Raw genomic sequence first — 41,579 nt, forward strand, 5'->3', positions numbered from 1 at the left:
GTCAAAAAATGGTTCTACTTCTAGCACTTCCACTGCTATAGAACCCTCCATTTGATTGCAGATATCATTAAATCGGGGACTGGGACTGTTAGCTGTGATAACTAAATTTGCATCATGTTCTTGAGCAAAAGCTAAAATTTCTTGTGCCACATCGCCACGACGGATAACAACGGGTAAATCCAGCAAGCATTCGTAGATAAAAGCGATGCGTTTGAGACTTAGTTGCCATTCCTTTATCAATGCCTCATCCCAAACCCAGATAGCTGGCGCATCGGGATATTTTTGTAGTACAGGGTTGTATGGACTGAGGCAATCTCCATGTATCCAAACAATTGGTTTATTCATCTTTTTTGGTCTTTTACCTTACTCTTTCCACGCTGCCAACTTTGGCTATTGGCTTGTTTGCTAAATTCCCCTTTAGGAAAAAGTCGCTGTTCTAATTCTTCATAGCTGCCTTCAAAATCACAATGACCGTAAAGCGGACATTTCTGGCAATAAATGCCTTTGGTGTAACGTTCTAAATTTTCACGGTTGAAAAAATACGGTTTCTGACTAAAGGTGCTAGCAACCCATTGCCATGACATATTATTACTAGCAGGATCTCCATCTAAAAGGTGTTCGAGAAACCATTTGGCTCCTGCTTGCCAACGAATACGCAGCCAATGGACAATGTAAGCTGCTAGCCACATTCGGGCGTGGTTATGTAGATAGCCAGTTTCTTTCAAGTCACGGCTAAAACTGTCGATGCAAACTCTACCTGTGGTTCCTTGTCTGATATCTTGCGGCAATTCGGGTGCATATTCAGCCACAGTGTAACCAGTTTTGTACTCTTCCTGGTCTTTCCAGATTCCATCTCCTAACTTGACATATAACCTTTGCCAGTAGTCGCGCCAGCCTAATTCGTTAATTAATTTCGTAGCATCATTTTGGTGCTGTACCCGTTCAAGGACATAATCTCGAATTTCTCGCAAACTCAAAACGCCATAGCGAATGTAAGGTGAAAGTCGCGTGACTGCACCTGCAAAAAAATTTCGTGTTTGCGCGTAGCTTACTGCATCGATTTTTTGCAGTACTTTTTGTGCCGCTTTGCGTCCCCCCACGGTTTCACTGATGTGGCGATCGCGTTGCGCCGCATCTGGGAATTGTTCGCGGAGGTATGCTACCAACTGATCGCGGTTGGTAAATTCGCGTTGCATATCTTTAGACATTGTAAGCAAATATAAATGGGTGGGTAGGCATAGCCTGCCGCAGGCATCGCTCAATATATGTACAATTCTAAAGCGATTCCAATCTCTCACACACCCATCATGAGCAACATTCCCCAAGTCGGACAACCAGCACCAGATTTCTCCACTCCTGACCAAAATGGCAATTCAGTCACTCTCGACGACCTCAGCAGTCAATGGGTTATTCTCTACTTCTACCCCAAAGATGACACACCCGGTTGTACCACCGAAGCGAAAGATTTCACCGAGTTGTATCAAGACTTCAGCGCACTAGGAGCGAAAATCTTAGGCGTGAGTCCCGATTTGGGTAAGTCCCATTGTAAATTTATCAGCAAACATAACTTGTCAATCACCCTCTTGAGTGACCCAGAACATATTTTGACAGAAGCCTATGGTGCTTGGCGCTTAAAAAAATTTATGGGCAAAGAATATATGGGTGTTGCTCGTTCAACTTTTTTAATTTCACCTGATAAAATTATTGTCTATGCTTGGCCGAATGTGAAAACCAAAGGTCATGCTCTGGCAGTTTTAACTAAATTACGGGAATTAGCAGCTATATGAAAGACTAGTTGCTGCTGCGTGTTTTTTTTGCTATAACCTTGCGATTAAGTATTTGAATTCATAGAATTGAGTTCACATGTCTAGGAGGTTCGTATGGATTCTAATTCAAGGTTAGAGTATCTCTATAAAGAGTATGTTCGATTAAGTGAGAAAGCTGAAGAATATATCAAAAGTGCCTTTGAAGATTTGAAGTTAATGGGAGTAATTGTTGCAACTATAGCTCTTTGGAAACCAATTGTAGATGCAATCGTCTTAGCAAACCCAAAGATTGATCAAAGTGGAATTCTATTTTTAGGTTTTTTGAGTTTATTACTAGTTGTTGCAATCATTGGATTCTGGAACCTAATTAAGCAATCTTTCATTATTTTATTTGCAGATAATCTCTAGGGCTATGAGGAAGAAATTAGGAAGCAGCTAAACGAAGCAGATTATTCCAAGGTTTTTAATTTTAATCTTGAAAAAGAAACTAAACTAATCGAAAGTTATCGAACTACCTTCGCTGCTTTCATAATAGTTTTTGCAATTGCAACTACTTTCATTCCGTTTGTAATCTTGTTTTACACTAATACTTTTTATGCATTTGTTTATATATTATTGTCATTAACAATATTTTGATCTTACTTTCAAGTACTCAAGAAATCAACTAGGAAGTATTTTTCCATAAAAAAGTAGATTGAGAGAGGGTTAATACAAAAATGCTACTCTGGTCATTAAATTTATCTGGAAACTGTTAATGCTATCATTGAAGTAAGAAATTAAACTTTTCGCCAGTTAAAACTAATATGGTTCAAGTCATTCAAGCTCATAATGTCAGCCATGCTGATTTAGAAGCAAGATTTGGTCTGCAACAAACTGAAAGTGAGGATTTTTTTACAGAGTGGTTCGATACTTTACCGGAAATTACAGATTTAGAAAAGCAAGATTTAGACAAAATAAAACTTCATTTCCTCCGCTTAGTCAAGCGTCCTCCTTTGTCAGAAGAAACGGTAAAATTAGTACTTTTATCTCCTTTACTCAATTTAGCTGGATTTTATGATGAGCCTTTTTATATGAGAGGTGAGGAATCAATAGAAATTTCTGCGGAAGATGAAGGAGAAATCATTAGAGGTAGAATTGATGTTTTAGTTATTCAAGAACAATTCTGGTTGTTAGTAATTGAATCTAAAAGGTCTAGCTTTTCTCTTTTAGAAGCCGTACCTCAAGCACTTGTTTATATGTTGGCTAATCCTAGTCAAGACAAACCTACTTTTGGATTAGTAACAAATGGTAGTGATTTTATTTTCCTGAAACTTGCTAAAGAGAATCAGCCAAAGTATGCTATGTCTGACCAATTTACACTTTTAAAACGAGAAAGTGAACTGTATCAGGTTCTGAGTGTATTAAAAAATTTGAGTCAAAGTTTGAGTTAATAATTATGTCTATTCGTCCTATATACCTTGATTGCCACGCTACTACAGCCCTAGATGAACGGGTATTAGCAGCAATGCTCCCCTACTTCACAGAAAAGTTTGGCAACCCATCTAGTATCGGTCATGTTTACGGTTGGGAAGCAGAAGCTGCTGTTAAGCAAACGCGAGAGATTTTAGCAGGAGCAATTAACGCCACTCCTGAAGAAATTGTTTTTACCAGTGGTGCGACAGAAGCGAATAATTTAGCTATTAAAGGTGTTGCTGAAGCTTATTTTAAAAAAGGTCAGCATATTATTACTGTTGCCACTGAACATAGTGCAGTAATTGACCCTTGTAATTATTTAAAAACTCTCGGTTTTGAAATTACTATTTTACCAGTTAAAAAAGATGGATTGATTGATTTAAGTGAGTTAAAAAAAGCTTTCCGTCCTGAGACGATTTTGGTGTCGGTAATGGCTGCAAATAATGAAATTGGTGTGTTGCAGCCATTAGCAGAAATTGGGGAAATGTGCCATGCTTACAACATCATTTTCCACACCGATGCAGCCCAAGCTATTGGTAAAATTCCCCTAGATGTGCAAGCGATGAAAATTGACTTGATGTCGCTAACCGCACACAAAGTATATGGCCCAAAGGGAATTGGGGCGCTGTACGTCCGCAGGTGTAACCCCAGAGTGCAACTAGCTCCCCAGCAGCACGGTGGCGGACATGAACGAGGGATGCGATCTGGGACATTGTATACACCGCAAATTGTCGGCTTTGGGAAGGCTGTAGAAATGGCCTTGGCTGAACAAGCAACAGAAAACCAACGCCTTACCCAGTTAAGGCAAAGCTTGTGGGAACAGCTTTCCCAAATTGAAGGAATTCATCTCAACGGACACGCTCAAGAGCGATTGGCGGGAAACTTGAATATCAGCGTTGAGGGTGTGGATGGAGCTGCACTTTTGCTAGGATTGCAGCCAGTAATGGCGATTTCTTCTGGTTCTGCTTGCTCATCAACAAGTACAGCACCCTCCCATGTTCTGACAGCACTGGGAAACCCCCAACAGCTAGCTTATGCCTCAGTGCGGTTTGGGATTGGACGGTTTAATACCCAAGAGGAAATTGATATTGTGGCGAAACATGCGATCGCTACTATTCAAAGCTTACGCAAAACCTCTTTTATGGATTCTCGCGCACGAAAGCGCCAATCTGATCTAGCTCCTGCTGATTAAGGCGAAATTCCCCAGCAGGGATGATTCCTTCCACCTGCTTGGGATTGCGTGCGCCAACGATCGCACCTGTCACCGCCGGATTATTTAAAGTCCAAGCGATCGCTACTTCACCGGGGGAGCGATGGTGTTGCTCACCAATATGCTGCAACACCTCCACCAACTTCAGGTTACGAGATAGACGTGGCTCCTGAAATTCACTGCTATTCCTGCGCCAATCATCATCTGGTAAATTGGCAACCCGCTCAGATGTCATCTTTCCTGTAAGCAAGCCAGATTGCATAGGTGAATAAACAATCACACCTATGTTGTTTTCCTGACAAAAAGGCAAAATTTCGTTTTCGACATCGCGCTTAACCAGTGAATAAGGCGGTTGCAATGAGGTAACTGGTGCAATCTTTTGGATACGTTTCAACTGTTCTACGTTGAAGTTTGAAACCCCGATATAACGAACCTTGCCCTCATCCTTGAGCTTGGCAAGAGTCGTCCAGCCTTCTTCAATTTCTGACTCTGGGTTAGGCCAATGGATTTGGTAGAGATCAATGGTTTCAATGTCAAGTCGGCGCAAACTGGCTTCAACTTCTCGCCGCACAGAATCCGCTTTCAGGCTGCGACCAATTTCGCGCTTTTCATCCCAGATCATTGAACATTTAGTGAAAATGTAGGGGCGATTAGATCGACCTTTGAGGGACTTGGCAACAACTTCCTCCGAATGTCCCAGACCATAGATAGCTGCTGTGTCAATCCAATTAACGCCCAGATCCAGAGCGCGAGCGATCGCTTCAATCGATTCCTGGTCATCCTGCGCTCCCCAACCAAAAGCCCATCCACTTCCACCGATCGCCCAGGCTCCAAAGCCAATTGGGGTAATGTGAAGCTCCGAATTACCGAGCTGTTTGGTTTGCATATTTATATATCTCCAAGAATTTTTGAGTCAATTGTTAGTTTAGGTTGCAAATATTTTCTCAACCGCTATCTGAAGTGTGAATGACTACTGGAAAAAACACAACAGCAAATCACTACTTATGTAGGATTACTAAATCCTGAAGCTTGTGTTGATACATACTACTTATATATTAATACAGCACGGCGTAAATCCAGCTACTATCTCCATTAACAAGTGACTCAAATCCCTTGTCTTCCGGCACAGTGTATTAGGCTTGCTCGAAGATAGAACAGTTGTCAGTGTTTATCAAAATAGAGAAGTAATATGTCAGAAGATTTAAAAGGCAAAGTTGCGCTAATCACTGGTGCAAACAAAGGTATCGGGTATGAGATTGCATGCCAACTAGGTTCTAGAGGCGCTACTGTTCTTGTTGGTGCAAGAGATATAAAACGTGGTGAAGAAGCGGCGAATAAACTTCGTTTAAATGAAATCGATGCCCGATCAGTTCAACTTGATGTCACCAGCCAAAAAACAATCGATTCTGCGGCTAAACAAATTGAGAGCCAATTTGGAAAACTTGATATCCTTGTGAACAATGCTGGGATAATAAGTGATGGCGATCGCCTTCCACCGAGTCAAGTTGATATTGAAACACTGCGACACACTTATGAAACCAATGTATTTGGAGTGTTTGCAGTTACAAAAGCGATGCTGCCACTCTTAAAGAAGTCAACAGCAGGGCGAATAGTTAATTTATCAAGTGGTTTAGGTTCTCTGACTCAGAACTCTGATCCAAATTATGATTTCGCTGATTTTAAGCTTCTTGCATATAACTCATCAAAGACAGCAGTAAATGCACTCACAGTTATATTGGCTGCTGAACTTAAAGATACCCCAATTAAAATCAATGCTGCTGACCCAGGTTTCACAGCAACAGACATTAATAAATACCAAGGACACCGTACTGTTGAGCAAGGAGCGATCGCAGTAGTGAGACTTGCCACTCTACCTGATGATGGTTCTAGCGGAGGGTTTTTTGATGAGGATGGTGTGGTTCCCTGGTAGGAAGTACTACGGTGTACACACAAGTCTTGTCGCAGCCATATCATTAATAAATCTTGCACTACGTTTCTATCCCACCTCGGAATGAATTCCGAGTCTCATCGCTGAAGTCCACTTAAGTGGACTAAATTGATCGTTGAGTCCACTTAAGTGGACTTGGGCTATTAGCCCTGAACTTTAGTTCTGGGCGGGATGTCGATAAGTATGACAGTTTAACTCTGATAAAAATGTGGGTAAAAGAATTGAAACCTATGTGGACAGTACTTGTGTGTACACCGTAGGGTAGGAAGTAAGGGGGCATGAGGCATTGAACAGGAATTAAAAAACTCGATTCATCCACCTTTTATCTCCGTTAACGAGCCTTTGAACTGGATGAATCCACCTTTTATCTCCGTTCTTCATCCAGCTTGTCCTCTTTTCCCCACTCCCCACTCAATATGGATTTGAATCAATCCGTCCCCTTTTGACACTCCTGAGATAATACCCAGAGGTTGGTCTGTTTCTCAAATTAAAGGTGTCGCCACTGCGAACTTTCCAAATTTTGTAATTAGAAAAGGTCAAAGGCGATCGCGGTTCGCATACTTCCGGAATATGATTGCCAAGTACAAAGTACGCCGCACCCCTACCCATAACTTTTACCAAGCCGTTTTTATCTACAAGAACCGATGTACTTTCACTAACCGCTATGCCTAAAACACTGCTAGATACACCATCCTTAATTTGACGGGCAATGAAAGCCATAATTCGACCCATTCTTTCCCGCCTGTCGAAGTGTGTATCTACAATGGTTCCCTTTAAATTACTCCAATTGAAAAAGTTGTAAGTAAAAGTAATGTCCCGGTAGGGATCTTCGAGTGCATCTCTAGTTTCAATGCCTTTTTCGGAAGAAGCGCAAGCATCATACACACAATCACTTTGGATCATCGCACCTGCACTAGTGCCACCAATCCCACCTCCCTTAAGATAAACTGACTTAACAGCAGCCTCAAGCTTGGTATCTTTCCAGTTGCGGATGTATTGACATTGGTCGCCGCCAGCAAAGAAAATCACATCAGCGTTTCTGACTTTTTCATAAATCTCAGCTTTGTTTGCGTCTTTTCTATTGTTAATCAGAAGAGTTTCCACAAAGTTTACGCCCTTCATGGCATAAATTAGCCGATTGTAATCGTGATTACCATTCGTGCGGAGAACTACAACATTAACTCTAGTGCCAGAGTTACTACCTCCCCGAACTTGGTTGATCATCCACTGGATAGCATCATCGACATCGGGGCCACCCCCACCTAAGCTAAGGACTGGGCCTGCTAAGGATGGTCTAGCATTGTCGAAAGAGGGAGAGGGGGAGGGGCGGACATCAACAGTGTCACCCAGGAAGTAGCGTTTCCAGCTTTCAATAAAACGGTTTATTAGGAGGGTTCCCATCTTCAACAACTTGATTCCTGTACTTTTCAAGCGCCTTGCTATGCTTGGGAATGCCTTTGTCATACTAAGCTTCTGGAGCAAACTGCAATTATTGCTAGGCTGTTACGCGCTTTAATTGCTTATTTATCCGTGAAATTCGTCCTTTGTCATTAGTCATTATCAAGAAAGGCAGAGGGCAGGAGGCAGGAGGAATACTGTTTTCTGCTCTCTGCCCCTAACCAAAGGGAACAAGGGTTTAAGACCTCCACCAAATTTAAAATTTGGTGGTCCCAATTTAGGAGGGGTTTGAATCCCTCCTAAATTGAACCTTCTGCCTTGTCTACGACACGCTGCGCGATCTGTCCTCTGCCTCCTGCCTTCTTCAATAGTTGTCCTTTGTAAATAATAATCAATAACAAATGACAGCTTTAACGAAAAAATATGCAACTTAAACGCGTACTAGCTTAACTCTGGCACTAGATAGGGTAAAATTTCCAGCGTACAGGGCTTGTACTGTTTGTTAACGTCAAATAGCGCAGAGTAATCATTAATTCTCTACACTACTGTGCGAAAATCTCCACATTGGTTGTGGCGTTTAATTCCAGCCAGATGAAATCTAAAATTTACTAGGTATCGGTTGTCACTGTCCAGATATTTCCGTAGTTGCTGGAAATATTTACCCAATGGAATAACTAGAAACGCCGAGCAAATGACCTATTCGTATTCTAGTAATGCTACCAAACTTGCATTAATCATATCCCCCAAACATAAACAGAGAGACTTGTTGATCAGTAGCATTCATTAAAGCGTGGAGATTACCACCTTTTAGCATGGCAAAGTGTCCGGGTTGTAGTGTACGGATTTCAAAGCAGCGTTCTCGCTCTGGCATTTTGCACCAATCACCTACTACCATAAAGCCTTGGCCATCCATCATCAGAAAAACTTCCTGATTATCACGATGGCGATGTAAACCAATCCCACAGCTAGGATTGAGAACGTGCAAATCCATGTAATCTACGGCAAAGAATCGTTCAAAACCGTTGCCATGATTTTTGCTACCAAAAGCGTTGAAGTTCCATGAGTTTAATTGGCGACCCAATTCAGGTTTACTGGAGTAGTTCCCATAATTAGACATCAAATTGCGATACTCCAAAAAGCCAACACCGCCGTGAGGGTTAGGACTGATACCTGTTCCCAAAAAGTGATCCCATCCCCGGAGGATCATGTTGAATTCGTAATGATAGTTTGCCCCATTTTGGGAGTCCCAAATTTTTTCACTAAAATCTGCCCAAGCAAGTTCCACATGGAGGGGTAACACAGGATGCATTGTGTTTGTGGGGGCAACATCAAGTATATAGCGATCGCTTAATACTTCCCGGTTGAAGTCTGCAATGCTGCCATGTACTAAGTCATTACGTACTTGAAGTTCACCGCGATCGAGGGCATTGCGTCCCTTGTCGTCTAGCTGACTTCGCAGATCATTGCCTGGATAACCCCAAAATTCAACTTCATAGCGATCGCTCAGTGGATTATACGGCACCAAAAGCAAAGTAGGAGTTGCTACACCTGCCACTTTAATCCACAGTTTAATTTTTTCTCCTAGTTTATGGTTGGCAGCAACGGATAATTTACTATCAGGGCCCCCACGGTAAGAAACTCGCAAAAACGGCCCTGTCCAGTCTCCTACAGTTACCAAACCTCGAATCAAGAAGGTGTCGGTACTAACAAAGTCCTTGAGATTTTGCTTTTGGAAATCTGTTTTATTGTCCTGCTGAGTCGGGTCGAGAATATTAGCATCATTCCCCTGAGGTCCATATAAAACCAGGGATTCATAGGGAAATAAATACTGGAACTCCCCAGTTAAATAAAAATCACGTTCAGCCGCTAGTTGGGCGCGTTCGAGAAAGTTCAACAACTTCAGCAGCGGATTACCCCGACTATAGTCAGGCGGGGTATTGGGATCAACTTTAAAAACACTGTCAGAATGAAGGATAAACATGGCAAAGGTTAAGATTTAGATTGTGTGATACAAGAAAGCAACGAATTTTAGGGGTTTTGTACCAGGGTTACGAATGCCATGCATCCCACCACTCTTGGTGAAAATAACGCTACCTGGTTTCACCGGGAGTTCTTTAAATTCGCGGCTCCCCAGTCCCATGACTTGACGTTTTACAGTCGGGTATTTGTCTGTTGCGGGATCGTCGCCGGCACGCATATAGGCAATGCCCTCTCCCTCGGTGATGTAATACAATTCTTCCGTACCAATATGTTGGTGAGTGCCTTCCACTGTGCCGGGAGGAATTGTTACTTCGTGGAAGAAGATGTTGGAACCGCCTAGTTCTCGTTGAACAAGCCAGCGCATATCAATAATGTTGTTGTCTGCTCGATCTGGATTGTCGCCATCCATCATGGCATTCCGATAGCGCACAGGCTGAATGTCCGGGGCTTGTAAGAACCAACCGCGTTGGAAGTTGATTAGGTAGTTGAGATCCTCAACGGTATTTTGCTGTGAACTGGGTTCTTGGGTGCGTGGTTCTTGGTGCGATCGCGAATAGTCATTATCCCAACATGCATCAGCATCACTAATTTGGTAGCCAGTGGGTAAATTGCGATCGCTTTCACGAAATGCCAATTCTATCTGCGTCAGCGCTTTGATATCTCGCAAAGCTGGGTTAAATACCTTGACTCGCGTAATCGGCCCATTGCGCCCCATCTGATCCAGAATCTGAAAATCGTGGTAGCTGGTGGCAGGAGCTTCTAGGGTTTCCCAAATCTCCACCTCATAAGCATCAATCCACGGGCAATAGTGCAGCTTTACCCTGGACTCTGCTTTTTTGCTTTCATCTTCTGGTAACAGCCTCACCCAGGCAATCACATCACTCCCGAGCAACCGCTTTTTCTCGCGTACCTGCTCTACTAAACGACCGGATCTGTATTCCAGCCGCAGAAAATTACTGATAAACTTGCCATCGAGATATACTTCTCCCTTCAGGGCATTGATACCTAGGTAGCTGCGAACCTCTCGCACATTGTAACGGTAGCGGGGGCTGCGGGTAGCGTTAAGGTATTCAGCATGGTAAATGCGATCGGGAAAAAAGACGACTTTGAAAATCTCGTTCCACGGATTACTTTGAATATCGTTAAATGCTGGATCCATATAGTTAAAGCCTCTTAAGTAATTCGTCAGCTACCCGAAAAGAATTGGCCTGAATTGTCAAGGTTGGGTTTGCGCCTCCCGAAGTGGGCATAAATGAGCCATCGGTGACATAGAGGTTATCAAAGTCCCAAGCTTTGCAATTGCGGTCTAGCACTGAGTCTTTGCGGTCAGTACCAAACCTTGCTCCTCCAAGAATGTGGTTAGCAATCCGTGCCAAGGCGTTTTCTGCCAGGTATACCCCACCCTGACCTTGAAATTCAAATTTGAATTCACCTGGAATTGTATTACCACCCAGCTTCAAAACCTGGCCACACATTTCAGCCAAGGTATCCATAAGATATCTGTCGTGGCTGTGCCATTCTTTGATGATGTGAGCCACAGGACGACCCCATTTATCTTGAATCGTGGGATGGAGTTCAATCCGATTGGTCTTTAGGGGTACTTGATTGGCCATGAAGCTGACGGATAAACCCCTACCCATGTTGTTGTCCAAAAAGTCCGTTAACCCTTGAGCCGCTAAACTGGTGTTCTCAATAAAGCCTTTCCAAAGAGTGTCTAAATCCCGACTACCGTGGGTACGCCCCAAAGAGATAGGCAAGGCTTGATCGGAAGTATTGTTATAGATTGCTCCACCTGCCCAAAGACCTCTGCTCTTGAGAAAGTCGTCAGTAGCGCAAGCATCGGTTGCCCAATCAGCATCAAGAGCTAAGGTCTTATCGCTACGGGTGGGCATGAGGGCGCTAGCACCTCCAAAACAGTGGGTAAGGAAGTATTTACCCAGTAAATCATTTTGGTTGATGCGTTTGTTAAATTCGGAACTGAGCTGTGCTGACAGCTTCAGCAACCGAATCGATTCAATGGCAGAACAAGCTACGATTACCAACTTTCCTTGAACATACCGGGTTTTACCACTCGGATCGCGGTATGCTACTCGGCTGACTTTCGACCCCTCACTTTCTAGATGGGTGACTACGCAGTTTGTGCGAATTTCAAAGTTTGGTAAATTAGCGATCGGGCTGAGTAAAGATACCCAAGTATTCGATTTCACACCCAAAGGACAGCCAAAGCGATTTACATAACTGGTTTTGAGGGTTTCAGGGTCTTTGGGAACTTTGCGTCCACTCGGTTCATGGTCGCGGGTAATCACCGCTAGAGGTGCGCGGTATGGCTTAATTGGCTTACCATTACCCAATTGTTCACCTAGCTTATCCATACCAAATTTCGCGTAGTTGCTAATTGGGTTAGGTTCTAGAGGCGGTTGATAGCTATCTTTACTAAAAGGCTTGAGCTGATTGTCGGCGGTGCCGTTAAGACCTACAAGGTATTCAGCTTTAACATAGTACGGTTCTAGCTCGTCGTAACTGACAGCCCAATCACGCGCTTCCCTTTGCACATCGTTATTTGGGTCATTCTTCAGGTCTTTACGTCCGGCATTAAAGCTTTGTAGACGTAAATCGGTAGGCGTAAAACGTAGCGAAACACCACCATAAAGTTGAGTACCGCCGCCTACCACTTGAGCTGTATAGCCTTCAATTGTGGCTCTATCTTGTCCATTGGGATCGCGATAGATATGCGGCTCGTCGTTAATATCTGGTTCAACGTGGCTAGAATAAAAGGCTTCGTTCTGATTAGCAACTCCAGGAACGCGGATGCGCTTTTCTGGTCCATCAGCAAACAATTCGTCACGCTTAAAGTCACTTAACCCCTGAGGACTCTGATACTGGGGTCTAAATAGTGGGCCTTTTTCCAGAATCAGCACTGATTTCCCAGCCTTCGCTAAAGTGTAAGCAATAGGGGAACCTCCAGCGCCACTACCAATGATCACTACATCAAATTCAGTTTGCATACATCTTCTCCTGAGAATATCAATTAGCCCCGATAATCGCTGTTAAGTCCAAGGGGTAGTTCTATGGCTTTGCGCCAATCAAATAGAGTTTTGCCGTTCTGATCTCTATATCTTTCTGATAGATAAGCCCAACCTGTTCCTCCCACATTGCCGCCATATTTAGGATGAGAAAAAGCACCTGTAAATGTGTGACGACGCAGTAATTGGAGGAAGAAACGGGGTTCTTGGTATTGTTGATAATTCCAACCGTTGACTTGGTTAGTAGCCATTTCGTTATACAGGTCAATGTATAACTCTTTAGAGACATCTTTAGGTTCAACGTAGGGATTGCGCTGTCTCAATATCCGGTTAATTTGATTTAAACAAATTTTGTAATCAATTAAATGATGGTTTTCTTCTCTAGCTAAAATGTTGTCAATAAAGTTTGCGGCTCCTACGGATTCATCTAGACGATAAGCATAGGCGTATTGTACTTGCTTATCTTGTTTACCCAAAAAATTGTAATGACGTTTCAAAAAGTTTTCCCCTTCTTCAGTTCGGAAAGGCAAAATATGATCTACTAATCGAGCTACGATGTCGAATTCCCAATCTTCAAAGTTTAGTGGTTCAGTACATAATTGGGTAAAAAATCTTGACCATAATTGCCCGTTATCAAGCTGGGCCCGCTGGGGATTTATTGGGTCTATAATCGCCTGCCCATCGATGATAAATTTATAGGTATGAAATTGTGCTTTAGGTACCACAATCGATAAAGCATAATATCCTGTGGCTTCCCCGATAAAGTTGACAGGCTTGAGTGGGATTGGCTCATAAAGGTTGGCGAAAGTCCCGATTACAGCAACATTTTTTGGCGGTGTTGCTCCTTGTTGCTGATATACGAAAGTTACTACATTGGAAGAATAACTTTTAACAAAATCTTTGCCATCGCTGTAATTATCGATAATTGGAAATCGCCAAGGTTCCGCAATGCGAGAGCGTGGATCATCGTCAGTTAATTGCCCAAAGTTATGACGAGGATCTTTATTATCTCTAGCGATAAATTTAGTGCAGTGGTTTAGTACATACTGGTCGTCTGTGTTTAAAATTTCAACAGCCATGAATTTTTCTCCTGGTAGATATCTATCGACCAAATCAAGTCAGAAGGAATCGCAGCAATCAGCATTTTGGAATCAATCCAAGTTAGCTTTGCCGGACTACACAAAAAAGTGGTGTTTATTGGAACAATAATAACTTTAACCTTTCCGGAAAACTAACTAATGATTTCCGAAAAAATGATTAAATTTCATCCGTGGTGTTCTGGATTAGGCACGAGGATAATTTTACCAAATGCCTGTTTTGCCTCAATTCGCTCGTGAGCAAAACTTGCTTCTTGTAGGGGCAAAACGGAGTCAATCACAGGTTGAAATATTCCCTGGGCGAAGTGTTGCAAAATTTGGTCAAAATCTTGCGGTTGAATCAGAGCAAATGAACCGTGAATGCTGGCATTTTTCATCAGTAGATCCATGACATTAATTTCTGCCACATCACCACTGAGAGTCCCAGCACAAACAATCCGCCCTTTTTTTGCCAGCATACTAATAGACGATCGCAATGTTGTACGTCCTACTAAGTCAAGAATGAGAGTGGCACCTTGCCCCTCGGTTATCTTGATTACCTGCTCTACTAAATCAGGAGAGTGGCGATCAAGGATAAAATCGGCTCCTAGTTGGTATAGTTGCTCTGTCTTGTTCTTGTCACTGATGGCAATCACTTGGGCATTTTGCCAACGGGCAATTTGAATTGCAGAGGTTCCCACTCCACTGGATGCTGCATGGATCACAATTCGCTCAACTGGCGCGATCGCCCCGTTATAAAATAGGGCAATCCAAGCAGTTGTGAAAGCTAAACCAATACTCGCCGCTCCAATGTAACTCAGTTGATCGGGAATGTCGTGTAATTGCTTAACTGGTAGCGTGGTGTATTCCGCATAAGCACCATTTCTTTCTCTTCCCAGGGCTTCAAAAGTGGCAACAATGCGATCGCCTATTTGCCAATCTGTTACCCCTGCACCCAATTCCACGATTTCCCCTGCTACATCCATACCCAAAATATGGGGGAGACTTTTTTGAATGAAAAACTGTCCTGAGCGGTGAAATATATCTGTGTGATTTACTGTAGCAGCATGAACCTTGACTAATACCTCATTGGCCATGGGTATCGGGGTAGGAAAGGTTTCGTAGTGCAGTACTTCTGCACCTCCTGTTTCATGCATGACGATCGCTTTCATGAGTGTACTCCCATATATCATGACCAAGCCATTATTTTATTGAGAAAGAATCAAGACGCTATAAGGGCCAATGCCAACATTGGCACGGAAGGGCATACCATCGGAATCATTGGGATTGCTCCGATCTGCAAAGGTGTCATAACCAGAATGGTTGCCAAAATCTGGGCTGTAACCATTCCAGTCGCTATTAAACCTTACCCACCAAGTTCCGTCTCTAGGAAAGCCCAGGCTATAGCGATCGTAGGAGCGATCAATGACAACTACATCATCCCCTGCCCCGCTGTTATCCCAACGATGGAAGGCTATAACCGGAATGGCACTAAGAAAAGCTCTAAGCTATGTGCAATAAGAGCTATAGCTTGAAATGCCGGACGAGCAGTAATGGCATAGGCAGGCGATCGCTAATGGAGGAATGATGTACAGTTGTCCAAAAGTTTTTGGAGGTAGAAAAAGCTTACTCGCCCGTGAAATACTATAGCAATCCTAAATCAGTTGTGAGAAAATCCTTGGTTACAAGCCAAAAGATTGATTCGAGAATTTTATTTTTTCTGTAATTCTTTTTCTGTTGTCAAGAGCTTATTTGAATTATCTGTACATTGTCAAATATTTGACTTCCCTAAGCTCTATGAATCTGGTATTTTCTTATGAATCATTTAGGATTGCTATATTATATGCAGCTTCATATAAAATTGGTATTAGGACTCTCTGAGACTGTAATTAAATCCCATCCTAACTATCAAAAACTACGATCTTACGGCGTTATTACTGTTTAATTTTGTCCGAAGTATTGCTCAAGATATCTTTGACAATCTTGGGAAATGAATTTATAATCACTATCAAATAGATATACTTTAATCTTCCGCCCAAAATTTAACATATTTTGGGCTGTTTTTATCGGATTTTTCTTAACATTCAATACTTTTCTGCGAGTATCTGTAGATGGGGCAGAAAGCCCACTTTATAAGAACAAAGCAGGGGTATACGATTCTTCACAGGTTATTATTTCATGAATTCGACTAACTTAAGTCAAGATTGGTATGAATTAAACCAGCGCTACCTATCAGCAGCCTTAGCTTTAGTACGCGACGCCATAGAAAAATATATTATTAAAATACAAAATCAAACTGATAATAAACACTCATCTCAACAGTCTCAACATTATGAAGATTTACAACAAGCGGCTCTGTCAATGCCTTCACCATCAGCATTAGAGCGAATATGTAAAATTTTTGCTTTGTCAGAGTTTGAGCGCGATGTACTACTGTTGTGTGCATGTATGGAGTTCAACGGTGATTTTGCTTCTTTATGTGCAGCAGCGCAATCCGACACACAGCGAGCTTTTCCAACATTTAGTTTAGCGTTAGCGGCATTGCCTAACGCTCATTGGGATGCAACAGCTCCAAATTCACCTTTACGTCGATGGCGGCTAATAGAAGTGGCAGAAGGTAGAGCATTGACTCTTTCTCCTCTACGAATCGATGAACGGATTTTGCACTATCTTGTTGGCAACCGCTATTTAGATGAAAGACTAGCGGGGATAGTAGAGTCATTACCAGAAACAGGAGAATTAGTACCATCGCACCAAAAACAAGCAGAAACAATTGCAGCAGTTTGGTCACAAATATCAACAACAACTGTGTTGCCTGTAGTTCAGTTGTGCGGTAGCGAACCAACCAGTAAAAAAGCAATTGCTACCAAGGTTTGTAAAATTCTCAATGCTAGTTTGTGTGTAATTCCTGCTCGAGTAATGGCATCTGTACCAAGCGAACTGGAAAATTTTATCCGATTGTGGGAGCGCGAAGCTGTATTGAGTGGAAGTGCGTTATTACTAGATTGCGACAGAATCGAAATGACAGATTCTGCCCGTGTTACTGCGATTGAGCGTTTAATCGAGCGAGTCAATGGCTTTTTGTTTGTAGCTAGTCGAGAAAGAATACCTTTTCTGCAACGTCCAGTAGTAAGTTTTGACGTTCACAAACCCACTATCGAAGAACAAAGTATACTCTGGCAAAGTCACTTGGTGGAACTAGCGCCACAATTAAATGGGCAAGTCAAAATATTAGTAAGTCAGTTCAACCTGAATCCCTTGACAATTCGTGCAGCTTGTGCACAGGTAGCAGGTAACTTTAATCAGGGACAAGAAAAAGATTTAGGTAAAATTTTGTGGAATGCTTGCCGAACCCAAGCGCGCCCTCGCATGGAAGAACTAGCACAGCGTATTATTCCCACAGCTGATTGGGAGGATTTGGTTATACAATCAACACAAAAGCAAGTTATACGTGAAATTGCTGCACAAGTACGACAAAAATATACCGTTTACCAAACTTGGGGATTTGCTGGTAAAAGCTCACGGGGACTGGGAATCAGCGCTTTATTTGCAGGTACTAGTGGTACAGGTAAGACTTTGGCAGCAGAAGTTTTAGCGCAGGAGTTGCAGCTTGATTTATACCGTATAGATTTATCATCAGTAATCAGTAAATATATTGGTGAAACCGAAAAAAATCTACGCTCTTGTTTTGATGCAGCAGAAGAAGGTGGTGCTATTCTTTTATTCGACGAAGCTGACGCATTGTTTGGTAAGCGTTCTGATGTCAAAGACAGTCATGACCGCTATGCTAATGTGGAAGTGAGTTATTTATTACAACGTATGGAGTCTTATCCAGGTTTGGCAATTTTAACAACAAACCTCAAAAGCTCATTAGATGTAGCTTTTATGCGGCGTCTGCGGTTTGTAGTTCAATTTCCCTTCCCTGATACTACTCAACGCGCAGAAATTTGGCGCCGGATTTTCCCGTCGCATACCCCAACCGAAGGTTTAGAATTCACGAAATTATCTCAATTGAATGTAGCAGGTGGCAACATTCGCAATATAGCCTTAAACGCAGCATTTCTAGCAGCCGAAAGTAGCGAAACAGTACAAATGAAACACATCTTAAGTGCAACGCGCGCAGAATATGCGAAATTAGAAAAATCCTTAACTGAAACAGAAATTAACGGTTGGATTCCTAAATAAAAAACTAGACTAAAGTCTAAAGATTTTTAGTAATAGATTATGAAATAATAACAGAAATACCGCCATTATAATAGCGAGATTGGCGATGAAAGAACGACAAAAAAACCATAACCAAGATGATTCATCTGCATTTGAACATGTTCAAATGCAGTCACGCACATCGAGCAGCCAGTCTCAGAAACACTCCCAGGCATCTACCACCCAAACGCCTGATGAGCAATCATTTCAGCAGCATCAATTAGAAGCTCAAAAGCTGCAAGTAAAAGGAAAGCATGCCACCCTGACACCAGGGGAACAGCAACAACTGACTACTTTGCAGACGAAAATGAACGATGCTCTACAAACAAAAGAAGAAAATTCTTCACTTGGTCACAACTTAGCGAATATTTCCATCAATCGTCCTGGCACATTAAAAGAGAAGCAACCCATAAACAAAAAAGAGGAGTTGGAACAAAATTCCGAAGACGACGTTTTACAAATGATGCCAGATACCCAGGATAAAGCGTCAGCCAGCGCGAGTAAAGAATTATCAGAACAGAAGCAAGGAGCAAATAGAAATAAATTTAAGCAAGATTATCCACTAGTACAAGAACTAGTAGATAAGATTGACCCCGCACAACCGCACGAGAAAATACTAGAACAGCTATTTAATAATTTTCAAAAAATTAATTTTATTTATACAGCGCAATACAAAAAACCTGAAACTTTACTAAAAGGGGCTAAAGAAGGAGACTGTAAGACTTTAACAGAGACTTTTCAAACTGTTGCAAAAGAGTATTTTGGTATTACAAATATAACGATTGGAGAAATTAAGGAACCTTTTGTGAGCGAAGCCGGAAAAACTCCGCATAAAGGTAAAGAACCCAATTGTGATTTTGACGGCAGCAAGAAAGGGTGGTTCTTCCAAAATCATTATTGGGCTGTGTGGAATAACAAGGTTTACGATGTATTATTCCTTAGCCATAAAGCGCCAGAAATTGACAAAGCCAAGCAAAAAGACCCTCTCAAATCAATGTTGATGCCTGAAGGAGAGTATTACGAAACAGAAAAAGGAAAGGTTGTCTATCCGGTTGGAGTCAGATATTCTACTGTTCAACTGAGCGTATTTCAGAAAGCGCAAAACTTCATGAAAAACCTCAGCGGTAGTTTAGCAAGACAAGGAAGTGAAATAGCTCGTTCGATTAAATCATTTTTGACTCGAGGATCGAGAGACGATAGTGGTCTTGATAGTTTATTAGGTGGGTTAAAAAAACAAGCTGCTCCAGGGGAAAATGAATAGAAGTTTCGTAGTAAGGGCTTTAGCCCTTATTTAATTTATATAAGGGCTTCAGCCCTTACTACAAACAAAGGGGACATAAAGATGAGTAACCGTATAACACCCCAACGCAAGAAAGCTGCAACCTCAAGTTTTGCAGCAACATCGGTGTCCTCATCAACAACTCCCACTATTAGGGCGGCCGCATCATGTCAATAAAAACAGCATATTCTCAATAGATGTAAAACTAATCTCATTAAGGCTTGTTTATTGACAAAAATTTGGCGATCGCTTTGAGGCTTGGAAAATAAATCAAACGAGAAATGCTGAGTTTTTCGTTGCTTCTTAACCTTGGTTGTGATCAGGAGTAATTTAGATGCGGCCGCCCTGCTCCCACTATAGCTTCTCCTACACGCAGTTTTGGTATACAATCAGAACCTGCTTTGTCAGAAAAAAGCCAGGATAAGAGCGATTTACAAGAAGAACAAGCTACAAATGAACCATCGGAATTTTTAACCCAATCGCCGCTTCACGATATCAGCCGCATTTCGCTACGTCCCCAAGCTAAAGTCATCGTTAATCAGCCAGGAGACTTTTACGAACAAGAAGCCGACATGGTCGCACAAAACGTGATGCGAATGTCAGTGCCACAACAGCCATCCACTTCTGGGCAGCCAATTACTCGAGGCGTTTTACAACGCCAGACAAATAACAATAATGACAATGGCTTTGAAGTCAACAGTCATTTTGAAAATCGATTGAAAAATAGCCAAGGAAGAGGTGGTAATTTACCGAGCGAAGTACAAAGCTTCATGGGACCTCGATTTGGTATTGATTTCAGCAATGTGCGGGTGCATACGGATAACTCATCGGTACAGATGAACCGAGAATTAGGAGCGTAAGCATTTACCCGTGGTAGCGATATTTACTTTGGCTCCGGAACATCTCCAGCAAAAGATGAGTTAACGGCTCACGAATTAACTCATGTAGTACAGCAAACCGGAGGTAAACAGCTAAACCGACAAATCATGCGCCGACAAGTGCCTGAACTTGAAGATAAAATTGATACCCCAACCACAGAAGACCAAGAAAAAACTCAACAGACACCAAATCAAAAGCAACAACCATTACAAGAAACAGGAACCGAAAAGCAAAACAATAATAATTTGCTCTCTGAGTCAAAGGGAAAATCAACACAACCGCAGCAACAGCTTGCAGAAAATTCAAATGCAGTAGAAGGTGAACAATCTCCGCAAACACAAGAAAAGAAAAACAAGCCAAAAAATCCCGAACAAGATTTGCAACAAAACAAGCAAGTCAACCAACAAAGTACCGAATTAAAAGAAAATAATGAAATTACTAAAAATTTTCAAGGTAAAGACAATAAGCAAGAAATAAATAATCAGGCTGAAAAAGAAAATCAGCAAGAAATAAATAATGCGGGTGAAAAAGAAAATAACAAGGATGGAGCTAATAGCAGAAGTGATTTGCCGATTAATCACTTAGCTCCTACAGATGCAGTTACTAATAATGTAGGTGTAGAAGGTGCAGGAAAAACTAATCAGATTCCTCAACAAGCAACGGAACTCAATACAGAAGACCCTGGGAAAATAATCGAGCAACTCAAAAATACACCTCCAACCCAGGCTTTTGCTGCTTACGCAGAAGTACAAAACGCATTACCTCAAGCTTTCGAGAAACAAAGGCAACAAGTTCAAACTACCATACCAGAAATTCCCGCGCCTGTCGGTTTATCACCCAATCAAGAAGCTTCACAAAAGGCGCCTTTGAAACTTAAAAAAGCTCCTCAACAAGAGCAACACGACCCGAAACTTCAAAAAGAAAAACCAGATACAGAAAAAGAGCAACACGATCCAAAACCTCAAAAAGAAGAACCAAAATCAGAGGATAAAAAGGGTAAAAAGGGTCAAGAGGATAAAAAGGTAAAAAGGGTGAAGAGGGTGAAGATATCAACACTAGCGCCGGAGATCGCCCAAAAGTTGATATGTCGGGATCGGCTGACCCATTACAAATAGATGCTGAACAAGCGCAGTCAGATCAGCAAGTACAAGAAGCTAAGGGTAAAGCGATGGGTGAAACCGATCGCGATTTTGGCGATAAAAATATCTTTCCAAATCCCAGCAATGAAACCCTTAAAGCAAAGAAAGAATTATCTAAAATTTCTGCCGATAAAAGCAAGGGCGGTGACTTCCCAGTTATTGAACCTGAAGTTGCTAATGGGTTAAATCAAGGTTTAACACCTTATTATCAAGAAAAAATTGCTCCTGAACACGAGAAGTACTCGATAAGCAAACAAAAATTTGATAGTGATTCAGAGAATGCAAAAAAAGATAGTAACAAGCAAATAGCCGACTTAAACCAAGAAACTACACAAAAACAAAAAGAAACTAAAGAACAAGCGCAACAAGAAGTTAACGAAGCGAAACAAGATTGGAAAAAAGAGATAGATAAAACCGATAAAGATTATCAAGACAAAGCAGGCAAAGCCAATAAAGACCAGCGTCAAAAAGTAGAAGACGAGAAGAAGAAAGGCGAAGGTCAAGTTGACCAAGAAATGAAAAAAGCAGAAGAAGAAGAAGCTGCTGCCAAGAAGAAAGAAGCTGATGAAAAAGCTGCTGGCAAGAAAAAAGAAAAGAGTGAAAGAAAATCTGGCTGGGATAAATTTGTTGGATTTTTTAAAGATGCTTGGGATGCAATAAAAGACGCAGTATCAGCTATTTTCGATGCTTTACGTAAAGTAGTAAAAGCAATTTTTGATGCAGTAAAAGCTGTAGTTAATGGTATTATTGACGCGGTTCGCGCCGTTATAGTTGGAATCATCAAAGCTTTTGGAGAAGTTCTCAAGGTAATAGTCAAAGTTGTATTTGCAGCCTTCCCAGAAATTTCTAAAAAGTTCACGGACAAAATTGACCAAGTAGTAAACAAAGCTACAGAAGCTGTTAATAAAGCGGCGGACTTTTTGAAGAAGGCGATTTCAACTGTTTTAGATTTCCTGGCTAAAATTTTAGACAAATTATTAGAGCTAGCACGAGACATAGTTAAAGGAATTATGACCGTGATTGGCATGTTACTCACGGGACAATTTAAAGAATTAATTGAAGGCTTCAGTAATTTAATCAAAGCTGCGAAAACAATGCCTGAGCAATTTGAAACCGCAGCGTTAGAAGAACTACTCGGAGGTGGCGAACTTGACCTAGATAAACCTCTGTCACCAGAAGAACTCGCCCAAGCCGAACAAGCAGGAGTAAATATTCCCCGTCCAAATGCTGAAAACTCTCCTGAGGGTGAACAAGCAGGCAACCAAGAAACTCAAGAATCAGGAGAAATGCCCCAAGCGCCTTGGACAGAGGAAAACGTTGGCGTTGATACAGTCGAAGACAACATGGAACTTTCGCCAGAAATTGCTGAACAACTGACGCAGCAAACCAACGGTGAAGGTGAAGTAATGCTTGCTGAGTCAGGTGATAAAAATCGCTCAATGGATGCGGTTATGTCTGAAACAGGACAGAAACAAACACAAGGAGAGCAACAACCCCAACAAGAACAACAAATTCCCGACGATGGACTCTCACCAAAACAGCGTGCTGATATTAAATGGCAGATGATGAAGCAAGGTATCAAGAAATGGTTCTCTGATAACTGGCCGATTTTACTTGGTGCATTAATCGCTGCTAGTGCTGTAATTATTGCTGCAATCGTCGCTTCTGGAGGCGCTGTTTTAGCTGCACTTCCAATGATTTTAGATATTTTAATGGTCGTGTTTGCAGCAGAAATAATCGCAAGAATTGGAGGATACCTCAGAGATTATTTCTCAAAAGCTTGGCAAGGAGATATTAAAGGTGGTGGTAAGAGTTTAGCAAAAGCACTAGCAGCTGGTGCCATTGAGCTGGCTTTGCTGCTAACTTTTGAAGCTGGAAAATTAGCAACTAAAGGTGCGAAAGCTGCTGGAAAAGGTGCAGGTAAAGTCGCCAAAGGCGCAGGGGATGCTGCCAAAAAAGCTGGTAATGCCGTAGTTAGAGGTTCTAAATACGTTATCAAAAAAGGTAAAGTTCTCTTCAAAGGTATCGGTGGAACAAAAATTGGCAAACAATTTAAGAAACTTGATGACTTAGGTCGGGCGCTACTAGATCGAATGCGGTTTAAAGCATTCCGAATTCTCATTAAAAATCGCCGCTTCCGACTCGAAGGTTTAATTAATCCTTGGGTGTTAATAGCAAGTGGAGAAATAAAACATTTTAATGATAAAGATTTGACTCATGGACCAAATGGAAGTGTTACTACACCAGAAGGAAAACCAGGAACTATTATCACAGAAGGAGGTTCAGCTGGCAAACGACCTGGTTCAGTTCAAAAACTCGAAGAGATTAAAGACATAGCTAAAAGCAACAAAATACCAGAAGAACGACTTTGGAATCTACAACGTGAATTAGATGTAAGTAAATTAGAAAAATTAGATGATGCACAAATACTAAAAGAGCTTCAAAGAGTAGATGCAGAATTTAACAAATTAGCTAAATCTTTGGGCAGCGAGGATATCGTTAAAAAACTAGGGTTAGATTTGAAGCTTCAGGATATTGATAAGTTAATTACGGATTTAGGTGATAATGCCGTTAAGAAACTAAGTCAAGATTTGAAGGGTAGCGAAATTCAAACACTCGTTACAGATTTGGGCAATAATGCCGTTAAGAAACTAAGTCAAGATTTGAAAGGTAACGAGATTCAGGATTTAGTTGCTAAACTAGGTAATCATGAAGTTAAAATACTCGCAAATAATTTAAGTAGTAATCAGGTTAAGCAACTTTTAACCCGAACAAATAGTACATCTGAATTGCAGCAACTACTACACCAAATGGGTGGAGCAAAAGATGCAGCAAAATTGCTACAATTTATAAATCAAGCTGGCCCAGGCCAAAGTGCAAAACTACTTGACATTTTAAACTTAGTTAAAGCTGGTGACCATGCAAGGTTAAACAACTTGCTGAATCTTGCGGGTAGCAATCCTAGTACATTCCAAAGGCTTGCGGATATAACTCTTGCTCTTCCAAAAACTAAACCAACAGTTCCAAATATCGCTCCACCTCCAGCTACTTCTATAATGGGTGGTAATGGAGCTAATATGCAACACTTCATTGATGGACATACATTCCAATATTTAGATATATCTCAGCGGCTTGCCAAACCATCAACTACCCTGTGGCCTCGTAGCACAACTCCCAATGATATAAGCAATTATTTACAGGAAGCAATAAATGAACTAAATAGAACTGGTAGGCTAGGGACAGTAACTCCTGGAAATCCTAAAACAATAACTCTTCCTTCTAATGGTATAACCGTTCAAGATGGTGTTACTCCTAGCTATAAATACGGGCAGTTCTTCCCAGTATCTGGCAATGGTTTAGAAACAATCTCAAGAAGCGAAATGAACGCTATTTGGGATATCTTGAAGCCATAACATGACGATCAATTAATTATAGGAAAGTAATTATGATTGACATTAATTTTTGTATATATATAGTAGATAATAATTTAATCGAATTAAACGAACAAGATATAAAATCAGATTTTAAGAGATATAGTTCTTTTTTTCATGATGCAGAAACCATTGATGGAGCTATCTTAATAAAATCTCCTGACAAGAACGAAGTTATTATTCAAGATGAGCTATGGGTTATTGTGCAAAATTTTTGTTTCACTTCTACCCTGAATTTGCTCCGTGCACAAAAAGAATGCTTTATTTACCACTACTTCAGTAGCTATGGACAGATTATTCTTATCCCTTCAGCTGAATTTATACGTATTATGGGGGATGCAGTACCAATAGAGAGTTTTACAGCAAGTGAACTTCTGCCTGCTTTGTATCATTGTGGAGAAAGAGTTATTAACTTATTACGCAAATTACAACAAGCAGGTTGTGTTAATATTGATGTTAATGTTGAATACCTAGAAGCTTTAGCAAAAGAAACACTTGAGGTTTTGCAAGCAAATAATATGCTTTCATGAAGACTTAAAAACTTGCTTTTTTCAACCACAACGAGCAAATTTATAATATTAACTTCAGAAATTGCTTCCAACCGAATTTATTTTTGTAGGTTGGCTTCATTATTACATCAAATCTAACATAAACGCCTTTGTTACGCGAAGCACAAGCCAACCAAAGAAATGTTTCAAATGTTCGCTCCAAGCAGGAAGGACTACCTCGCTTTTCAGATGAACAAGGGCTGAATAAATTTAAGCGCAAAGAAAATATTTTTTTAGATGATATAGAGTTACATAACTTAACATAATAAGCAATTCGGCATGAATACAAGCACTAAAAACTGTCATCTCAAACACGAAATTACACTATGGGAGTCTGAAGATTTTCCCCTTACTTTGCGTGCAGTTGACCTTTTACTTATCAAGCAAAATCGCAAAATCACCGAGTGTCGTCTTACCTTCCAAGTTACCCCAGAACTGTACCAACATATAGACACACAAGCTTTATTCAACCTCAAACCAGAAATTCGTAGTCCTATATCTGGCAAAGCTTTAGAATCCTCACATAATATCCAAATCGACGCTAATCTCGACTCTGATTTACTACCCCAACTTACAAAACACGCAAAAACTAACACGCAAGCTTTAGCTTACCTGCAACATCTTAGCCAAGAACAGCCAAACCACCCTTTACTATCTCCGCACAGTTGGTATGCATTAAAAGTTAAGCAGCAACAAGATAAAGGTGAAGTCGGTTATAGTACTTTGTGGCTTTATCTTAAACCTTCTGATATTACCTCTGATGGTATTGATAACAAAAAACTGAACGAGGCGATGTTTGATTTTGCCAAAGAATTGGCTAATACAAATCAACTACATATTTTGGAAAAAGATATTTCTAAAGATATATCTAAGATTCTGAATTCTTCAAATGTTGAGTTCTCCCAGCTTTTTGAGCAGCATATTACTACAGAATTAACTAATAATATTTCAAAAATAACTGAAGAGGCAGTTTCTCAAACCTTTGAGCAAATAACCAATGCTTTTGATGAATTTTCTACAAGCATTTCCGAAATTACTGAAGTAATTACTACAAATAAAGATATTTTTGAGACAACTATCAAATTCTTTCAAGAGCAAAATTGGCAATTTGAGCAAATTTCAGGTGAGGAAACTTTACATCTTGCTTTTCAAGGTAAAAACGGTAAGTGGAACTGTTTTGCTAAAATTAGAAGCGAACAGCAACAAATGATTTTTTACTCAATCTGTCCGATTACGACACCTGAATCAAAGCGCAGTGCTGTTGCAGAATTTATTACCAGGGCTAATTATGGTTTAGCTATGGGTAATTTTGAATTAGATTTTTCCGACGGCGAAATTCGTTTTAAAACTAGTATAGATGTTGAAGGCGGCTTCCTGACTTCAGAACTGCTAGAAGGGGTAGTTTATGCCAACGTGACGATGATGGATGAATATTTACCTGGAATTATTGCCGTCATAAAAAATGATACATTACCAGTAGATGCGATCGCCCAACTTGAAAGTTAATTTTCATACTATAGGACTAATATTTGATTTTTGAAAAGAACTACGAGATAATACGTAGAAATACATTTGTATAAGAGCAAACAATAATAAATCAGCATCTACAGGACGCGATCGCACAGGGCAAACGCATCTAAATATTGACGAGCCTGAATCAGAATGGAATTTCAGTAGACCGAAAACTTTTGCGATCGCTCTGTAATGAATACCTATTTTAGTGATATTTTACTTCAAATATGTACTTTTAAATACTAGTACTCAATGGATCGCCTAGAGTCCAGTCGTAAGTAAAACTAATAATTTAACCAAGATTAAGCACACATTCCGCACCCTTAACTATCACAATCGGTTATTACGGAAGTTAATTCCTGAAAAAGGAGTAAAAAATTACATTTATCTCAAAAAAACAGATTTGTCTGCTGAAAAAATTACAGCAGTACCTGTTGTGGATCTATCAAAAGTTGATTAGAATTTTATTCAAGTTTAAACAAAGTTTACATTTATACACTGTTCAAGGACAGCTTCATTTAGCTGTCCCTAATGTCATATATAGAACAGTATATTTGATTGATTACCAGGCAATTTGCGATCGCTCTTGTACAACTCGCTGATATACTTCTTCAGTTTGCTTGGCTAATTTCGGCCAGCTAAAGCGTCGCTCTAAATCCTCATAAGCGTTATCCACCAGCCATTGTCGATATCCTGGATTTTTCAAAACCTCCAAAATTCCCCAAGCTAAAGAATCGGGATTGTTCACCCAAGTAACAATACCTGTTTTGGTATGTTGCACCACTTCAGGAAAACCACCAGTATCGGAAACCACTACAGGAACACGAGAAGCAAAGCTTTCTAAAGCCACAATTCCAAAGGGTTCGTAAAGGCTGGGAAAAACGGCACAGTCAGCGACAGTTTGGAATTTATCTAAATATTCATCGGAGAGAAAACCTGTAAAATAACAATGATGCCAAATTCCCAAATCCCAGGCTTGGCGCTTGAGATGATCAGTATTGCCACCACCAACGATCACAAATTTAACGTTACCTCCCATTTCTGCAAGGATCTTGGGAGCCGCATGAAGTAATATAGGTACACCTTTTTCATAGGTCATGCGACCGAGGTAGTAAACGATTTTCTCATCGTCTGTGGCAAATTGGCGGCGAAAATCCAAAGCATGAAAATCTATGTGATGCTGTTTTTTTTCGGCTCGGATACCATTATAAATGACATCGATTTTGTCCCAAGGACTTTGTAGCGCTCGTTCTACTTCTTGGCGCATATAGTCGCTACAAACGATAATCCGCCAAGCGTTGAAAGCCAGCAAGTTTTCTTTGCCATTGATATAGGCTTGGATGTTCGTGTGAATACCGTTGTAGCGTCCGTATTCTGTAGCATGAATTGTGACAATTAATGGTATTTTCAGATTATGTTTGAGAGCGATCGCAGCATCTCCTACTAACCAATCATGGGCATGAATTAAATCAAAAGGCCCTTCCTCTAAAATCAACTTACCACCGTGATGTCCCATACTCAGGTTGAGATTAACTATCCAGTGGAAGAAGTCATTACTATGTGTCACTGGCACCCGATGCACTTTTACTCCCTCAACCACCTCATACATTGACGCCTGACCAAACTCTGCTGTAATCAGGTGGACTTCATGTCCTAGCTTGACCAATTCCGGGTACAACTCCGCTACATGCCGCGCAATTCCCCCAACAATTCTTGGCGGAAACTCCCAACTCAGTACCAGTATCTTCATCTGCTAGACTCCCCCATACTTTACAAATATCTAAAAAACTACATTTACCTAAAAATACAAGGGTGGTAAATGCAGTAAGTATGTTTACTAAAATTTTGAGATTTTTTAACAGTTATTTTGTTAAAGCTTATCAAAGGTTATGAACTGCGGGCTAGTACTGCTGCACGGAAGTCAAAAATCAAAAGTCAAAAGTCAAAAAACTTCTATTCTGGGCTTTTTTACCATTTTTAATGGTCTGTTCATTTCCACCGTGCTGTACTAGCGATAGGAAGCAAAGTGTAATTCGTAATTAGGACAATTGAGCGCCCATTTTGCAACTTAAGCTTTAAGAAGGGGTAACAACACAAACAGCATGAACTTGATCGCGCCCTTGCTGTTTGGCTTTAATCAAATCTTGCGGCGAAACTTCGGAATTTGGCACAATGCTGACAACGCCTAGACTGACAGTAACGCGATCGCACATACTAGATTGAGCATGGGGAATGCCCAAGGCTAAACCTGCCACCAGCAGGCTAAAACTTCTCAACTTGAGGCTGCTGTTGACAGACTTTATCATTAAAATTAACGGAAGTTAAATCATAATAAAAGAACCCCACCCCGCAAGCTCTTAGGGGGGTGGGGTTCCAGGTATCAACGCTCTTCCATCACTCTGGTTAAAGAAAAATCTCAGGCAACTTTTAAACAAGAGACAGAAACTTGGTTTGGAGCTTTATCAAAAAAGCTTCATGTTCAAAAGCTCGCCCGCAAGTGGCGCAAAAAAAATCTTGTATCTTAAGGTAGGTAAAAACCCCACCCCTAGTGTCGGGCTGAGTTTAATTGCATTAGCGTAGCGGGGCGTTCACTTTTAGCGTCTCTAAGAGTTCTGACTTTTCACGGGAAGTCCTCAAGCCTCGAAAAAGCGTGGCTTTTTCTACAGCCTAATTATCAATAGCTGTAAGTTAATGACAATAGCTAACGAAAAAATCAGGGTTTAGGAAACCGCAACAATGAGATTTTCCATATGCCGTGAAAAGTCAGCTAAGAGTTGCCCATTGCGAATTGCGAATTGGATTTATTTGCTAACACTATGGCCAAAAGAATCTCTTTGAGGTGAAAGTCTTGTGCAGCAAAGATTGTTGTTTTTTTCTCTGGAGAAAGTGATGAAAAAGCGTTAGCTTTGATCCAAGCGCAGTACTGCCATAAAGGCTTCCTGGGGTACATCCACTGTACCTACAGATTTCATCCGTTTTTTACCTTTTGCTTGCTTCTGTAAAAGTTTCTTCTTGCGGCTGATGTCCCCGCCGTAACACTTGGCTAGCACATCTTTCCGTAAGGCGGGGATGTGTTCGCTGGCGATAACTTTACTGCCAATAGATGCCTGAATTGGCACTTTAAATTGATGGCGGGGAATTAGTTCTTTGAGTTTTTCTGCCATTGCCCGCCCAACGTTGTAAGCTTTATCTCGATGCACAATCATCGCCAAGGAATCCACAGGATCGCCGTTAATCATAATATCCAGCTTCACCAAAGGATTTTCACGGTAGCCGATGATATGATATTCCATACTGGCATAACCGCGCGATCGCGACTTCATCTGATCAAAAAAGTCAGTCACAACTTCCGCCAAGGGAAGTTCGTAAGTAAGTGTGGTTCGTCCTTGGGCGAGATATTTCATATCTTTGAAGATGCCACGGCGATTTTGTGACAACTCCATCAAAGCGCCGACATAAGTTTCCGGCGTAATCATCTCTACTTGAACATAGGGTTCTTCAATTCTTTCGCGATCGTTGGGAGAAGGTAAGCGGCTAGGATTATCAATGTACAGTTCCTCACCTTTGAGGGTAATCACCTTATAAACTACCGAGGGGGCTGTAATGATTAAATCTAGGTTATACTCTCGCTCTAAACGTTCTTGAACAATTTCCATGTGCAGCAAGCCCAAAAACCCGCAACGGAAACCAAACCCCATCGCGCTCGAAGTTTCTGGTTCGTAATGTAGCGCTGCGTCGTTGAGTTCGAGCTTTTCCAAGGCTTCCCGCAAATCTTCAAATTGGTCAGCATCAATGGGGAACATCCCGCAAAAAACCATCGGATTCGCTTCTGCGTAGCCTGGTAAGGGTGCCTCTGCTTTCGCCTTACTTAGGGTAATTGTGTCTCCTACCCGTGCATCAGCTACAGCTTTAATTGCCGCTCCCAAATAGCCTACTTCCCCAGCGTGGAGTTCTTCAACTTGCTTTTGAGTCGGAGAAAGAACGCCTAACTCATCAATTTCAAATTCTTTACCAGATGCCATTAAATGGATGCGATCGCCTTTCTTCACGGTGCCATCCATCACCCGGAAATATACAATTACCCCCCGGTAACTGTCGTAATAGCTATCAAATATTAACGCTCGTAAGCGTTCATTTATGGTATTTGGCGGTGGCGGTATCCGCTCAACCACTGCTTCTAAAATCTCATCAATACCAATTCCTTCTTTAGCAGAAGCCAAAATCGCACCACTGCAATCTAGACCGATAATTTCTTCAATCTCGCCAATTACTCGTTCTGGTTCTGCCCCAGGCAAATCGATTTTATTCAAAACCGGGATAATTTCCAGATTACTCTCTAAGGCTAAATATACATTCGCCAAAGTTTGCGCCTCCACACCTTGGGACGCATCTACTACCAATAGCGCTCCTTCACAAGCAACAAGAGAGCGGGAGACTTCATAAGAGAAATCCACGTGTCCAGGAGTATCAATGAGGTTCAGCACATATTGCTGACCATCTTTCGCTGTGTAGTTCATCCGGGCAGCTTGCAGCTTAATTGTAATGCCGCGCTCCCGTTCCAAATCCATATTGTCGAGGAACTGTTCCTTCATCTGTCGGTCTTCAACAGTGCCAGTAGCTTGTAGCAAGCGATCGGCGAGGGTTGATTTCCCGTGGTCGATGTGAGCAATAATACAAAAATTGCGAATGCGAACTGCGGGAACGTCAGTCATATACTATCTTTGCCTTAGCAGCAACCAAAGTTAAAAGAGCAATTTACTTAATGTATTTTAATGCTTTCTTAGCCAAGACGCTGCTTGCTTTTAATGCTGAGTTAGGAGTTAAAAGTTATTTATTATTTATTCTCCCCCTGCCTCCCCTGCTCCCTCTGCTCCCCCTGCCTTTCTTGCCCCTCTTCACCCCATCTTGAACTTCGATCTAAACACGTGGACTTTTAAGAATATTATGAAAGTCTATTTGTCGCTGCTAGTATTCATCAGCCAGGAGCGTACAATAAATGTAAATAAGTACATATAGGGATCATGGGCAATTACTACCCGTAATTACCTGTAATCACTATTTTGTCGGCAAAATTTCTAAAGCCATTGTCTAGTTAGTTATATGAAAAATGCGATTTAAAACTTAAAGCTGTTACTTTGGTGCTATTTCGGGGAACTATGTAACTGTCCCCTTGAAGATTTTTCAGTGAATTAGCCCAAATTTATGAATATAACTACTTTACAAAGCTTTAGACAAAACCAATTCACAGTATATCAAACCTATGAATATGCAAGAGAAAACTACCAAAGCGGAAAACACACGAGCCGATAAGGTAGAAATTTCTGTCCGCCTGGACTCCGAGCTACTAGAGCAAATTCAGCATCTCACCAATGACCCAAGTAAAGTGATTGAGGTGGCGATTCGTCAGTGGTTGCGGGGTGAAATCCTCAGAGATGACGAACTGACGCGTACCCCTGTGCGTACCCCTGTTCCTCCTCGGGGTGAATGGAATGATTAACACTATTAATCAGCTGTCAATGCAATTTAAAAAAGTAAAGTTTGTCAATCTGGATTTCAAAACACCAATAAATACCCAATAAAAAACGAAAAAGCTGTAAAAATTTATGCGAAAATTTGAGCAGCTTTAGTAAAATTACGGTCGGATACCCTTTGTCTATCCAACTCAATTAATGACTATTACTGCTAATTCCCAATTGTCAAATGTATTTTCCCAAAATCTGGAAGCTATTACTAGTAAGACTGATGGCTCATTACCAACTCTAGGAGCCGAGTTGGTGTATACGCAAGATGAGGCAGGGCGCTATCTGACCTTTTGTTGGCAGTACAGCGAACTGCTGGGGTTAAATACTGAAAAAGTAGTTGAGGAACTGAACCAGACCCAAGCCTTTGCCCCGGTGGATAAGGTTACTTATTTGGAACGATTGCACCGAATTTTAAAAAGTTTGGTGCCAGAAAGGTTTCAGTGTTGGTTTAGCTACCACCAGGAATTATTTGAGTTGGACTTGGTGATTAGTCCGATTATGCCGAGTTTGGGAACAACTGCCACCACAGTTTTAGTGATGGGACGGTTAGTGCAAGCGACACTCAACAAAAAACAAGTGCCTGTGGCATCAAAAACGCCCACACAAATAGAGTTGGCAATACGTTCACAGCAACACCAAAAACTGGTAAATCGCATTACCAGAAATATTCGCCGGACGTTGGATTTAGATATTATTTGGCAGCAAACAGTTGATAGTTTGGGGAAAGCACTGCGGTTAGAGCGCTGTATTATTTGTCCTTATCAGCCCTCTAACTCAAAAGTGGAGGTGAAGGCTGAGTATTGCCAGCCAGAACTCAAATCAATGCTTGGCTCAAAAATAGATATAGCTTCAGAGCCTGCCTTTTCTCAGGCTTTGACAGCCTTAGAACCAGTTGTAATGGAAATGCCTGGATACGCAGGGTCTGGGCGACAGAAAACTTTGGTGATTGCAACTTGCTATCAAGACCAAGCTAATGGATTGGTTGCCTTGAGTTGGCAGGATGAATGCTACACATTAACAGAACCAGAATTAGAACTAGCAAAAGAAGCAGCAGATCAATTGGGAACTGCGATCGCTCATGCTACTTTATATAAAGAATTAGAAGCGGCGCGTCAAAAAGCCGAAGAAGCTTCCCGCCTCAAAAGCGAGTTTCTGGCTAATGTATCTCATGAAATTCGTACCCCCCTCAACGGCATGATTGGCTTCTTGAAGCTGATTTTGGAAGGAATGGCAGATGACCCAGAAGAACAAAACCAATTTTTGACAGAAGCTCACCACTTATCGATACATCTGCTGAATATTATCAACGACATTTTGGACATCGCTAAAATCGAAGCTGGCAAAATGGAGCTAACTTACGCTCCAGTTAAGCTAGATGAGCTATTCCATGATGTAGAAAATTTCATGCGTCCCCAAGCAGAAATGAGAAACCTCAGCTTTCGGATGCAGATGCCTGCTACCTCCGATGAAATCATTGTCCTAAGCAACTACCAACGGTTGCTACAAGTTATGCTCAATTTGGTAGGTAACGCCATCAAATTTACCCATGAGGGCGGTGTTACTGTCAGCGCTGATTTAGTACTCAAAAAAGCAAAGCCGAACTTTCAAGGCCAGGAATTTCCTGGTATGGTAAGAGTACGTGTGGCAGACACTGGCATTGGTGTTTCCTTAGACAAACAAGATAAACTGTTTCAATTATTCTCTCAGGTGGATGGCTCCCGCACTCGCCATTACGGCGGTACAGGTTTAGGACTGGCAATATCGCAGAAGCTAGTGGAGGCAATGGGCGGCGAGGTACATTTTTACAGTCTGGGCGAAGGACTTGGCTCAACAGTCACATTCACCGTACCACTATATCAACAACCAGTCATGGTTTTATCTAGTGATAGCGACTCAAGAGATAATGCTTGCTGATTTATGGAATTTTGGATTTTAGATTTTAGATTTTTCCTTCAAAAAATCCCAAATTGAAAATTGGCAAAGTCAAGAGCCACGATACTTGGCAATACTAGGTTTGGAGTTTTAAATTTTTTTAATAATTATTATTTAAATAACAAAATTGGAAATTGGAAATAATTCAGTCCCTAGTCCACAAAATTGTATAATTATGGGCTGGGTTGAAGCACACAACGCAACAAACGCCTAAATGTTGGCTTTTGTTCTGCTCTACTCAAATTTATAAAAATAGATTTTTCACCCCTCTTTACGGTGAAGTGTACTTAGGAGCATTAAATCCTGTCTCCCGTCAGACTGCAAATCACAACCTAAAAGCTAAAGTAAAGTAGGAGGCTCACACGAAAACTCTGTTCAGACAACATGGAAAATAAAATTTTGGATAATCGTTAACGAGTAACGGCAGATAAGGCACATGAATCATTATTATTTAATGCCTTATGCCCCATGCCCCATGCCCAATGCCCCATGCCTATCATTAATTTAGCAGGTCTAAAACTATGGAACTCACAATTGACAACGTCGAAACAGTCTTAGATGAAATGCGCCCTTATCTCATGTCTGATGGCGGCAATGTGGAACTGGTAGAACTCGATGGGCCTGTTGTAAAACTCCGCCTGCAAGGTGCGTGTGGTTCTTGCCCCAGTTCTGCAATGACCCTGAGAATGGGTATTGAGCGCCGTTTAAAGGAAATGATTCCCGAAATTGCAGAAATTGAACAAGTGGTGTAAAAGTTAGGAGTTAGGAGTTAGGAGTTATGAGTTTTGAATCAACTCCTAACTCCTCATTCTTAACTCCTAACCATTTCTATGTCCCATCCTCTTTACATCGCTTTTATCTGGCATCAACATCAGCCGCTGTACAAGTCTCCTGGCAGCGGCGTTTCGCTATCTTCTAGTCAGCAGTACAGGCTACCTTGGGTACGTTTGCATGGGACTAAAGATTATTTGGATTTGATATTGCTCTTAGAGCGGTATCCTAAATTACACCAAACGGTGAATTTAGTACCATCGCTGATATTGCAACTCGAAGATTACATTGCTGGCACTGCTTTTGACCCTTACCTCACAGCCTGCTTGACACCGGATGAACAACTCACGCAGCAACAGCGCGAATTTATTATCCAACACTTTTTCGATGCCAATCACCATACTCTGATTGACCCTCATCCCCGTTATGCCGAGTTGTACCAGCAAAGGCAGGAGAAGGGGCAAGCTTGGTGTTTAGCAAATTGGGAATTGCCAGATTATGGTGATTTGCTAGCTTGGCACAATTTGGCTTGGATCGATCCGCTGTTTTGGGATGATCCGGAAATTGCTACTTGGTTAAAACAGGGTCGGAATTTTACTTTAAGCGATCGCCAGCGCATTTATTCCAAACAGCGAGAAATCCTCAGCCGCATTATCCCCCAACATCGGAAAATGCAGGAGGCGGGGCAGTTAGAAGTTACCACCACGCCTTACACTCACCCAATTTTACCCTTACTCGCTGATACTAACTCCGGTCGGGTAGCTGTGCCTAATATGGCATTACCTAAGCAACGTTTTCAGTGGGCAGAAGATATTCCCCGCCACTTGCGGAAAGCTTGGAACTTTTATAAAGACCGCTTTGGACAGATACCTCGTGGTTTGTGGCCTTCGGAACAATCAGTAAGCCCGGCAATCCTTCCAGATATTATTAACCAAGGATTTAAGTGGATATGCTCAGATGAAGCCGTCTTAGGGTGGACGCTGAAACACTTTTTTCATCGGGATGGGGCGGGGAATGTGGAGCAACCAGAACTGTTGTATCGGCCCTATCGCCTGCAAACCGCCGAGGGTGACTTGTCAATTGTGTTTCGTGACCACAGATTATCAGATTTGATTGGCTTTACTTATAGTGCGATGCCAGCAAAAAAGGCAGCTGCGGATTTAGTGGGACATTTGCAAGCGATCGCTAAAATGCAAAGAGAAAGTCAAAGTGAAGAACCTTGGCTAGTTACCATCGCCTTGGATGGCGAGAATTGCTGGGAATTTTATCCCCAAGACGGCAAACCCTTCTTAGAAGCTTTATATCAAAGCTTGAGCGATGAACCCCACCTCAAACTCGTCACTGTCTCCGAATTTCTGGAAGAATTTCCAGCCACAGCCACCATCCCCGGAGGACAACTACATAGTGGTTCTTGGGTGGATGGCAGTTTCACCACTTGGATCGGCGATCCCGCTAAAAATCGTGCTTGGGATTACTTGACAGAAGCAAGAGAAATGCTTGCAAGTCATCCTGAAGCGACGGAAGAAAACAACCCAGAAGCATGGGAAGCGTTGTATGCCGCAGAGGGTTCAGACTGGTTTTGGTGGTTTGGTGCAGGACACTCCTCAAATCAGGATGCCATCTTTGATCAATTGTTTCGAGAACATCTGTTTGGCATTTACAAAGCATTAAATGAACCTGTACCGCCCTACCTCAAGCAACCAGTAGAAATCCACGAAGCGCAGGGAAACCACACCCCACAAGGTTTTATTCATCCCATCATCGATGGTAAAGGTGATGAACAAGATTGGGATAAAGCTGGACGCATAGAAATCGGCGGGGCGCGAGGGACGATGCACAACAGCAGTGTCATCCAGCGACTTTGGTATGGGGTGGATCACCTGAATTTCTATGTGCGGCTGGATTTTAAAAGTGGCGCTGCACCAGGGCAAGATTTTCCAGCAGAGTTGAATTTGCTGTGGTTCTATCCAGAAAAAACAATGGTTAACAGCCCAATCCCCTTGGCAGATGTACCAGATGCAGCCCCACTTAATTACCATTTCCACCATCTTCTGGAAGTTAACTTGCTGACGCAATCGATTCAATTTCGGGAAGCTGGAGATAGTTATCAATGGCATCCCCGTTTCAGTCGCGCTCAAGTAGCTTTAAATAGTTGTTTAGAATTGGCAGTACCGTGGGCAGACTTGCAAGTTCCGCCAGATTATCCTTTGCGCTTGATTTTGGTGCTTGCAGATGAAGGGCGTTTTTGCAACTACTTGCCAGAAAATGCTTTGATTCCAATTGAAGTGCCTTAGAACTCAATACGCTTGGTGTTATACCATTTCAAAAAATACCTAGTAGGGGCGTACAGCTAGCTGTACGCCCCTACAGCCAATTCATGTCTTGTAAAGATTTTTAAAACATATTGAATTTCTCTTGTCAATGCGTAAATTCTACAAAATTTATTTTTACTTTTTGAATTTCCAATAGGAGAGTAATGAGGATTTAGCAAAGATCCAGTAATTTTACTGTTTCCAACAAATATATGTCGTAAGATTAGAGACATTTCAGAACAGATACTCTATACTAATGAATCGCTTTTCTCAGAAAATAACGAATTCTCAAGAGAGCATTTTACAGCAAACTCAGCTTGGCCAGATGTGTGGTTCCAAGAAGCTATTTCGTGGTCGTTATGAAATATTGCAAATTTTGGGTAGAGGTGGTTTTGGGATCACGTTTTTAGCCAAAAATGCCATATTACCTGGGAATCCCCTGTGTGTCATTAAACAGCTTTGTCCGAAAGTGACTAATCCTCAAAGTTGGCAGAGGGCATGTACACGCTTTGAAAAAGAAGCAAAAACCTTGGGCCAACTTGGTAGTCATTCACAAATTCCCATGCTATTGGACTACTTTCAGGCAAATGGAGAGTTTTTTTTAATTCAAGAATACGTGCCGGGTTTGACTTTGGCACGAGAAGTGCGCCAAACTGGGGCTAAAAGTGAAGCCTCAGTTAAACTGTTTTTGCAAGAATTATTACCTGTATTACAGTATCTTCATAAACATCATGTGATTCATAGGGATATTAAACCCCAAAATTTATTGCGGTGTGAGTATGATGGGCGAGTAGTGCTGATTGATTTTGGGGCGGTGAAAGAGCAATTAGTTGATTCTTGTGAAAACTCAATCAATCAAGCTGCAAACACCAATTTTATTGGGACTAGGGGATTTGCACCACCAGAACAGTTTTCTCTACGTCCAGTTTATGCCAGTGACATTTATGCATTGGGTGTAACTTGTATCTGTATGTTAACTGCTAAAAGTCCTTTAGAATTTGACTACGACGCAAATACTGGTGAAATATGTTGGCAAAAAGAGGTAGATATTAGCGATCGCTTCGCCTATATTTTAGGAAAAATGGTGAAGATTTCGTTAGATGATCGGTTTAAGACTGCCGATGAAGTAATGAAAGTTTTAGGGAATGAAAGCTATTTGCCTACTTTGGCTAACTGTCTAACTACCCAAAAATTAAACAATAAAAGTATTGCACAATACGGAAATTCTTACGAAGCTTCTGATGTATACATCCCACCTGTGGCCAGAACTGCTAGTGCTATTCGCAAATGGAGAGCAAGACTTAAGTAAACAAGTTCGCACAACTAAGTTAGAGGATGTTTTAAAAGTTGTTAGTGATGTATCAAAAACTTGTAGTTCCTCTAAATTCCCCTTAAAAAAGGGACTTTGATCTCGTTTCCACCCTTTTTAAGCAGGTTTGGGGGGGTAGCTAAAAGTGCCTAAAATAACAGTGAAACACTTTTTAAATAACTTATTTTTTATTGCCTAAAGTATCAAATGAACAATTAATCATGGGCATTTTAAAATCTCAAAAATAAATTTAGTAAGCATTTTAACTACATTTAATATTCAGTAATGGTTAATTAATCAGGGTTTAAGTTTAGTACTTAGTAAATTATCGTTTATCAATATACAAGCAAAATTACTAGGTTTAATAGTTCAGAAAAAATTTTTATTCAAATTATTATATAATCGAGAGAATAATTAATCTTATGGCTCTCGTAGTTTTCCACAGATGAGGAAGACTGACTACTATTTACAAACGCTAACTATATTAAGTAATTCCCCAATCCCCAGAACAGGGTTTTCTACCAAAAGTAAGCGAGAGTCAATTTTCTTAAGGGAAAGTTCGGGGCAAACTTAGCCTAAGTTGTCATGCAGTCGCGCCTGTCAGATCATGATCTGCTGCTTAAATCCCGATTGCTCAAATCCCCTGAATCCCAATGGAAAGAAGTTTTGCCAAAGTTGTAGCACCCCCTTGGTGTCACTTTTAAGAAATCGCTTTCGTGTCATCCGAGTCCTTTCAGATGAGGGGGGATTTGGCAGAACCTATCTATCAGAAGATGTCGATAAACTCAATGAACGTTGTGTTATCAAGCAGTTAGCTCCAAAGTTCCAAGGAACTTGGTCGCAAAAAAAGGCGATGGAGTTGTTTGCCGAAGAAGCGCAGCGACTACAAGACCTTGGGGAACATCCCCAAATTCCGACTTTGCTAGCTTATTTTGAGCAAGACGGCTGCCTATATTTAGTGCAGCAGTTTATCAATGGCGAGAATTTGTTAAAGGAGTTGCAACAGCGCAAGGCTTATAACGCTAGGGAAATTCAATCTATTTTGCTAGACTTACTGCCAATCCTCAAATTTATCCACGATCGCAAAGTCATTCATCGAGATATCAAACCAGAAAATATTATCCGCAATAAAAGTGATGGGCGATTAAGCTTGATTGATTTTGGTTCCTCAAAGCAATTCACAGTGAGAGTTCAGCAGAAATCTGGCACATCCATTGGTTCACATGGTTATTCTCCCTTAGAACAGATTAGAGATGGTAAAGCTTTTCCCGCCAGTGATTTGTTCGGTTTGGGGGCTACCTGCTTTCATCTGTTAACGGGAAATTCCCCCTTTGAACTGTGGATGGAATCTGGGTACGCCTGGGTGAGTAATTGGCGGGCATATTTGCGGACTCCATTAAATTCTGAGTTGGATTTTGTCATCGACAAGCTTTTGAAAAAAGACATCCATGAACGTTACCAGTCAGCCGATGAAGTCCTCAGAGACTTGACTCCAAAACAACTCCTGGCACTGCCACCAGCAGGTAAGTCATCTGGAAAAATACCACCAACTAAAGCACCAAATTTACCAAAAAGTTATCACTTACTGAGAATTTTAATTTTGGTAAGTGCTTTTATTTTGTTGTTCGGATTTCAAGAATCTTGGTATAAATATTTTCGCCGAATTCAAACCAATTTATCCTCTAGGCTGAGTCATCACAAGAATTCTGGCAAAGATGAGGCGTTTTTAGGCCAGCAGCTAAAGATTACTTTGGGTAAGGTTTCCTTGGCTAACACTCTCCAAGGACATGAAAAGTTAGTTTTATCCGTTGGCATCAGCCCCGATGGTCAAACAATTGCTAGCATTGGGGGCGACCGCACAATCAAACTTTGGAATCTCGCAACCGGAAAACAATCTTCACTCAACGCCTATTCTCAGCAGGTGAATGCGGTGATGATTAGCCCAGATGGTAAAACTCTGGTTAGTGGTAATGATGACAGCACCATCAAAATCTGGAATCTGGTAACAGGAAAACAAATTCGCACTCTTACAGGGCATTCTGACTCAGTTCATGCCCTAGCCATCAGCGCTGATAGCCAAACCTTAGTTAGTGGCAGTGATGACAACACCATTAAAATCTGGGATTTAGCAACAGGAGAGCAAATTCGGACACTGGTAGGGCATACATTTTGGGTGCGATCGGTAGCTATCAGCCCTAATGGCGTGATTCTTGCCAGTGGCAGTTTTGACAAGACTATCAAAATTTGGAATCTAACAAAAGGTTACTCAATCCGCACACTGGAGGGAAATTACCAAACAGTGACAGCTGTAGCTATAAGCCCAGATGGTAAAACTTTAGCCAGTGCTAACCGTGATGTCTACGACGGGTTACGCCTACGCACCATTAAACTTTGGAATCTAGCGACGGGAAAAGAAATTCGCACACTAGCAGGACATACTAACACAGTCACATCCGTAGCTTTCAGTGTCGATGGTAAAATGATTGCTACTGGTAGCCGCGATCGCACCATCAAATTGTGGAATTCAGCCACAGGAGAAGAAATTCTGACATTGGCGGGGCACAAGAATACTGTGACATCCGTAACCTTTAGTTCTGATGGCAAGACCCTTGTCAGTGGTAGTGAAGACAATACTATTAAGATTTGGCAGTTGTCTCAGTAAGGAGGAATTATACTTAACTGTGTATTAGGGCCGCACAGTTATGTATTGGTGTCAACTTCAGGAAATTTTGTCTTCACCAGGACTTACGCAACTGGCACAGGCGATCGCTAATCACTGGTACTTTAGTACTATAAAAAGGCGTTTTAAAATCAGCCCTTTTTGGAATTGTTGATAGTAACTAATCAAGTAGATTCCAAGAAAAATTTTATGAGAGAATAAGTAGCAGG

30 protein-coding genes and 2 pseudogenes (1 of these 32 only partly in view) are annotated in these 41,579 nt (G+C 41.4%); 19 read left to right on the plus strand and 13 right to left on the minus strand.

Annotated elements, in window-relative coordinates:
* Positions 1-345, minus strand: the 5' portion of a protein-coding gene (locus tag H6G26_RS17390; protein ID WP_190730437.1) for a hypothetical protein. 114 nt of this gene lie to the left of the window's left edge; only the first 345 of its 459 coding nucleotides appear in the window; the start codon lies at positions 343-345; its stop codon lies beyond the left edge, outside the window.
* The gene (locus H6G26_RS17395; RefSeq protein WP_190730438.1) at positions 342-1,208 is read right to left on the minus strand and encodes an FAD-binding domain-containing protein; all 867 of its coding nucleotides are present in this window, start codon (positions 1,206-1,208) and stop codon (positions 342-344) included. The genes H6G26_RS17390 and H6G26_RS17395 overlap by 4 nt, the downstream gene beginning before the upstream one ends.
* A gap of 99 nt (positions 1,209-1,307) precedes the next feature.
* Between H6G26_RS17395 and bcp the strand changes: the two genes are divergently transcribed.
* From bcp to H6G26_RS17415, 4 genes are all read left to right on the plus strand, one after another.
* Positions 1,308-1,787: a thioredoxin-dependent thiol peroxidase gene (gene bcp / locus H6G26_RS17400; RefSeq protein WP_190730468.1), complete on the plus strand. Its 480-nt coding sequence runs from the start codon at positions 1,308-1,310 to the stop codon at positions 1,785-1,787.
* A gap of 93 nt (positions 1,788-1,880) precedes the next feature.
* Positions 1,881-2,174, plus strand: a complete 294-nt coding sequence (locus tag H6G26_RS17405; RefSeq protein ID WP_190730439.1) for a hypothetical protein — start codon at positions 1,881-1,883, stop codon at positions 2,172-2,174.
* A 395-nt stretch (positions 2,175-2,569) separates the two neighbouring features.
* Positions 2,570-3,196 carry a restriction endonuclease subunit R gene (locus H6G26_RS17410; protein ID WP_190730440.1) on the plus strand — a complete coding sequence of 209 codons (627 nt, stop codon included), beginning with the start codon at positions 2,570-2,572 and terminating at the stop codon, positions 3,194-3,196.
* A 5-nt stretch (positions 3,197-3,201) separates the two neighbouring features.
* Complete coding sequence (locus H6G26_RS17415) at positions 3,202-4,410, plus strand: IscS subfamily cysteine desulfurase (RefSeq protein ID WP_190730441.1); 1,209 nt, start codon at positions 3,202-3,204, stop codon at positions 4,408-4,410.
* Here H6G26_RS17415 and H6G26_RS17420 read toward each other — a convergent pair.
* Positions 4,358-5,314 (minus strand): aldo/keto reductase, encoded by a 957-nt coding sequence (locus H6G26_RS17420; RefSeq protein WP_190730442.1) that lies wholly within the window; start codon positions 5,312-5,314, stop codon positions 4,358-4,360. The genes H6G26_RS17415 and H6G26_RS17420 overlap by 53 nt on opposite strands.
* Positions 5,315-5,617: 303 nt before the next feature.
* Here H6G26_RS17420 and H6G26_RS17425 point away from each other — a divergent pair, with 303 nt between their 5' ends.
* A complete protein-coding gene (locus H6G26_RS17425; RefSeq protein ID WP_190730443.1) occupies positions 5,618-6,358 on the plus strand; it encodes an SDR family oxidoreductase in 741 nt (246 codons plus the stop codon).
* A gap of 429 nt (positions 6,359-6,787) precedes the next feature.
* Here the strand turns inward: H6G26_RS17425 and H6G26_RS17430 are convergent, their stop codons facing one another.
* The 7 genes from H6G26_RS17430 to H6G26_RS17460 all read right to left on the minus strand — a co-directional run bounded on the left by H6G26_RS17430 (position 6,788) and on the right by H6G26_RS17460 (position 15,340).
* Positions 6,788-7,840, minus strand: coding sequence for a Type 1 glutamine amidotransferase-like domain-containing protein (locus tag H6G26_RS17430; protein ID WP_190730444.1), 1,053 nt, complete (start codon positions 7,838-7,840; stop codon positions 6,788-6,790).
* Between the two features lie 664 nt (positions 7,841-8,504).
* Positions 8,505-9,755 (minus strand): cupin domain-containing protein, encoded by a 1,251-nt coding sequence (locus H6G26_RS17435; RefSeq protein WP_190730445.1) that lies wholly within the window; start codon positions 9,753-9,755, stop codon positions 8,505-8,507.
* Between the two features lie 15 nt (positions 9,756-9,770).
* Positions 9,771-10,913, minus strand: coding sequence for a cupin domain-containing protein (locus H6G26_RS17440; RefSeq protein WP_190730446.1), 1,143 nt, complete (start codon positions 10,911-10,913; stop codon positions 9,771-9,773).
* A 4-nt stretch (positions 10,914-10,917) separates the two neighbouring features.
* Positions 10,918-12,759, minus strand: a complete 1,842-nt coding sequence (locus H6G26_RS17445; protein ID WP_190730447.1) for a GMC family oxidoreductase — start codon at positions 12,757-12,759, stop codon at positions 10,918-10,920.
* A gap of 23 nt (positions 12,760-12,782) precedes the next feature.
* Positions 12,783-13,856, minus strand: a complete 1,074-nt coding sequence (locus H6G26_RS17450) for a gluconate 2-dehydrogenase subunit 3 family protein (protein WP_190730448.1) — start codon at positions 13,854-13,856, stop codon at positions 12,783-12,785.
* Between the two features lie 185 nt (positions 13,857-14,041).
* Positions 14,042-15,025, minus strand: a complete 984-nt coding sequence (locus H6G26_RS17455) for a zinc-binding dehydrogenase (protein ID WP_190730449.1) — start codon at positions 15,023-15,025, stop codon at positions 14,042-14,044.
* 36 nt (positions 15,026-15,061) lie between these two features.
* The gene (locus H6G26_RS17460) at positions 15,062-15,340 is read right to left on the minus strand and encodes an alpha amylase C-terminal domain-containing protein (RefSeq protein ID WP_347242473.1); all 279 of its coding nucleotides are present in this window, start codon (positions 15,338-15,340) and stop codon (positions 15,062-15,064) included.
* A gap of 183 nt (positions 15,341-15,523) precedes the next feature.
* On the opposite strand from H6G26_RS17460, the pseudogene H6G26_RS17465 reads away from it, so the two are divergent.
* The 8 genes and pseudogenes from H6G26_RS17465 to H6G26_RS17500 all read left to right on the plus strand — a co-directional run.
* Positions 15,524-15,673 (plus strand): annotated as a pseudogene (locus H6G26_RS17465) (IS630 family transposase); the annotation flags it as partial.
* A gap of 358 nt (positions 15,674-16,031) precedes the next feature.
* On the plus strand, positions 16,032-18,038 hold the full coding sequence (locus H6G26_RS17470) for an ATP-binding protein (RefSeq protein ID WP_190730450.1): 2,007 nt from the start codon (positions 16,032-16,034) through the stop codon (positions 18,036-18,038).
* An 85-nt stretch (positions 18,039-18,123) separates the two neighbouring features.
* Positions 18,124-19,317: a hypothetical protein gene (locus H6G26_RS17475; protein WP_190730451.1), complete on the plus strand. Its 1,194-nt coding sequence runs from the start codon at positions 18,124-18,126 to the stop codon at positions 19,315-19,317.
* A gap of 590 nt (positions 19,318-19,907) precedes the next feature.
* Positions 19,908-20,288: pseudogene (locus tag H6G26_RS43830) on the plus strand (DUF4157 domain-containing protein); the annotation flags it as partial.
* A 33-nt stretch (positions 20,289-20,321) separates the two neighbouring features.
* Positions 20,322-21,329 carry a hypothetical protein gene (locus H6G26_RS17485; RefSeq protein WP_242053775.1) on the plus strand — a complete coding sequence of 336 codons (1,008 nt, stop codon included), beginning with the start codon at positions 20,322-20,324 and terminating at the stop codon, positions 21,327-21,329.
* On the plus strand, positions 21,299-24,766 hold the full coding sequence (locus H6G26_RS17490; protein ID WP_190730453.1) for a hypothetical protein: 3,468 nt from the start codon (positions 21,299-21,301) through the stop codon (positions 24,764-24,766). The genes H6G26_RS17485 and H6G26_RS17490 overlap by 31 nt, the downstream gene beginning before the upstream one ends.
* A 32-nt stretch (positions 24,767-24,798) precedes the next feature.
* Positions 24,799-25,314 carry a hypothetical protein gene (locus H6G26_RS17495; protein WP_190730454.1) on the plus strand — a complete coding sequence of 172 codons (516 nt, stop codon included), beginning with the start codon at positions 24,799-24,801 and terminating at the stop codon, positions 25,312-25,314.
* 297 nt (positions 25,315-25,611) lie between these two features.
* Positions 25,612-26,838, plus strand: a complete 1,227-nt coding sequence (locus H6G26_RS17500; RefSeq protein ID WP_190730455.1) for a YbjN domain-containing protein — start codon at positions 25,612-25,614, stop codon at positions 26,836-26,838.
* A 568-nt stretch (positions 26,839-27,406) separates the two neighbouring features.
* Here the strand turns inward: H6G26_RS17500 and H6G26_RS17505 are convergent.
* The 3 genes from H6G26_RS17505 to lepA all read right to left on the minus strand — a co-directional run bounded on the left by H6G26_RS17505 (position 27,407) and on the right by lepA (position 31,556).
* Complete coding sequence (locus tag H6G26_RS17505) at positions 27,407-28,594, minus strand: glycosyltransferase family 4 protein (protein WP_190730456.1); 1,188 nt, start codon at positions 28,592-28,594, stop codon at positions 27,407-27,409.
* A gap of 325 nt (positions 28,595-28,919) precedes the next feature.
* The gene (locus tag H6G26_RS17510; RefSeq protein WP_206757543.1) at positions 28,920-29,150 is read right to left on the minus strand and encodes a hypothetical protein; all 231 of its coding nucleotides are present in this window, start codon (positions 29,148-29,150) and stop codon (positions 28,920-28,922) included.
* A 594-nt stretch (positions 29,151-29,744) separates the two neighbouring features.
* On the minus strand, positions 29,745-31,556 hold the full coding sequence (lepA, locus tag H6G26_RS17515) for a translation elongation factor 4 (protein ID WP_190730458.1): 1,812 nt from the start codon (positions 31,554-31,556) through the stop codon (positions 29,745-29,747).
* Between the two features lie 548 nt (positions 31,557-32,104).
* On the opposite strand from lepA, the gene H6G26_RS17520 reads away from it, so the two are divergent.
* From H6G26_RS17520 to H6G26_RS17545, 6 genes are all read left to right on the plus strand, one after another.
* Complete coding sequence (locus H6G26_RS17520) at positions 32,105-32,341, plus strand: hypothetical protein (protein ID WP_190730459.1); 237 nt, start codon at positions 32,105-32,107, stop codon at positions 32,339-32,341.
* Positions 32,342-32,513: 172 nt separating this feature from the next.
* Complete coding sequence (locus tag H6G26_RS17525; RefSeq protein WP_190730460.1) at positions 32,514-34,280, plus strand: ATP-binding protein; 1,767 nt, start codon at positions 32,514-32,516, stop codon at positions 34,278-34,280.
* Between the two features lie 539 nt (positions 34,281-34,819).
* Positions 34,820-35,050, plus strand: a complete 231-nt coding sequence (locus tag H6G26_RS17530) for a NifU family protein (protein WP_012408256.1) — start codon at positions 34,820-34,822, stop codon at positions 35,048-35,050.
* 78 nt (positions 35,051-35,128) lie between these two features.
* Positions 35,129-37,363 (plus strand): glycoside hydrolase, encoded by a 2,235-nt coding sequence (locus H6G26_RS17535; protein WP_190730461.1) that lies wholly within the window; start codon positions 35,129-35,131, stop codon positions 37,361-37,363.
* A 274-nt stretch (positions 37,364-37,637) separates the two neighbouring features.
* On the plus strand, positions 37,638-38,690 hold the full coding sequence (locus H6G26_RS17540; RefSeq protein ID WP_190730462.1) for a serine/threonine-protein kinase: 1,053 nt from the start codon (positions 37,638-37,640) through the stop codon (positions 38,688-38,690).
* Positions 38,691-39,297: 607 nt separating this feature from the next.
* Positions 39,298-41,352 carry a serine/threonine-protein kinase gene (locus tag H6G26_RS17545; protein WP_190730463.1) on the plus strand — a complete coding sequence of 685 codons (2,055 nt, stop codon included), beginning with the start codon at positions 39,298-39,300 and terminating at the stop codon, positions 41,350-41,352.
* The last annotated feature ends 227 nt before the right edge of the window (positions 41,353-41,579 follow it).

Source organism: Nostoc sp. FACHB-888 (assembly GCF_014696655.1).
Classification (GTDB): domain Bacteria; phylum Cyanobacteriota; class Cyanobacteriia; order Cyanobacteriales; family Nostocaceae; genus Nostoc.

Excerpts from the sequence above, each read along its gene's own strand:
- H6G26_RS17395 (WP_190730438.1), bottom strand. The coding sequence starts at position 1,208 with ATGTCTAAAGATATGCAACGCGAATTTACCAACCGCGATCAGTTGGTA.
- H6G26_RS17450 (WP_190730448.1), bottom strand. The coding sequence starts at position 13,856 with ATGGCTGTTGAAATTTTAAACACAGACGACCAGTATGTACTAAACCAC.
- H6G26_RS17470 (WP_190730450.1), top strand. The coding sequence starts at position 16,032 with ATGAATTCGACTAACTTAAGTCAAGATTGGTATGAATTAAACCAGCGC.
- H6G26_RS17430 (WP_190730444.1), bottom strand. The coding sequence starts at position 7,840 with ATGACAAAGGCATTCCCAAGCATAGCAAGGCGCTTGAAAAGTACAGGA.
- H6G26_RS17495 (WP_190730454.1), top strand. The coding sequence starts at position 24,799 with ATGATTGACATTAATTTTTGTATATATATAGTAGATAATAATTTAATC.
- H6G26_RS17490 (WP_190730453.1), top strand. The coding sequence starts at position 21,299 with ATGTCGGGATCGGCTGACCCATTACAAATAGATGCTGAACAAGCGCAG.
- H6G26_RS17540 (WP_190730462.1), top strand. The coding sequence starts at position 37,638 with ATGAATCGCTTTTCTCAGAAAATAACGAATTCTCAAGAGAGCATTTTA.
- H6G26_RS17520 (WP_190730459.1), top strand. The coding sequence starts at position 32,105 with ATGAATATGCAAGAGAAAACTACCAAAGCGGAAAACACACGAGCCGAT.
- H6G26_RS17415 (WP_190730441.1), top strand. The coding sequence starts at position 3,202 with ATGTCTATTCGTCCTATATACCTTGATTGCCACGCTACTACAGCCCTA.
- H6G26_RS17525 (WP_190730460.1), top strand. The coding sequence starts at position 32,514 with ATGACTATTACTGCTAATTCCCAATTGTCAAATGTATTTTCCCAAAAT.
- H6G26_RS17420 (WP_190730442.1), bottom strand. The coding sequence starts at position 5,314 with ATGCAAACCAAACAGCTCGGTAATTCGGAGCTTCACATTACCCCAATT.
- H6G26_RS17425 (WP_190730443.1), top strand. The coding sequence starts at position 5,618 with ATGTCAGAAGATTTAAAAGGCAAAGTTGCGCTAATCACTGGTGCAAAC.
- H6G26_RS17505 (WP_190730456.1), bottom strand. The coding sequence starts at position 28,594 with ATGAAGATACTGGTACTGAGTTGGGAGTTTCCGCCAAGAATTGTTGGG.
- bcp (WP_190730468.1), top strand. The coding sequence starts at position 1,308 with ATGAGCAACATTCCCCAAGTCGGACAACCAGCACCAGATTTCTCCACT.
- H6G26_RS17485 (WP_242053775.1), top strand. The coding sequence starts at position 20,322 with ATGCGCCGACAAGTGCCTGAACTTGAAGATAAAATTGATACCCCAACC.
- H6G26_RS17530 (WP_012408256.1), top strand. The coding sequence starts at position 34,820 with ATGGAACTCACAATTGACAACGTCGAAACAGTCTTAGATGAAATGCGC.
- H6G26_RS17535 (WP_190730461.1), top strand. The coding sequence starts at position 35,129 with ATGTCCCATCCTCTTTACATCGCTTTTATCTGGCATCAACATCAGCCG.
- H6G26_RS17475 (WP_190730451.1), top strand. The coding sequence starts at position 18,124 with ATGAAAGAACGACAAAAAAACCATAACCAAGATGATTCATCTGCATTT.
- H6G26_RS17405 (WP_190730439.1), top strand. The coding sequence starts at position 1,881 with ATGGATTCTAATTCAAGGTTAGAGTATCTCTATAAAGAGTATGTTCGA.
- H6G26_RS17455 (WP_190730449.1), bottom strand. The coding sequence starts at position 15,025 with ATGAAAGCGATCGTCATGCATGAAACAGGAGGTGCAGAAGTACTGCAC.
- H6G26_RS17440 (WP_190730446.1), bottom strand. The coding sequence starts at position 10,913 with ATGGATCCAGCATTTAACGATATTCAAAGTAATCCGTGGAACGAGATT.
- H6G26_RS17435 (WP_190730445.1), bottom strand. The coding sequence starts at position 9,755 with ATGTTTATCCTTCATTCTGACAGTGTTTTTAAAGTTGATCCCAATACC.
- H6G26_RS17510 (WP_206757543.1), bottom strand. The coding sequence starts at position 29,150 with ATGATAAAGTCTGTCAACAGCAGCCTCAAGTTGAGAAGTTTTAGCCTG.
- H6G26_RS17445 (WP_190730447.1), bottom strand. The coding sequence starts at position 12,759 with ATGCAAACTGAATTTGATGTAGTGATCATTGGTAGTGGCGCTGGAGGT.
- lepA (WP_190730458.1), bottom strand. The coding sequence starts at position 31,556 with ATGACTGACGTTCCCGCAGTTCGCATTCGCAATTTTTGTATTATTGCT.
- H6G26_RS17545 (WP_190730463.1), top strand. The coding sequence starts at position 39,298 with ATGATCTGCTGCTTAAATCCCGATTGCTCAAATCCCCTGAATCCCAAT.
- H6G26_RS17500 (WP_190730455.1), top strand. The coding sequence starts at position 25,612 with ATGAATACAAGCACTAAAAACTGTCATCTCAAACACGAAATTACACTA.
- H6G26_RS17410 (WP_190730440.1), top strand. The coding sequence starts at position 2,570 with ATGGTTCAAGTCATTCAAGCTCATAATGTCAGCCATGCTGATTTAGAA.